The following is a 57,671-nucleotide window of genomic DNA, read 5'->3' on the forward strand; positions in this document are numbered from 1 at the left end:
GTGTTTTCAACAGGATCCTATATTGATTCATTGACCATTGTGGGAACCATAAAAGACGCTTATAATCAAAAACCAGATGATTTTGTTTCAGTTTTGCTTTATGATGCACTAACCTATAAAGATTCAACCGTTTATAAAGAAACGCCTTTATATGTTACCAATACCTTAGACAGCTTAAAAGTTTTCGCTTTAGAAAATTTAAAAGAAGGCAGTTATTATATGATTGCTTTAAAAGATAAAAATGGAAATAATAAATTTGATCCCAAAACAGACAAAATAGGCTTTTTGCGAGAGCCTATTTCAACCCCCTCAGAGATAGCCTACCAACTGGATTTGTTTGCCGAAAAACCTGCTTTTAAGGCCGAAAAACCGATTCAGCAATCGACTAATAAGTTTTTTATGGCTTATACTGGTAGCACAAAAGATTTAAAAGTTACGGCACAATCAGGGTTAAAAAACATCGCTGTTTTTGTCAGTCAATTTCCAGAAAAAGATAAAGATTCGGTTCAATTATTTATTCCTAAAATTGAAAATGACTCTATCGAATTTTTTGTTGAAAACAACACTTATTCTAAATCTTTTGTTTCTAAATACAAGGAATTAAAAGAAACCGATAGCTTAATCATTAGAGCAAAACAAAAAGGATTATTGAATTTTAATGAGCGCTTTACCTTAAAATTGACTACTCCTCTTGATAAGTTAGATATTTCCAAAATGAAATTAATCAATAATGATTCTGTTTCAATTGATTTTACCACGCAATACCATTCATTTGAACAAGAAGTGCTTTTTGATTTTAAAAAAGAAGAAAGCGAAAGATATACTTTAGAGCTTTTGCCCGGTGCTATTATTGATTTTTATGGCACAACAAATGATACGTTAGTACAAAAACTTAACACCAAAGCTTTTGCTGATTATGGAAACTTGAGGGTAAACTTAAAAAATGTAAATCGTTTTCCGGTACTTGTTGAAATATTAAATAGCAAAGGAACCGTATTAGCAAGTAAAACATCTGCAAAAGAAACGGTTTTAAATTTTGATTTAATTGATCCTTTAGTATACACCATTAGGTTGATATATGACGATAACGCTAATGGAGAGTGGGATACTGGGAGTTTTTTAAAGAAAAAACAAGCCGAAGAAATTGTTTATTTTTTTAAAGAAATTGATGTTCGAGCCAATTGGGACGTAGATCAAGAATTTGATTTGAATAAATAAGGTTAGTTTTTTATATCAAAGGCATCTCTATCATTCAAAAAATTTAGCATTTTTCGGGTTTCAAGCATTTTTTCTTTGTCGATATTGATTATGAAAATGCCTAAATCATCTTCTGCATCCAAAATTACATTTCCCAGCTCATCTATTACTTGAGAGTGACCGCTGTATTGGTGATTGTTATTGTCTGTTCCTATTCGATTAACACCAATGGTGTAGCATAAATTTTCGATAGCTCTGGCTTTTAAAAGGACGTCCCAAGCCATAATTCTCACTTTTGGCCAATTGGCAACATAAAGTAACAAATCATAATTTTCATGATTTCGAGAAAAAGCCGGAAAACGCAAATCGTAGCACACTTGAGGGCAAATTTTCCATCCTTTGTAGTTGATAATCGTTTTTGAAATTCCTTTTTCGTATTGGTCTGGCTCACCAGCTAAAGAAAACAAATGTCTTTTGTCATAAAAATCAATGACTCCATTGGGATGTACGAATACAAATCGATTGTGATAGACGTTGTTTTCGGCAATAACCAAACTGCCACAAATAGCACAGTTCTTCATTAAAGCTAGCGATTTCATCCAAGTAATGGTTTCTCCGTTCATAGTTTCAGCAACACGCTTTGGATGCATTGTAAATCCGGAGGAAAACATTTCTGGAAGTACAAATAAATCAAAAGAAACCTCTTCATTCATAAAATGTTCTTCTATAAATGTTCTGTTTGCTTTTGGGTTTTCCCAAACTAAACTGGTCTGAAATAATGCTATTTTCATTTATTCTAATTGTATTAAATAATTCCATTTTTCAGAATCGTGATTATTTACTATTGCTGGAGTTAATATCATAGGAATACTTGTAATAACAAGAACACCCCCAACTAATGCGCCAAATCCTCCGGTTCCTATAACCAGAACTCCTCCTACAAATAAAGCTGAACCATAGGCTATAAAAATAGGATTGGCAATAGTGCTAAAAAGAGATTTTTGTCTAACTTTTTTTATGTCTTTTAATAGAATTAAATTTTCTTTAATCATTAGACTAGTACTATCAATTATGGTAAATCGTCCATAAAAAACTTTACCCTCAACCGTTTGAATTTTGATTCGTTTATGTTCTTTTATATGAATAGTCCGTTCAGTATTTGTTTTATTTAAATTTAAAATTCTTACTTGAGAAAAACAATTCACAGAAAACATCATAGAAAACAAACATAATATAAATACACTTTTCATACTTATAAATTTTTAAAATTCAATCTTAACTAAAGATGTATGTTGTTTTATTTTATAAAAATACAAAAAAAACGCATCCAATAAGGAATGCGTTTTTTTTGTATCGAATATAAATTTTATATTTTAAAAACTAGCTTTTAAATATTCTCTATTCATACGTGCAATGTTTTCTAAAGAAATCCCTTTTGGACATTCAACTTCACATGCGCCCGTATTCGTACAATTTCCAAAACCTTCTTCATCCATTTGACGAACCATATTTTGAACACGTTGTGTTGCTTCAACTTTACCTTGTGGTAATAAAGCAAATTGTGAAACTTTTGCTCCTACAAACAACATTGCTGAGCCATTTTTACAACTGGCTACACAAGCACCACAACCAATACAAGCGGCTGCCATAAATGCTTTGTCTGCATCATCTTTTGGTATTGGAATAGAGTTGGCATCAATAGTGTTTCCAGAAGTGTTTACCGATACAAACCCTCCTGCTTGTTGAATTCTGTCAAAAGCACTTCTGTCTACTACTAAATCTTTTACAACCGGAAATGCTTTACTTCTCCATGGCTCAATAAAAATAGTATCGCCATCGCTGAACTTTCTCATGTGTAATTGACACGTAGTTGTTCCTGTTTCTGGTCCGTGTGCTCTACCATTTATGTAAAGCGAACACATTCCACAAATTCCTTCTCTACAATCGTGATCAAAAGCTACTGGACTTCCTTTTTCGTTTATAATTTGTTCGTTTAATTGGTCTAACATTTCCAAAAACGAACTAGCTGTTGAAACATTATCTAGTTGATATGTTTCTAAATTACCTTTTGCTTTGGAATTTTTTTGACGCCAAATTTTAAGGGTAATATTTATGTTTTTTGTTGCACTCATAATATTTTATTTGTAATTTCTTGCTGCAATTTTTATAAACTCATATTTTAAGTCTTCTTTATGAAGAACGGCTTTTGTTGTGTCTTGACCTTTATACTCCCAAGCACTTACAAAAGAGAAGTTTTTATCATCACGCAGGGTTTCACCTTCTGCATCTTGATATTCTTCTCTAAAGTGACCTCCACAAGATTCGTTTCTTTGTAATGCATCCATAGCCATTAATTGCCCAAGCTCTATTAAATCAGCAACTCGTAAAGCCTTCTCTAATTCAGGATTTAATTCATCTGACGTTCCAGGAACATACACATCTTTGTAAAACTCATCACGAATTTGACCAATTTGTTCAATAGCTTCTTTTAGTCCTTTTTCATTACGAGCCATACCAACCTTATTCCACATTATTAAACCTAAACGTTTATGGAAATGATCCACAGATTTAGATCCGTCATTGTTTAAGAATTTGTTAATGGTTTCTTTAACATTATTTTCGGCAGTGTCAAATTCAGGAGTATCAGTTGCAATTTTTCCTGTTCTTATTTCGTCTGCTAAATAATTGGAAACCGTATACGGTAATACAAAATATCCGTCAGCTAAACCTTGCATTAAAGCAGAGGCTCCTAATCTGTTTGCTCCGTGGTCTGAAAAGTTTGCTTCACCCGCTACAAAACATCCTGGTATGGATGATTGTAAATTATAATCAACCCAAACGCCACCCATTGTATAGTGTACTGCTGGATAAATTTTCATAGGTGTTTCATACGGATTTTCGTCGGTAATTTTTTGATACATTTCAAATAAATTACCGTATTTTTCTTCCAACCATTTTTTTCCTAAAGTGATGATTTCTTCTTCAGATGGGTTGTGATTTCCTTTTGCATAAGCAACTTCTTTACCTTTGCTTTTTACTTCTGATGAAAAATCTAAATAAACGCCCTCATTGGTGTCATTAGCTTCAATACCATGACCTTCATCACAACACTCTTTTGCTGCTCTTGAAGCAACATCACGTGGAACTAAGTTACCAAATGCTGGATATCTTCTTTCTAAATAATAATCTCTATCTTCTTCTACAAGTTCGGTTGGTTTTAATTTTCCCAAACGAATTGCTTCAGCATCTTCTTTCTTTTTTGGTACCCAAATACGTCCTGAATTACGCAATGATTCTGACATCAAGGTTAACTTGGCCTGATTGGTTCCATGAACTGGAATACAAGTAGGGTGAATTTGCACAAAACATGGGTTTGAAAAAGCAGCTCCTTGTTTGTGAATTTTCCAACTTGCAGTTACGTTACTTCCCATGGCGTTTGTAGATAAGAAATAAACATTTCCGTATCCACCAGAAGCAATAACAACAGCGTGTGCTGAATGTCTTTCCAATTCACCTGTAACCAAGTTGCGAGCTATAATTCCACGAGCTTTTCCATCTACTTTTACCAAATCTAGCATTTCATGACGCGAAAACATTTTTACATGTCCCAGTCCTATTTGTCTAGATAATGAAGAATAAGCCCCTAATAATAATTGTTGTCCTGTTTGTCCTGCAGCATAAAATGTACGTTGTACTTGCACACCCCCAAACGAACGGTTGTCTAACATTCCACCATATTCGCGTGCAAAAGGAACTCCTTGAGCCACACATTGGTCGATGATATTTCCTGAAACTTCGGCTAATCTATGAACGTTTGCTTCACGAGAACGATAATCGCCCCCTTTTATAGTATCATAAAATAAACGATAGGTACTATCGCCATCATTTTGATAATTTTTTGCCGCATTAATACCCCCTTGAGCAGCTATAGAGTGTGCTCTACGTGGTGAATCTTGAAAACAAAATGCTTTTACATTATATCCCATTTCTCCTAGAGAGGCCGCTGCCGAAGCTCCTGCCAAACCTGTTCCTACAACAATAATATCTAATTTAGGTCTATTGTTTGGTGCAACTAATTTTAAATGGTTTTTATGATCGGTCCATTTGTCTGATATTGGTCCTTCTGGTATTTTTGAATCTAACTTCATAATATAGTGATGTTGATTTTATTTTGAAAAATGAATATATAGTGGAATAATTGCAAATAAGACAGAAACGATAACCGAAAATGCTTTTCCAAAGAATTTTATACCGGCATTAAATTTTGGATTATTTAAACCTAACGATTGAAATGCACTTGCAAATCCATGCCATAAGTGAAACCCTAATGCAATCATTGCTAAAACATAACCTATAGTAAACCATAAACCATATTTTGAGTCTTTAAAAAAGCCAAAAGTTAATTTGTGTAAATCTTTATAAAGATCGGCTGTTTTTACATCTGCTTGAGAAAAAAACAATTCTGTTCTATTTTTTATAATAAATTGCTTCGGTTCATGATCGTGTTTGTCTGTATGAATGCCAACCTCAACTTGCTCTACAGGATAATACTGTCCTGTTTGTGTTCCAACATAGAAATCTTGTAGAACTCCTGGCTGGGTTTCAATACTTTTAGTCATTATCGGCATATTTTTATCAAAATGCATTTTTGCCCAAAAATTAACCATGTGTGTTGCTATAAAAACCATAATAACAGTTCCTAAAACAGCCATGTTTCTTGATGAAAAACTACTGTTTTTTGCTGGGTTGTTTTTAGCATACGCGATAGGTCTTGCTTTTTTGTTTTGAATGGTTAATAAAATTCCATCAATAGCATGAAAAATTATTGAAATATAGGTAACATACGAAAGTAATTTTACCGCTGGATTGGAAGTCATAAAAAGGGCATATTCATTAAACTGAAGGCTTGTACCAAAAATTAACTGAAGATTACCTGCTAAATGTCCTGCCAAAAACAAGCATAAAAATAAACCTGTAAGAGCCATCCAATATTTTTTTGCTATAGATGACTTTATAAGTGCCGATTTTGCCATAATGTGTTTGATTGTATAGTTTTATTTTAAAAATCATACAAAAATAAGACTAAAAAAAAGGAACTACAACCTTTTCGCACTTATTTAGAATCAATTTAAAATAAGTGTAAAAAATCCATTAAGTTTTAGATCTATATTGAGCATTTATATCGTTTGGTTTGTGTTTAGATTTTATTACAACTAAAATTTACTTAGTTATATACCGCTATTTCGATTCGGAAATTTCAAACGGAGTTGATGCATTTTCAATAGAAATAACATAATTGCCTTCTGGCAGATATACCTTTCCATTTTTAGCTGGTTTAATTTTTAATTTTTTGTCTTTCTTAAGTAGTTTTTCAACTGTTTTTGAATCCACAGACAAATCATATTCTATTTTATTTAATCCCTTTTTGAGTTGGATTTTTTGATCATTTACAACTATACTATTTTTATTTGTACTTATTAATCTGGTCTCTTTTTCTTGATTTGAATACACCCATACATTTATTTTAGGCTCAAAAGCTGGAGACCATTGACTCCATGAGCTACCCCAACGATTTGATTTTTTGAGGGTTTGCAACGGAAAAACATACACGTCTTTTTCCACAATTTTATCGGTTAAAGCTTGTACTTTTTCAAGGTTTACTTTGTAGATAGAACGCCCGTGCGTGCCAACAATTAGATCTTTTGCTTTGGCTTGAATTTTTAAATCGTGTACCGCTACATTTGGCATGTTTGCCGAAAAATCATTCCAATTTATACCTTTATCCATTGAAATAAACAAGCCATTATCTGTGCCAACATACAACATATTTTCTTTTTCAGAGTCTTCAACAATTACGTTAACAGCATTGGTTAAACCTTTTGAAATGTTTGTCCAAGTTGCGCCAAAATCTTCTGAAACATAAACATAGCTGTTAAAGTCGTCGTTTCGGTACCCGTTTAAAGTTGCATAAACTCTTTCTTTTTTGTGTTGAGACGCTACAATTCTGGAAATCCAAAAATCATCTGTTTTGGAAGTGTTTTCTGGAATTTCAATTTTTGTCCAACTTGTTCCACCATCTTTTGAAACGTGCATAAATCCATCATCAGAACCTACATACAATAAGCCAAATTGAAAAGGACTTTCTGCTATGCTTGTAATAGTGCCATAGGCTACATTTCCTTCTTTAGGTCCTTTTGTTAAATCACCCGAAATTTTATCCCAATTGTTCCCTTGATTCATGGAACGATGCAAAAAATTGGATCCAAAATATAGAATGTCTTGATTGTGAGAAGATATTAAAATAGGTGTTTGCCAATTAAAACGAAATGATTTTTCGTCTTTTTCTGACTTTGGGCTAATCGCTTCCGATGTCTTTAAATTTCGATCTATTCTAAAATAATTTCCAAATTGAAAGCCGGTATAAACAACATTTGAATTTCTACTATCAACTTGAATTTGCATCCCATCGCCCCCCATTATTTCTTGAAATGGGTATTTTCCTTTTTGATGCCATGATACATTTTGGCTGTACTCATTAGGCCCGACCCAAACACCATTGTCTTGTAATCCACCATATACATTATATGGCTCTTCGTTATCTACCTGAACCGCGTAAAACTGGCCAACAGCTTCGTTATTGCATTTTATCCAATGAAAACCATTGTCATAAGAAATGTTTACTCCACCATCATTTCCGTTTATGATGTGATTAGGGTTTTTAGGATTAATCCAAGTTACATGATGATCTGCGTGTACGTTTTCTTTGCTTATTGATTCAAACGTTTTTCCTCCATCTTTTGAAAATATTAAAGGAACCCCACCAATATAAAGCCGATTTTCATCACTTTTATCTACACTTATATTGGCAAAATAATAACCATATGAATAAAATAAATCATCTATAAAAGTTTCATGGGTCTTTTGCCAAGATGATCCACCGTCATTAGATTTATATATTTCACAACCTATTACCTCTGTTTCAAAAAGAGCGGCATTTGCATCTTTTGGCTCATTTGATTTTAGATCTGACCTTTTATTTTGATTGTCAACTACTGCATAAATAACATTTTCATTAAAAAGCGCTAAGCCAATGCGACCAATGCCTTCATTATTAGAAAAACCACTTTGATTAACCGACATTAAGCTCCACGTATTACCTGCATCGGTAGTTTTATAAATTCCAGAACCAACACCGTTCCCTTTAAAATTCCAAGCTTTTCTGTCTTTTTGCCAAGCCGCAGCATATTGAATGTTATAATTGTTTGGGCTAACCACTAAATCAATTATTCCGGTTTCGTCATTTATATATAATGTTTTATTCCACGTTTTACCACCATCTATCGTTTTATAAACGCCTCTTTCTTGATTTTTTGAATATAAGTGTCCCAAAACACCAACCGTGATTTCGTTTATATTTATTGGGTTTACACATATTTTACTAATGTGATGACTGTCTGGTAAGCCTATATTTTGCCACGTTTTGCCTTTATTCGTAGATTTTAATATTCCAATGCCTGAATATGAAGAACGAGAGGCATTAACTTCGCCTGTTCCAACCCATATTGTGCCTGATTTCCAATCTACTGTAACCGATCCGCAGTTTAACGTTGGCGCTGAATCCATAACGGGTGTAAAACTTGTGCCGTTATTATGGGTATACCACAAACCACCTGATGCATAAGCTGTATAAAATTCTGTTGGATTATCTGGGTTTACAGCTAAATCAACTACCCTTCCACTCATGATCGTTGGACCTATATTTTGAAATTTTACATCTTCAAATAAATTGGTTTGAGCAAATGTAAAACTTTGAACAAAAAGGAATAAGAATAGGGTTTTCTTCATTTTTTTATAATTTTAATATAAAAGTAGATAATATTCTAAATATAATTGAAACTTTTAATTTCTTTTAGCAAGATTTGCGTTTTATCTTTTTAAATTTGATGCAGTTTAAAACAAAAAGAAATGAAATACCATCAAATAGATCGAGATTTATTCGTCAAAAACCGTAAAAAATTTACTGCTCAAATGAAGCCTAATGGCATTGCTGTTTTTAATTCCAATGACATCTATCCTGTTTCAGCAGATTCAACTTTGCCATTTGCACAACAAAGAGATTTGTTTTATTTAAGCGGTGTGGATCAAGAAGAAAGTATTTTAGTGCTTTTTCCGGGTGCTCCATATGAAAACCATAGAGAAATTTTATTTTTAAAAGAAACCAACGATCATATTGCAGTTTGGGAAGGTGAAAAACTAACTAAAGAAAGAGCTTTTGAAGTTTCAGGAGTTAAAAATGTGATTTGGCTTCAAGATTTTGACAAAACTTTAAAAGAATTGATGACTTATGCCGACACGATGTATATCAACACAAACGAACATTATAGAGCTGTCGTTGAAACAGAAACTCGAGAAGCTCGATTTATAAAAAAATGGAAAGAAAATTACCCCGCCCATAAAGTAGAAAAATCAAACCCTATTTTGCAACGCATTCGTTCTGTTAAAGAAAGTGAAGAATTGGATTTGATTCAACAAGCTTGTAGCATTACTGAAAAAGGTTTTCGTAGAATTTTAAATTTTGTGAAACCTAATGTAATGGAATATGAAATTGAAGCTGAGTTTGCTCACGAATTTTTAAGAAATCGTTCTAAGGGTTTTGCTTATACCCCTATAATTGCATCCGGAAATAATGCTAATGTGTTGCATTATATTGAAAACAACCAACAATGTAAAGCGGGAGATTTGTTGCTTTTAGATGTAGGAGCAGAATATGCCAATTACTCCAGTGATATGACAAGAACAATACCAGTTTCTAGAAAATTTTCTGAAAGACAAGCTGCGGTTTACCAAGCTGTTTTAAATGTAAAAAATGAAGCAACGCAACTCTTAGTTCCAGGAACTTTATGGAAAGAATATCATCTTGAAGTTGGTAAAATGATGACTTCCGAATTATTAGGTTTAGGTTTATTAGACAAAGCTGATGTTCAAAATGAAAACAAAGATTGGCCCGCTTATAAAAAATATTTCATGCACGGAACAAGTCACCACATGGGATTAGATACGCACGATTATGGTTTATTATACGAACCAATGCAGGCAAATATGGTTTTTACTGTTGAACCCGGAATTTACATTCCGAAAGAAGGTTTTGGAATTCGTTTAGAAGATGACGTAGTAATTCAAAAGAGTGGCGAACCTTTTAATTTAATGCGTAATATTCCTATTGAGATTGATGAAATTGAAAATCTGATGAATTCGTAGTTTAGAAGAAAGAAACAAGATAAAAGAAGAAAGACGGTTTGCGAAAGTGAACCGTTTTTTTTGTTAAATTATACGGTTTCTTAGAAATATTTTAATTCTTGCAATAAAAAGGTTGAAACGATGCGTATAAAATTTCTACTTTTGCAGTAAACAATTTTCTACCTTGAAACAAACTCTCTTCAAAAACACTAAAAGTGCTTATTCTGAAACCGGAAAAGGAAGCACCGTAGTTTTATTGCACGGTTTTTTAGAAAACTCAACCATGTGGAATTCGCATGTTGAGGTTTTGGCTAAACGCAATCGAGTGGTTTGTATTGATTTGTTAGGTCATGGTCAAACCGATTGTTTGGGTTATGTACATTCTATGGAAGATCACGCTGGTATGGTTCATCATGTTTTGCACGAATTAAAAATTAGAAAAGCTATTTTAATTGGTCATTCTATGGGGGGTTATGTGGCTTTGGCTTTTGCCGAATTGTATCCAGAAATGATCAAATCATTGATTTTGTTAAATTCAAGTACTAAAGCCGATTCTGAAGAAAGAAAAGCCAATCGGGATAGAGCTATAAAGGCGGTGAAACAAAATTTTACCTCTTTTATCAGTATGTCGATTGCCAATTTGTTTAGTGAAGACAACAGGCTGCGTTTAACTGTTAATATTGAGGCGGTAAAGACTCAGGCCTTAAAAACGCCTTTGCAAGGAGTAGTGGCGGCCTTAGAGGGCATGAAAATAAGAAAAGATAGAGCTGCTATTTTACATGCCGCAAACTATCCCATTTTACTGGTTTTAGGAAAAAAAGATCCTGTTTTAAACTACGAAGAAAATAGCTCTATAATTGAACATACCAAAACTGAACTGGTTACTTTTAATGATGGTCATATGAGTCATATTGAAAATCGGGAGGAATTGACAGAAGTTCTTTTGAAGTTTTTAAAAAAAATTTAAACTAAACACTAATCAAGTTTATTAAAGTTTATAGTTTTTCTTCGAAAGGAATTTCAGGATTTAAAATTTCTAAAATTAAACTTAATAAGGATTGTTTAAAATTAACAATCGTTTCTTGATTTATTTCATGAATTGAATTTTTACCTTTTCCTAATCCAAAAGGCATAAAACCTGCCTTCATGTTTTTAAATGATATAATTCCGGCTTCAACAGGATAGTTTTTGTATTCTGCATTATTTTCAAACATTAAAGCATAACAAAGTAGTTGAATAATTTTTTCATTTTTTATCTCTGATGTTAATTCTACAAAATTATCTACTTTTAAGGTTCTGGCTTCTACTTTTCCTGTTTTATAGTCTATAATTCTTATTTTGTTGTCTCGCAATTCGATTCGGTCTACAGCTCCTGATATTTTTATGTCGAACGGTAGCGATTTGTCAGAAATTGTGCCTTGTAACTTTTTTTCTAAAAGGAGAACTTTAATAACTGCTCCAGCTTCAATATCTTTTTGTTCTTGTTTTAAAAATTGTTCTATCTGTTGTTTGGCTACTTCAAAAGCTAACAAGTTTTTCCCTTTTTTAATTTCCCCTTCCTTAAAAATTAACTTGAATTGTTTTATGGTTTCATATTCAACCAATTTATTCATAGCATCTATATTATTTGCAGACAAAAATTTATCTATATAGGGCTCGTATAAGTACCTTAATGTTTCGTGAATTATAGTTCCTAAAGTGTTAACGGCAATATTTTCTTCAACTTCTTCGGACTCCCTTATACGTAAAATTCTTTGTGTATAAAATTGTATTGGATTTCGAATGTAATTTGTTAATGATGATGGAGAAAATCCATTTTCGGTTGCTATTACTTTTAATCTATCTAAAACAGCTGCTGTTTTGTTGATTTTTATAGGTTCGTATGCCATACTTGGCAAATGTGCATTATATATGGTGTTTTTTGTAATATGCTGTGGAAAATCAATTTCTAATTGGGTTATAAAACGACTTTTTTCTCCAGCATCTATTCCGTCTGAATTGTCTGAATTATAAAGCAAGTAAATGTTTTTTGCACGGTGTAATAAATGATAAAAGTGATAACTATAAATAGCGTCTTTTTCCCTAAATGTAGGGAGTCCTAATTCTTTTTTTATATCATACGGGATAAACGAATTGCTGCTTTTTCCGGATGGAAATTTACCTTCATTAACCGATGTAATTATCACGTTTTCAAAATCCAAAACTCTACTCTCCAAAACACCCATTACTTGCAAGCCTGATAGGGGCTTTCCTTCAAAAGAAACCTCAGCCAAATCAATAACCTGTTTGTAAATGGCAAATAAGCTTGAAAGTGATGTTATGCTTTGATATGTGTCAATAAATGTAGAAATACGATTTAAAACAAGATAAATAGAATGTATAAAAGCTTTAGCTATAATATCTTCTTGATTCTCATGGCTTAAATATTCCTTTATAGAAAGTAGTATTTTTGACAACTGATTGCTTATATCTGAAGCATTGTCATTCCATTTAGAAAAAATAAGTTCAAAAAGAACATTAGAATCATTTGTTTTATATTCTTCATACAACTGAAATAATTTGTCATTTGAAAAAAACGTAAAATTATTTGTTTTTATAACCTCTTCAACTTTTTTTGCATCTATATAGGGTTCAATTAAGGAGTGACTTAATATTTCTAAAACTTCCTTGTAATATAGAGTATATTGTTTTTCGTTACGTTTTTTAGCATTAGTGTGCAGTTTAAATATTTTGGTAATCAATAATTGAGCTGGATTATTTTTGCTGGGATAGCCCATTGTAATATTTAGACTCTCTACAGATTCGGGTAAATTGTATAGTACGGGTAGTAATAAATTTTCGTCGCCTAAAACGACTGCTGTATTTTGTAGGTTTATATTTGTGAGTTGAATTTCTTCGATCAAATTGCCTACTATTTTTGTTTGACCAACGGTTTTAGGTGTCCCAATAATTTGGATGTTTTTTTCTTGCTCAAAATGATTTTCTATCCATTTAAAAGATTGTTTATCAAATTGATTCCATTCCTTTTTATATTTTCTAATGAATAAGCCTGCGTCGTGATGCGAATCTTGTAAAATTGAATAATCAATATCCCAATAAACTAGCGCTTTTTCTTGAAGTAATAAATGTTTAAATATGCGTTCTTCTGCCTGGTTTAATGCGTTGAATCCGGCAAAAATAATTTTATTTTCAGATGAAATTGAATTTGAAAACGTGTCTAAATTTGCTACTGATTCCCTATATAACAAGCCCTGATAGCCTATTCCTTTTTCTAAAAGATGTTTATAAAAAGTGGCGTAATAAAGGGGTAATTTGTCCCAAAAAGCAAGCGTTGTATCTATTAGATTCGTAGTTTGATTCAATTCTAAATCCCATCTTTTTAAGGCTTCTACATCTTTTAAATATGAAAAAACATGATTTGGATCAATAAAGTAACAATCAATTTCATTAAAATCATGAATTAATGTTTTTGCCCATTTTGAAAATTCTTCGAAATCTTGAAGCGCAGTATTTTTTGTTAATAAGGTATATACATGATAAAATTCAAATAAAATCTCCATAGAATCGACACTTCGCAAGCCCGAAACGTCTTTAATAAACTCTTCTATACTTATTATGTTTGGAGAAAATATAGGTCTAGAAAGTTTCGCCTGAATGTTTTCTATTAAGAAAACACGAGCTCTTTTACTGGGAAGAACAATGGTTATATCTGATAAGTTATCAGAATAGAGAAGTAGTAGTTCGTCAGTAAGTTTACTTAAAAATGTTGGATTACTCATACAGGTATAAAAATAAAAAAAACGCTCCGATAATCGGAGCGTTTTCTTAAAATATTTTAGAATTAAATTATTTAACTAATTTAACCTCAACTCTTCTGTTATTTGCTTTACCTGCTCTAGTTTTGTTAGTGTCTTTTGGATTAGACTCTCCGAAACCAGCTGAAGTTAATCTAGTTGCAGAAATCCCGTTTTCAACTAAATAGTCTTTAACCGCTGCAGCTCTATTTTCAGACAAAGTTTGGTTTGAAGCTTCTGAACCGTCACTATCGGTATGACCTTCAATAGAAAAATTTGTGTTTGGATATTCTTTTAAAATTCCAGTAATTGATAATAATACAGAGTGTGTCTTTTGTTGGAAAGAAGATCTTCCTGAATCAAACAAAATAGTTTTTGCATATTCGTTTAATTTTTCCATAGTTTCTTGAGAGACTTCTTCTTCTGGACATCCGTTGTTAGCAACAGTTCCTTTTACTTTAGGACATTTGTCATCTTTGTCTGCTATACCATCGCCATCAGTATCTGTCCAAGGACAGCCATTGTTAGCTTTTGGTCCTGTTACAGTAGGACATTTATCTAAATTATCAGCTACTCCATCTCCGTCAGTATCAGGGCAACCTTTCATCATTTTTGATCCTTTTACTTCAGGACAAGCATCATCTGCATCAGTGATTCCATCACCATCTGCATCAGGACATCCGTTTAATTCTTTTAATCCAGCAATTTCAGGACAAGCATCATCTGCGTCTGTAATTCCATCTGCATCAGTGTCAGGACATCCGTTTAATTCTTTTAATCCGGCAACTTCTGGGCATGAATCATCTTTGTCATAGATACCGTCATTGTCAGTATCTTTACCTCCAAATTTGAAAGTAATACCTACAAAATGTTGAAAATGATCTCCCAAATCTACATTTGGAACTCTACTATCTTCATAGGAGTTTTTAAAAGTTGATTGCAAAGTTAAACCTACGTTTTCAGCAAACCATATGTTTAAACCAGGACCAAAGTTTGTTGTACCGGCAGAAGCGTCTCCCATCCAAGTATATCCACCACCTAAATGTAAATACGGGTCTAAAGTTTTAGACTTAAGCATTTCCATAAAGCTGTACTTAACAATTAAATCAGCACCATAATAACCTAAATCTCCAGGATTAGTAACCATATGTGTGTTTTGAGTACCTTCTACTTTAGTTACAAATTTTGTTATTTTATTAACAGAACCTGTTAAACCAATAGAAAAATTGTTTCCAACATTTTTAGACACAGTTACATACGAAACTGAAGGAAGGATGTTCCAATGGTCTTTTACATTAAATAATTCTGAAGTTCTTTCAGAAAATTCAAGATCAGCAGCTACTTTAGTATCTACAGCATTAGCCCCAAAAGATATTGCCCATGGGTTGTTGTTGTCTTGTGAATAAGCAGTCATGCCTACAAAAATTAAGGCTACAACAAAAAATTTGTTAAGATGTTTCATAAAATTTTATTTATTAATATTATTTTTGATCAAAATATAAAGCACAAATTTAATGCCTTTATTTTTAATTGCAAATTAATTTATACAAATAATACAAAATAGCCGATTAAAGGGCTAATTAAACTATTTTTAGAGCCTTCCCTACTTCAATAAAAGCACTTATTGCTTTATCTATGTGCTCTTTTGTATGTGCTGCTGAAAGCTGAACCCGAATTCTAGCTTTGTCTTTTGGCACAACTGGAAAGAAAAATCCAATTACATAAATCCCTTTTTCTAGTAGCATCTCTGCCATTTCTTGAGCAAGTTTTGCATCATATAACATAACCGGTACAATTGCAGAATCTCCATCAACAATATCAAAACCTGCTTCTTTGATACCTTTTTTGAAATAATTGGTATTCCATTCTAGGGTATCTCTTAATGAGGTGTCTTTTTCTAATAATTCAAATACCTTAATGGATGCACCTACAATAGCGGGGGCTAATGAATTTGAAAATAAATAAGGGCGAGAACGTTGACGTAAAATTTCAATAATTTCTTTTTTTGCTGTCGTATAACCCCCCATTGCTCCACCTAGTGCTTTACCTAGTGTTCCTGTTATAATATCTACTCTTCCCAATACATTTTTAGCTTCTAAGGTGCCTATTCCTTTTGCCCCTATGAATCCGGCGGCATGACATTCGTCAACCATTACTAGGGCGTCATATTTATCTGCTAAATCACATATTTTATCTAATGGTGCAACAAGTCCATCCATTGAAAACACCCCATCTGTAACTATAAGTTTAAATCTTCTGCCTTCTTCTGTAGATTTTATCAATTGATTTTCTAAATCTTGCATATCACTGTTCGCATATCTATAACGAGCTGCTTTACACAATCTAACCCCATCAATAATAGATGCATGATTTAAACTATCTGAAATAATACAATCTTCGGCTTCTAATAAAGGTTCAAAAACACCTCCATTAGCATCAAAAGCTGCTGCATATAAAATGGTGTCTTCTGTTCCGTAAAAAGTGGCTATTTTTTCTTCTAATGTTTTGTGTATATCTTGAGTTCCACAAATAAATCTAACGGATGACATACCAAAACCATGGGAATCTAAGGTGTCTTTAGCCGCTTGAACCACTTCTGGATGTGATGAAAGGCCTAAATAATTATTGGCACAAAAATTTAAAACTGTTTCTCCTGTTGAAATTGTAATTTCGGCTCCTTGTGGTGAAGTTATGATGCGTTCTTTTTTAAACAATCCGTTTTCTTGGATACTTTGTAATTCGTTTTTTAAGTGTTCTTGTATTTTGCCGTACATATTTATTTTTTTACAAATGTATTATTTTTAAAGTTTCGCCTAGGTAAACTAAAGCTTTTTCTTGTACATGAATATTCATTTTTTCTATTATATTTTGATAGTTCTCTATTTGATGCTTATGGCTTTCTTTAGGGCTGCCTGTTTTATAATCTAATAAATAGGCTTTGTTGTCAATTATTGCAATTCTATCTGGAATAAAAGTGCTTTTAGTTTCATCTATTATATGGGTTTCGTTATAAATTTTGGCTTCTTTTGAAAAATATTTTTGCAACTCTACATGATGCACAATGTTGTGTATAACTTTTTCAATTATAGAAATTTGTGCCTTTTTTATTAATCCTTTTTCTAAAGCAATTTTAATAGCCCGTGTTATATCATCGCCTGTTTTTATATAAGAAAGAATTTCGTGAAGCGTATTGCCAAACTCTATAGCATCTGCCTGAACAGTTCCCCACATTAAGGCGTCTTTTTGAGCAATTTTTATGGCGCTTGTTTTTATTTTGTTTTGAACTACTTTAATTTTTTCTAAATTTGAAATAAACGATTCTGTTTCTGAAACTTTTATGGGATTTCCAAAATCATATTCAAATTGTTCTATGTTAAAATTATGGTTTAATTGCAAATATTCTATTAAATAAGAGGACAATGTATTGGGCAATTTACCATCTTTATTTATTTTTATTTCAGATATGATATATAATTGCTCAACTGCCCGTGTAAATGCAACATATAAAATATTGATGTCGTCTAGTATAACTTCTTGAGTTTTTGTTTTATAAATAGAATTTGCTCTTTCATTATAATGGGGCACTTCTTTCGTATTGTTAATTAAAACTTTGTTGAAATTACCAATTGATTCTTCTAACGGAATCCATAGTTTATTTTTTTTTGCTTTTGCATAATCGTCATTAGCAAATGGATAAATCACAACCGGAAATTCAAGTCCTTTTGATTTATGAATCGTCATTATTTTTATAGCATTATTACCCTCTGGCGAAGGAATGCTTTTTTTATATCCTGTTTGCTCCCAATAATAAATAAAATCAGCTATACTTGATTGTGCCTTAATATGTCGTTCCAAAACTAAATCTAAAAAATATTGAACATATGAATTATTGGCTTTTTGTTTGATGAAGGCAGAAACTATAATTTCTACTACTTCATAAAGTGCTTTTTTTCTACAGGCATTAAAATCAATAAGTACGTCAAATTTTTCTAATGTTTTTTTTAATTTTTCTTCGGTATCATGCAAGCTTTGACTAATTATGTCGTGTATTTCTTGTTTATTTTGTAGGTTTTTTTGTAGGTTTTTTCCTACATAATATAAAAGATTAAATTTTGCGTCTGCGTCTTTTTTATTATTGATGTATTTCAATACATTAACAATCAACTTAACTTCGGTAGCGTTTTGAATTAATAACGTTTCGGAAGATAAGATCGGAATTTCATTTTCGGTTAAATAATTGGCCAACAAAACACCGTCTTTTTTATTTCGAGTCAAAAGCACTATGTCTTTATATTGAAATCCGTTTGAAAGTACTTTATTAATAATTACATGGGTTTGCTTTACATATTTTGTATTTTTATCGTCGTCTTCTTCGTCGCTAAACACCTCATCATTTGAAGATGTATCAATAAATGAAATGTGTGCATAACCTCCTTTTTTATTGGTTTTTTTTTGAAAACTATGATTTTGATATAAATCAACATAGTCAGCATTTTCTAATTTGCCCGAAATGTGTTTAAAAAAATTATTGTTAAAGTCAACTACTTGACTGTAACTTCTGTAATTTGTGTCTAAACTTTTAGCGTTTGTTTTTATATTTAAAAAGGGGCTTTCATCTTTGCTTAATGCAATAAATTGTTCTGCCTTACCCCCTCGCCATCTGTAAATAGCCTGTTTAGGATCGCCTACCAATAAAAGAGTGCCTTTTATGCCGTTATCTTCACCAGAAATAGCATTGTCAATTAACGGAATTAAATTTTTCCATTGCAAAACAGATGTGTCTTGAAATTCATCAATAAAAAAATGACGATATCTTTCACCCATTTTCTCATATATAAAAGGTGCTGGTTGGTTTTGAATTTCGTTGTTTATAATTTGATTAAATTCTGATATAGATAAAATATTTTGATCGCCCTGAATTTTTCTAAATTCTTTATTGATAGAGTTTAATAACGATAACGGATAAATGTTCTTGTTAAAAGCTTCAAATAAAAATATTTTTTGATAGTATGTATAAGCTACTTGTAGCTTTAAAACAATTTGGGGTAAACTATGCTCAATTAAATCTTTATCTTTTGCTTTTAAATTAATTTGAACATCTTCAATTTTTAAAAACTTAAACATATCAATTGCTGTAAAGCTACTGGTTTCTATTTTTTCTAAATGATTTGGGAAGCTTTTTCTTGAAAAAGATTCAAATGCAATTCCCTTATTATTAATAATGGACAAACATTCTTTGGCAATGATTGAAGCACTGCTTTTTAGTTTTTCAATTTCAAAAATTAATGCTTTTTTAGTTTCTACAAAATCGGCAATTGTTTTGTTTTCAAAATCTTTTAATTCGTGCTTACTATCTTCATTAGTTAAAAGCGAACTTGCTATTAGTAAATCATTAGTAATGTCCCAGTCTTTATCATCATCGTTTTTGTTTCTTGAAAAATCCAATAACAATTGGGTCAATTCTTGATCTTCACCTGCTTTTGAAATTACGCTTTCAATGGCCTCTTGCATCAACAAATCAGTATCTAAAGAAATGTCAAAATCCAACGGAATATTTAATTCGTGTGAAAATGATCTTATAATCTTTAGGGTAAATTTATCAATAGTCGAAATATCAAAAGCAGTATAATTATGAATAATACTTTTAATAATACCTTTTGATTTTTCTTTGATGGTTCCAATACTTAAACTTGTTTCGTCTGAAATGTCTTGTAATAAATCAAATGCCTTAAGCGAAGTATCTTCTTTGGAGAACTCGAGCAAATAAAAAATGATTCGCGTTTTCATTTCTTCTACCGCTTTATTGGTAAACGTAATGGCTAAAATTTTTCTATAAGCTTCGTTTGAAGATGATTTTAATAAAATTTTTATATATTCTTTGGATAATGTATATGTTTTTCCAGAGCCTGCCGAGGCATTATAAATAGAAAAAGATGCTTGACTCATTATTATATTTTTATTATCAATAGAAGAATAAGATAATTCTATTTTCAATTGAGTAGGTTATTTTGTAATTTTGAATAAAATTAATACTAATCTTTTTAAAAAACTATATTATGGCTTTTGAATTACCAAATTTACCTTATGCATATGATGCATTAGAACCACATATTGATGCTAAAACAATGGAAATACACCATTCTAAACATCATAATGCTTACACTACAAATTTAAACAATGCTGTAGCTGGATCAGATTTAGAAGGAAAATCTATTGAAGAAATTTTAAAAAATTTAGATCTAAGTAATGCTGCAGTTAGAAATAATGGTGGTGGCTTTTTTAATCACAATTTGTTTTGGGAAGTAATGTCGCCAAATGGTGGTGGTTTACCTTCAGGAGATTTAGCAGCTGCAATTGAGGCTGACTTTGGCTCTTTTGAAAATTTTAAAGGCGCTTTTGCAAAAGCAGGCGCTACACAATTTGGTTCAGGTTGGGCTTGGCTTTGTGTAAAAAATGGCAAACTAGAGGTTTGTGGAACGCCTAACCAAGACAATACCTTAATGCCTGGTGTGGGTTGTGGTGGAACGCCAATTTTAGGAATGGATGTTTGGGAACATGCTTACTATTTAAACTATCAAAACAGAAGACCTGATTATATTGAAGCTTTTTTTAGTGTAATTAATTGGGCTGTAGTTTCTACAAAATATGATGCTGCAAAATAAATAGTTTACTTATTAAAAATTAAAAGCAGTAATAAATTAAAACTTTCTTAATTTATTACTGCTTTTTTTACGTTTAAATATAAATTTTAACGAATTAAATTTATGCCTTTTAAAATTTAATATGCTCTTGCATCATTACCTTCATAAAAATTCAAAAAAGCTTTATTTACTACTCTGTTTCCTCCAAAAGTTGGGTAATTACCTGTAAAATACCAATCACCAAGGTTTTTTGGACAAGCTTTATGCAAACTCTCTACATTTTGAAAAATAATTTTTACATCTGCTTTTACATCTGCCGAAGTTAACATTTCAGAAATTTTATCTGAAAGGTCTTCGTCGGTAAAAGGAGCATAAATTTCCTTTACATAATTAACGACTTCTATATCTTTAAAAAGTTCTTGCTTTTTTGATTTCTCATAAACTTCATCAACAATATGATATAAATTTCGATCTTTTAATAAGGCTAAGGCTGCTTGAAAAGCAATTAAACCCTCTAGTTTAGCCATATCAATTCCGTAACAATCTGGATAACGAATTTGTGGCGCCGAAGAAACTACAACTATCTTTTTTGGATTTAATCGATCCATCATTTTTATGATGCTTTTCTTTAAAGTTGTCCCTCTTACTATACTGTCATCAATGATAACCAAATTATCTGTGGGTTTGATAACCCCATAAGTAACATCATAAATATGTGCTACTAATCCATCTCGATTACTATCTTCTGTAATAAATGTTCTTAATTTTGCGTCTTTTATGGCTATTTTTTCGGTTCTAATTTTTACAGATAGTATTTCTTCTAACTTTTCTTTAGTTAATGTTTTTCTATTATCTAAAATATATTGATTTTTTCGTTGGTTTAAAAAATCTTGAGCTGCTTCTACTAATCCATAAAAAGACGTTTCGGCTGTGTTGGGTATAAATGAGAATACTGTGTTATCTGTATCGTTTTCAATAGCTTCTAATACTTTTGGCAAAATTACTCTACCTAACTCTTTTCGTTCTTGATATATTTCTGCATCACTACCTCTAGAAAAATAGATGCGTTCAAACGAACACGATTTCTTTTCAGTTGCTGGAATAATTTCTTGTACAGAAACGGTTCCGTTTTTTTTTACTATAAATGCTTTTCCAGGATCTAATTCTTTTACTTTTTCAAATGGAACATTAAAGACCGTTTGAATAACTGGCCTTTCTGAAGTTACAACAGCAATTTCATCATCGGCATAATAATACGCCGGACGAATTCCTGCAGGGTCTCTAAACACAAAAGCATCACCGTGACCAATTAAACCGGCCATAGCATAACCTCCATCCCAGTTTTTTGAAGCTCGTTCTAATATTTTAGCAACATCTAAATGTTCCGCAATATATTGTGAAGCATCTCTTTTTGAAATACCTTTATCTTTACATTCTTGATAAATAGCCATAACTTCTTTATCTAAAAAATGGCCAATTTTTTCCATTACAGTAACCGTATCTGCCATTTCTTTTGGATGCTGTCCTAACTCTACTAAACTTTCGAACAACTCTTTAACATTAGTCATGTTAAAGTTACCTGCAACTATAAGGTTTCTGTGCATCCAATTGTTTTGACGTAAAAAAGGATGTACACTCTCTATACTGTTTTTGCCAAAAGTACCATACCTAACGTGTCCTAAAAACAATTCTCCTATATATGGTATGTTGTCTTTTTGTTGTTGAGCTGTTGTGTATTCAGGGTGCTCTGTAAGCTCTTCGTTTATTCGGCTGTTTATCTGGCTGAAAATATCTTGAATAGGTTGTGCGTCATTGGAACGGATTCGACTGATGTATCGTTCTCCGGGGCTTACGTCTAACTTAATACTTGCAAAACCAGCACCATCTTGACCACGATTGTGTTGCTTTTCCATTAAAAGATACATTTTTTCTATCCCATAAAAAGCTGTACCATATTTTTCTTTATAAAAATCTAATGGCTTAAGTAATCGAAGTAAAGCAATTCCACATTCGTGTTTAATAGCATCGCTCATAATAGTTGGTGTATGTTGTTGTATTGTTATATAATAAAATGCCTCGAAAATTCGAGGCAAAAATTTATGCTAATTCTATATCAAATTGTGTTAATTCTTTAAATTGGTGCAAACGTGTTTTAACTTCTTCTTTTTCAAGATTTTGCATGCGTTCTGTTCCAAATTTTTCAACACAAAATGACGCTAAATTGGATCCGTAAATGATGGCATTTTTTAAGTTGTCAAAAGAAATGTTTTCGCTTTGGGCAATATATCCTGAAAAGCCTCCTGCAAATGTGTCTCCTGCACCTGTTGGATCAAATACTTCTTCTAAAGGTAATGCCGGAGCAAAGAAAATATTTTTGTCTTCAAAAAGCAAAGCCCCATGCTCTCCTTTTTTTATAACTACATATTTTGGACCCATGGTATGTATTTTTTGTGCCGCTTTTACCAATGAATATTCTCCTGATAATTGACGTGCTTCTTCGTCGTTAATAGTAATTACATCAACCCTTTTAATTACATTCATTAATTCGGGTAAAGCACAATCCATCCAAAAGTTCATGGTGTCTAAAGCAATTAATTTTGGCTTTGCTGTCATTTGATCTAAAACACTTAATTGTACCATAGGGTGTAAATTTCCTAACATTACAACTTCTGCATTTTTAAAATCATTTGGCACAACTGGATTAAAATCGGCCAATACGTTTAGTTGTGTGTCTAACGTGTCTCTTGTATTTAAGTCGTTATGGTATTTTCCACTCCAAAAAAAGGTTTTACCCCCTTTTACTACTTCAATTCCTGATATATCTATGTTTTTATTCTTTAATAAATCTAAATATTCTTGTGGAAAATCTTCTCCAACAACAGAAACAATTGCCGATTTTACATTAAAAAACGAAGCAGAAAGACCTATATAAGTTGCTGCGCCACCAAGGATTTTATCGGTTTTTCCAAAAGGCGTTTCTATAGCATCAAAAGCGACTGTTCCTACAATTAATAATTTGTTCATTATTTAGATTTTGAAATAAGACGCAAAGATAAGTTTTAACTTTCAGAGATGCAAAGTTTAATTAGCTTGAGGGTTAAAATTCAATATATAATAAATTTAAATAATCAATAATTTATTGAGACTTGAATCTTTTTTATATTTTTATATAAGTCAAATTTTTCGAAATTCCAAGACGATTTTTCCAGTTGTCAAAATCATTTTCATTGTTGAAAATATGGCGTTTAAAATTGTCATTTCGGGTGTCTATGATAAAATAGTTTGTAATTGCTCTATTTGGTTTTAAACTATCATAATCCATGAAATGTGCATCTTTGTTTGCACATGGATGTTTCTTTCCAACGATAAAGTCTTTATTGTAACCAACTGCAAAAACATTATGTCCAATAATAATCTTTTCAGTATCAAAAAAATTATTGTCATCTTTAGTGTATGAAATCCAAGTGTTTTCGTCCCATTTTGCTAAATAAAAGTTTTTTACTATTTCTTCGTAAGATTCATTTTGTCCAAAATAACAAGTAGTTAAGCAAAAACAGAATAATAAAATAGTTAACTTCTTCATGCGTGAATTTTTAACAGATTGTGCTACGTTTGCTGGTAACTTATAAACTACAACAACTTTCCGTCTTCATTTTCATAAAACACATCAACAGATAGTTTTTCTTGTTGAGATGCCATTACTGCTAATGCATCACAACGCTCGTTTTGTATATGATTGCTGTGCCCTTTTATCCATTTGAAATCAACTTTGTGTTTACGGTATGCTTTTAAAAAACGAATCCATAAATCAGGGTTTTTTCGGTCTTTAAAGCCTTTTTTTTCCCAACCTATAAGCCATTTTTTTTCGACAGCATCTACGACATATTTTGAGTCTGAGACCACTAAAACAAACATGTTAGGGGTTTTTAGTTTTTCTAAACCTACAATAACAGCTAAAAGCTCCATTCTATTGTTAGTAGAACGTCTAAAACCTTCAAAATATTCTTTTTTGTGAGGCGTACCTACTAACTCCATTACAACGCCATAGCCAGATGGCCCTGGATTTCCTTTTGCCGCTCCATCGGTATATATGTGAACTTGGTGTGAAGTCATTATTTAGTAATTGCTATAGAGTTAATTAATGCCTCAAAAAAAACATTGTTATTTTCTTTATCAATTTCTTCAATAAAATTAATTGAAATGAAATATCCATCTTTTAGTATATAATAACTCTTACTTAATATTTCATGCTTTTTTTCTCCTCTTTTTAATGTAAACAGAACGGAGAATTTAATTACATTAAAATTTAAAATTTTAACGACCTCTAATGAATCCTTTATTTTAAAATTATCTAAAGGTATTTTACCTTGCTGTAAAAATTTATTCACTTCAACAGATAAAGAATCTAATATTTTTGATGTTGTTTTGTAACTTCTTATCTTTATTGTAGGAATTATTCCAACATAAATATTGGGGTCATATTTTAAAAAAGTGACTAGATCAATTCCATTAGCACTTGATTTAATTAAATCATCTAAATTCTCTTTAGAAAAATCAAATTCTTCTAAATTTTTTAACACTTCTTCATTTTCAAAAATTAACCAATTCTCTGGTTTTTCAATTGAAAAATTCATTTTTTCAACTTCAAATTTTTCCTGACTATAAACAGTATTTACAAATACTAAGACAATAAATAATATTTTAATTTTCATTTAATAGTTTTTTTATTACTTCAGAAAAATGGTTATGTTCCAGTTGATGTACTTTTTCAGCTATCTCTTGAGGTGATTTACAATCAGAAATTGACACATTCTTTTGAAAAATAATGGCTCCTTCGTCGTAATTTGGTGTTACATAATGAATTGTTATACCAGTTTGAGCAGCTTTATTTTCAAAAACAGCTTTATGAACGTTCATACCATACATGCCTTTCCCTCCATAATCAGGTAATAATGCAGGATGAATGTTTATTATTTTATTTGGATAAGCATTTATTATCTGTTCGGGAAATTTTAATAAAAAACCCGCAAGAACAATTAAATCGGGTTTCATTTTATTTAATTCTTCCAAAACAAAACCATCATTTAGTTGAATTTTGGTAAACAGCTGTGTTTTAACACCTTGTTTTTTAGCTTTTTGAATAACTTTTGCCTCAGAATTATTTGATAAAACGGCAACCACAGTTTGCAACCTATCTTTTTTAAAAAATCTTATAATTTGCTCGGCATTTGTTCCGTTTCCAGAAGCGAAAAGCACAATTTTTTTCATTGCATATTAATTTCTAGCACAAAAAAAAGCATAAAAAATGGTAAAAAGGGACCTTTGTTAATATTTTTTTTTAAATTCGTTGAACAAATAACCAAATAAAAATGTTGTTTTAAGATAAAGTTTTTTATTTTTGCCAACAAATTAAATTAAAATTTAAAGATTATGTCAGACATTGCATCAAGAGTAAAAGCGATTATCGTAGACAAATTAGGAGTTGACGAAAACGAAGTTGTAACAGAAGCAAGCTTCACAAATGATTTAGGAGCAGACTCATTAGACACTGTTGAGCTAATTATGGAATTCGAAAAAGAATTTGACATTCAAATTCCGGACGACCAAGCAGAAAACATTGCTACTGTAGGTCAAGCAGTTTCTTACATCGAAGAAGCTAAAAAATAATAATAAAAAAGCATCCACAAGGCTTACTTTGTGGATGTTATTATTTTTACTTTTAAAGTTAATTATCAGTTTAAAAAACATTGATTGTATTACAATCATTACAATAAAGCTATGTAATACCCATTGTTTCTTTTAGTAATTATTAAAAGCTCTCTGGGTTTTTTTATATAAACCAAAAAATATTTATATGCAATTAAAGCGTGTAGTAGTAACGGGACTTGGGGCTTTAACTCCAATAGGAAATAACATTCAAGAGTATTGGAATGCTTTAATAAATGGTAAAAGTGGTGCTGCACCAATTACATATTACGCAACCGAGAAACACAAAACCAAATTTGCCTGTGAAATAAAAAACTTTAACATAGAAGATTTTATGGATCGCAAAGAGGCTCGAAGAATGGACAAGTTTGCTCAATATGCTGTTGCAGCGAGTGAAGAAGCTATTAGCGACGCTGGCATTACTTCCGAGAATGTAAACAAACACAGAGTTGGTGTTATATGGGGAGCAGGAATTGGTGGTTTAGAAACTTTTCAAGAGGAAGTGTTAAGTTATGCCTCTGGAGACGGTACCCCTCGTTTTAATCCTTTTTTTATTCCAAAAATGATTGCTGATATTGCTCCTGCACATATTTCTATGCGAAATGGGTTTATGGGACCAAATTATACAACTGTTTCTGCTTGTGCATCTTCTGCAAATGCTATGATAGATGCTTTTAACTATATTCGTTTAGGCATGTGTGATGTTATAATTACGGGTGGTTCTGAAGCAGCAGTAACTATTGCAGGAATGGGTGGGTTTAATTCCATGCAAGCCCTTTCAACAAGAAACGAAAGTCCGGAAACAGCCTCAAGACCTTTTGATGCAACAAGGGATGGCTTTGTTCTTGGAGAAGGAGCTGGAGCTTTAGTTTTAGAAGAATATGAACACGCAAAAGCACGTGGTGCTAAAATATATTGTGAAGTAGGTGGCGGTGGAATGTCTTCTGACGCCTATCATTTAACTGCTCCTCACCCTGAAGGAATTGGTGTTATTGCAGTAATGGAAAATACACTGCGAGACGCTGGCATGAAGCCCGAACAAGTAGATCATATTAATACACATGGCACCTCAACTCCGCTTGGGGATGTTGCCGAATTAAAAGCTATAACTGCTGTTTTTGGTGCACATGCAAAAAAAATTAATATTAATTCTACAAAATCAATGACAGGACACTTGTTAGGTGCTGCAGGTGCAATTGAAGCTATTGCCTCTATTTTAGCAATGAAATATGGAATTGTTCCTCCTACAATTAATCATAAGGTTGTAGACGAGAGAATTGATCCTGAATTAAACTTAACCTTAAACACAGCGCAAAAAAGAGAAATCAATGTTGCTATGAGTAATACGTTTGGTTTTGGCGGTCATAATGCTTGTGTTTTGTTTAAAAAATTAAAAGACTAATTCTATATGAATTTTCTTAAAAAAATAGCATTGAAATCCCGTTCTCTTGAAGACGGGATTTTTTTTGATAAAATTTCTAAATTATTAGGTTTTAAACCCATAAACTTAAGCTTTTATAAAAAAGCATTTACACATCGATCAGCAAATCTTTTAGATGAAAATGGGAACCCTTTTAATTATGAGCGTTTAGAATTTCTTGGTGATGCTGTTTTGGGTAGTGTAATATCTGCTTTTTTATATAAATCTGCCCCAACAGGAGATGAAGGATACTTAACAAAAACACGTTCAAAAATAGTTAGCAGAGAGCACTTAAATGAATTGGGAAGAGATTTTAATTTAATTCAGTTTGTTGAAAGTAAAGTTTCGCCAAATCATTTTGGTGAAAATATACATGGTAATTTGTTTGAAGCTTTTATAGGAGCTATTTATTTAGATAAAGGGTTTAAATTTTGTGAAATTTTTATTGAAAAAAAAATAGTTAAACCTTACGTAGATTTAGATGTTCTAAAAGGCAAAATTACAAGTTATAAAAGTTTATTGATAGAATGGTGCCAAAAAGAAAAAAAAATGTTCCATTTTGATTTTATTGAAGATAATGGTCTTGAAGGGCAAAAATTTTTTAGTGTAAAATTATGTATTGACAATAAAGTAATATCAAGAGCTAGAGCAACATCTAAGAAAAAAGCTGAAGAAAAAGCTTCGCAAAGAGCATATTTTGCATTTCAAGAGAAAATCATGACTAAATAAATGAATTCTTCAATAAACTACATCGTTTTCGTTAAAAAATAACAAATACTTAATTATTTAAATTACTTATTCCTTAACTTAAATGCTATATTTACAGCACAATTTAAGGAAAATGGGAGTATTTAAGCTACAATTAGAAGATTTTAACACCACAAAATTTGAATTAATTGCAATTCATACTACCATAGAAGTTACCAAACTTGCCTTTTTATTAAATAAAAAATTACATTCTCGGTTTCATTATTTTGATGCGATTGAAAAAAAAGAAAAGAAAAGAAAAGGATCTTTTGAACGATATTTTTTTGATGATGAAGAAAACGAAATTTGTTGGAACTTACTGCAAAATAAATCCATAATAAATGGAGGTGGTTTTGACGATGTTTTTTTAAATCAGTTTGGACAAATCATGCATTTGATACCTGAATTTAATAAGGCCGATTATATATTAAAAATTGAAACAGAAGATGGCTTTTTTGACATTAATGAAATCCTTCAAAAAATTTCAAAAATAAAAACAATTACACTTTCCTATAAAATTGACAAAACCAAAATAAAAACGATAAGTAATTTAATTTTTTAACAAATGCCCATAAACAAAAAAACTAAAATAGTTGCTACATTAGGCCCTGCTACAAGCACTAAAGAAGTACTGAAAGACATGATTGAAGCAGGTGTGAATGTATTTAGAATAAATTTTTCTCATGCAGACTACTCTGATGTTATCGAGCGTATAGCAATGATTAGAGAATTAAATAAAGAATATGGATACACAACTTCAATTTTGGGAGATTTACAAGGGCCTAAGCTTAGAGTTGGCGTAATGAATGAAGATGTAGTGGTTTCAAAAGGTGATAAAATTACGTTTACAACTGCCGAAGATATTTTAGGTACTGCCTCTAGAGTATATATGAACTATAAAGAGTTTCCTAAAGATGTAAATCCAGGAGAAAGAATATTATTAGATGATGGAAAACTAATTTTTGAAGTTGTTAAGACAGATAAAAAAACAGAAGTTGAAGCCGTTGTAGTACAAGGTGGTCCCTTAAAATCTAAAAAAGGAGTAAATTTACCTAACACTAAGGTATCATTACCTGCTTTAACAAAAAAAGATATAAAAGACGCTATTTTTGCTATTGAAAACAAGGTAGATTGGATTGCGTTATCTTTTGTAAGAACACCCGAAGATTTAATGTTGTTACAAGATTTAATTGCAAAACATTCCGATCATAAAATTCCAATTATAGCTAAAATTGAAAAACCAGAAGCTGTAGAAAATATAGATAAAATCGTTTCTTATTGCGATGGTTTAATGGTCGCCCGTGGAGATTTAGGCGTCGAAATTCCTGCACACGAAGTTCCTTTAGTACAAAAGAAATTAATTCTTAGAGCAAAATTAGCTCGAATTCCTGTAATTGTGGCAACTCAAATGATGGAAACCATGATCACAAGTTTAACACCAACACGTGCAGAAGTTAATGATGTAGCTAACTCGGTTATGGACGGAGCTGATGCTGTAATGCTTTCAGGAGAAACTTCTGTAGGAAGTTATCCTGTAGAAGTTATTCAAACAATGAGCAGCATTATTAAAGCTGTTGAAAACTCACCCTTAATTCAAGTGCCTTTAAAAGCGCCTCATATAAGAACCAATCGATTTATAACAAAATCTATATGTTATCATGCTGCTTCAATGGCTAGTGATGTTGATGCAAAAGTAATATCAACACTAACAAATAGTGGTTATACGGCATTTCAAATTTCGGCTTGGAGACCAACAGCAGATATTTTAGTGTTTACTTCTAATGAACGTATTTTAACTCAATTAAGCTTGCTATGGGGGGTACAAGCTTACTTTTACGACAAACTATCTAGTACTGATGATACTGTAGAAGATATTAATAAAATTGCCTTTGATAAAGGACATGTAAAAAAAGGGGATATGGCAATCACATTAGCTTCGATGCCAATTGCTAATAAAGGAATGGTAAATACTTTGCGTATTACTGAAATTGAATAATTTTTTTTATATTTGATGTCATAAAACACAATTAATATGGAATTTAAATCTAGTAATCCGTTTTTGAAAACTAAAAAATTTGAAAACACCAGCAGAACTAATGAGCATGTAATAACTGCTGATCACGAAACAATGACCGTTAGCGGAACTATCAACAAAAGTTTTACGATGCTCTTGATGTTATTATCAACAGCCGTACTAAGTTGGTGGTTAATAAATAATGGTTATAATCCAATGGTTTTTACACTTGGCGGTGGAATTATTGGTTTTGTTTTGGTTCTAGTGGCTTCATTTAAGCCAACCACGGCGCCATACACAGCTCCTGCTTACGCTTTGTTTGAAGGCTTGTTTATTGGCGGAATATCGGCTGTTTTTGAGGCTATGTATCCTGGTTTAGTCATTCAGGCAGTAAGTGCAACATTTGTTACTTTTTTGGTGTGTTTTGCTTTGTATAAATACAAAATTGTAAAGGTTACTGAAACATTTAAGTCAGTTGTAGTGGGTGCAACAATGGCAATTTTTGCCTTTTATTTAATTTCTTGGGTAACTTCACTTTTTATAGATTATCAACCCATTCATCACGGTAATTCGTTAATGAGTATTGGAATAAGCGTTTTTGTTATCATCATTGCAGCTCTAAACTTATTTTTAGATTTTGACATGATTGAAAAAGGAGCAAAAAGCGCCGCTCCAAAATTTATGGAATGGTTTGCTGCTATGGGATTAATGATCACCTTAGTTTGGCTGTATGTTGAGTTTTTAAGATTATTGTCAAAAATTTCAAGCAGAGATTAATAAACAAAAACTATTTATATTAAAAACCATTGGTTAATTCTGATGGTTTTTTTTACTTTATACCATTGCGATACCAAATAAAATAACGTCTTTTTTATTCTTTAAAGTTAAACTGCAATTGTACCGAAACACTCTTAGGAATTTCTTTAGTTTTTGGTTTTTCGTTATTTAAATTGTTAACCGAAATACCTAACAATCTTACCGAGTTTTTTAACCGTTCTTGATACAAAAGCTCTTTGGCTACATCAAATAACAAATGCTTATCACTAATGTAATAATGCAACGTTTTGCTACGTGTTTGTATAGAAAAATCGGAATATTTAATTTTTAAGGTGATTGTTTTTCCCGAAACTTTACTTTTTTGCATTCTTTTTTCGAGTTCAATAGCTATTTGCAACAAACGTTCTTCCATATAAATTTCGGAAGATAAATTTTCATTAAACGTGTGTTCTGCGCCAAAAGATTTAACGACCTTGTTGGTTTTTACGGAACTGTTATGAATTCCTCTAGAAATGTTAAAATAATATTGAGCACTATTTTTAAAATGCTTTTCGAGATATTCAAGCGATTTTTGTTTCAAATCAAAACCTGTAAATATTCCTAATTGATAAAATTTTTTGGTAGTTACTTTTCCTATACCATAAAATTTTTTTATATCTAAGAGATCTAAAAAAGGTTCAACCTCCTCTGGGGTTACCGTTTTTTGGCCGTTTGGTTTGTTAAAATCTGAAGCTATTTTTGCTACAAATTTATTTATAGAAATCCCAGCAGAAGCCGTTAAACCAACTTCGTCAAAAATGCGCTGCCTTATTTCTTGTGCGAGCATTGAAGCGCTTGGATTGTTTTTTTTATTTACCGTAACATCTAAATAAGCCTCATCTAGAGACAATGGTTCTACTAAATCGGTATAATCAAAAAATATGCGTCTTATTTTCTTTGAAATCTCCTTATATCTATCAAAACGAGGGCTCACGAATATTAATTCAGGGCAATTTTTTTTGGCTTGAATACCGCTCATAGCACTTCGAACTCCAAATTTTCGTGCTTCATAACTCGCCGCACTTACAACACCTCTTGTGTTACTACCGCCCACGGCTAGAGGCTTCCCTTTTAGTTCAGGAAAATCCATTTGTTCTACAGAAGCATAAAAAGCATCCATGTCTACATGAATTATTTTTCGTTGTGGTAATGACATACTACAAATTTATGTTATTTTTGAAGACAATTAAAATAATCCTTTATCAAACAAAATGAATGTATTAAAAAAATCATGATAGAAATAGAACGTAAATTTTTAGTAAATAGCGATGCCTTTTTAAATCAATCTAAGCGACAGAACGAAATTATTCAGGGCTATTTATCTTCTGTTGCAGAACGAACCGTACGCGTGCGCATAAGGGCAGGTAAAGGCTATATAACTGTTAAAGGGATTGGGAACGAAAGTGGCTTAAGCAGAATGGAATGGGAAAAGGAAATAGATTTGCATGAAGCCAAACAATTGTTGCTACTATGTGAAAAAGGCGTTATAGCTAAAACGCGTTATGAAATAGCATATGGAAATCACGTTTTTGAAGTTGATGTTTTTGAAGGCAATAACAAAGGCCTTACAATTGCTGAAGTTGAATTAGATTCAGAAACCGAATATTTTGAAAAACCCAATTGGCTAGGAGAAGAAGTAACAGGTGATGTTCGCTATTATAATTCGTATTTAAGCAAAACCCCATACATGGAATGGTAAATTTATTTGATTTTGTCTTTTATAATTTCAATATCAATAAATATGAAACTGCCATAACTCTTAGGAGCTATTAGCATAAATGCTTTTTTAGATAAATCTAAATCTCTCCCTTTTACAAATGGCCCTCTGTCTGTAACGGTTACATAAACTATTTTGCCGGTCTCGTGTCCTGTTATTTTTAATTTTGTACCAAATTTCAATGTTTTATGAGCGCAGGTTAAGGCAGAGTTATTAAAAATGGATCCGCTTGCCGTTTTTTTTCCTGTAAGTTTATCACTATAATAAGACGCTTTAGCCTTTTTGTAGTATGGCTCTTCAGTGCTAATTAGAGTTTTATCAATCAAAGAGTCTTGTGCTTTTATAGTGTCTAAAACATTAGTACAAGAAAAATTTATTGCTTTGTATGTACGATTGTTTTGGTGATAGTTCGTTTTTGTATAAACTATCAAGGCTGTAAACAAAAAAAATGTTAAAATATTGGCTCTCATTTTAAAATTATGCCATCCAACTAGACCATGGTAATTTTGATAAAATTAACAACAGTCCTAAGGTATAAAAAAGAGCTATTTTTTTAAATTTACCGTTTTGAGTTTCTTGTTTTTTATGTTTTGACCAACCTACTGTAATTAAGGCTATTGCAACAATATTAATTAATGGATGCTCTAGCATGGTCAATCTTAATTCGGGGCTTTTCATTGCACCTTCAATTGCAAAAGCTTTAAAACCTTTTTCAGAAACAAAGTAAAGAATCAATCCAATCAACAATTGGATGTGGCAAAATATTAAGGCAAAAAGGGATAACCTTAAGTCTTTTGGAGCAAATAACTTTTTGTTTGATAAACCATAAATTGCATTAATCACTGCTAGTAATAAAACTGCTAAGGCTATGTAAGCTAAAGAAGAATGTAATGATTGAAGCGTTTGATACATAATTAATTTATATTTTTGGTTAAAACAAATATAGTAAAAAAAATAAACCCTTTTAACAAAAATGCTAAAAGGGTTTAAGTAGATATTAAAATTTAATGTATTAGAAATTATATTTCATAGAAAAACTCCAAGTTCTTCCTAAACCGAAGAAACCGTTATTGTTCGTATTAATTCCTTTGTATGTTTCAACACCGTTTACAAAAGCGGCATTGTTTGATGTTAATTCAGAAAGATAAACCTCATCAAACACATTGTTTATGTTTAATCTAAAGTCTACAGATTTACTTTTGTTTTGTCCTATTAACATTTTGTAAGATATACCAGCATCTACTAAATCATAATTAGGTAATTTTAAATTATTTTTAGTTGGAGATACGTTAGCATATAGGTCAGAGTAATTTCTCCAGTCAGAATCTAAAGATAAATGTTTGGTAAATTTATATTTAAATCCTAAGCCTAAAGTTGTTTGAGCTGCATCACCAACTTTACCACCATCAACATCTTCTCTGTTTTCAGAAATAATATTTCTGTCTTCATCTCTTACTGTTTTAACAACATCTCCATTATACTCCCAGCTTCCAACAGAAGCAAATCCTTTTATGTCTAATTTTTTAGTAGGACGAGCTACAAAGTCTAGCTCAAGACCTGAATGCACTTGTTCTACTCCTTGATTTGTTGTAAATTGAAGTATTCCAGCTACTTCATTTGAAGTAGTAGTAACACGGTCTTTCCAAGAAGTTCTGTAAGCATTTATACTTCCGCTTATAAAATTAGATTTGAAATTATATCCTAATTCTTGTCCAAGAATTTTTTCATTTTCAGTTAATGGGTTAACATCATTACCAAAATTTAAGTAAATATTATCATGGTATGGTTGACGAGAATAATAACCAGCATTTGCATAAATTGAACTGTTGCCAGAAATTACATAACTATATCCCCATTTAAAATTATAACCAAAATTACTTACTTTTTCAGCATCTTGACTACCTGGTAAATAAGCATAAACGTCATTTCTTTTGTGTGTTTGATTAGAAATAGCCCCTTGTAAAAATGTTGAGAAATCTCCTTTAGAGTACTCAAGTTGAGAGAATAGACCTCCATAGTTAATGTTTTCAGAATAATCATAGCTGTATCTTTCTGAAGCTGAAGCATAATTAGATAATGCTGACCATGGATTTGCGTTATAAGTCGCTGTAATTTGATTATTTGGGAAATTTACATTGTTATTATCTCCAAAATAAGTTGCTCCTAATAAATCTACAATTTGTCTAAAATGTGTTCCTTTATAACTTCTTACATCAATACCTGTGTTAAAAGACCAGTCTTCAGATAAAGCAGTTTTAAAGTTTGAAACTACTCCATACCAAGCGTGATTATTAGCTGATGCACGAATAGCGTATTTAGCCTTACCACCTGTTTGTGTTAAGTTTGTTGCATAAATACCGTCAAAATCAACTAAACCATCTGCAGTTCTTTGTCTTGAACCAACATTTCCAGTTCCTCCCCCTCTTCCCCATGAGGCATAAAGTACAGTTGATAAACTTGACTTATCAGTCAATTGAAAATCCCAGTTTAAGTTAGTTACTGGTTTGTGATAGTAGTTTCTTCTTTCAGTTAAATAACTACCATCTAAAGTACCCCAGTTGTTGTTGTACTTACGTCCTTTATCTAAATAAGTTGCAATTGATTTTGTAAAGTTTTGATCATGATATTGAGGTGCTCCCGTAATCAAAAAGTTAAAACTATGTCTTTCATTAGCTTTGTAACCAAAAGAGATGAAATAATTTTGACCCTCACCTTTAGTTCCGTCATTATAACCGTCTCCTTGCCAGTGTGATAATAATACGCTAGCCCCAAAACCATTTTCCATTATTCCTGTATTGTATGCTGCAGTTGTTTTAAAATAACTGTCATTAGCCATTCCAACAGATGTAAAACCACCTTCTTTTTTATCTGTAGCTTTAGTTACAAAGTTAACCGTTCCTCCTACTGAAGAAATAGCTAATTTAGAAGATCCTAAACCTCTTTGAATTTGTATAACATTGGCGATGTCAGACATACCTGACCAGTTTGACCAATACATTTTTCCGTCTTCCATTCCATTGATTGGCTGACCGTTTAATAAGAACGCTGTGTTGTCTTGTTGAAAACCACGAACCGTGATTCTTGAATCTCCATAACCACCAGATTGTCCAGCAACATATACCGAAGGAGTGTTTACTAACAATTGTGTTACATCTGAAGTTCCTATTTTTGCTTGAATTTCATCTGCTTTGATCGTAGAAACTGCAATTGGTGTTTTTCTTTCAGAAGCTAAATCAATAATTCCTCTTCCTACTAATACAACCTCAGTTAATTGACTTGCGTCTGCGTTTAGTTCAATTGTTCCTAAATCTACTGTTGTAGCGTTAAATGCAATAGATTGTGTTTCAAACCCTAAAAAAGAAACTAATAAAGTTCCTGATTTTTCAGTTGTAGTAATTTCAAATTTTCCATCAAAATTTGTAGTAGAGCCAACTTTAGTTCCCTTAACCAAAACACTTGCGCCTGATAATGGTTGGTTTGAATCTCCATCTGTAACAATTCCTGTAATCTTAGCTTGAGCAAATATCGTTGTTGCTGTTAGCGTTAACAATACTACTAAAAGATTTTTAGTAAATTTTTTCATTTGTATTATTTGTTTAAATGTTTGATGCAAATTTAAAATAAAATACGAGACTAAATGAAGGGATGTGTTAACAAATTATTAACAATTTAAGGATGTATTATTTAAGGTAAGATTCTAATAAAAAAGAAGTAGAGCTGTCGTGATTTGCTATTTGTTTTGATTTAATTTCACTTAATACCGCATTTGCTAATTGTTTCCCTAATTCAACTCCCCACTGATCATAGCTAAAAATATTCCAAACAATTCCTTGAACAAAAATCTTATGTTCATATAAAGCGATTAATGATCCTAAAGACTCAGGCGTTAACTTGTTTATTAACAAAGTATTAGTTGGATTGTTTCCTTTAAAAATTTTAAAAGGGAGTAAAAAGGCAGATTTTTCTTCTGAAAACTTATTAGCATCAAATTCTTCTAAAACTTGTTCGCTAGTTTTTCCCATTAATAAGGCTTCTGTTTGAGCAAAAAAGTTTGACATTAATTTGTCGTGGTGATCTTTATTGCCATAAAGAGATTCTTTATATCCAATAAAATCTGTTGGTATAAGTTTTGTGCCTTGGTGAATCAATTGAAAAAATGCGTGTTGAGAATTTGTTCCGGGTTCTCCCCAAATAATTGTTCCCGTTTGATAATTAACTGGCTTACCATCTCTTCCAACACTCTTTCCATTACTTTCCATGATTCCTTGTTGCAAATATGGAGCAAGTTTTTGAAGATATTGTGTGTACGGAATTAAAGCTTCTGTTTCTGTGCCAAAAAAGTTGTTGTGCCAAATGCTAATTAAAGCTAACACAACAGGAATGTTTTTTTCAAAAGGGGTTTCTTTGAAATGAACATCCATATTTTGTGCTCCTTTTAACAAGTTGTTAAAATTTTCAAATCCTACAGCTAAACTAATAGATAAACCAACTGCAGACCAAAGGGAAAATCGTCCTCCTACCCAGTCCCACATAGGAAAAATGTTCTCGGGATGAATTCCAAAAGCAGTTACTTTTTCAATATTTGTCGAAACAGCAACAAAATGTTTGGCTACATCCTCTTGTTTTGCTGATTTCAAGAACCAGTGTCTAATCGTTTCAGCATTAGATAATGTTTCTTGTGTTGTAAATGTTTTGGAAACGATTACAAACAAAGTGGTTTCGGGGTTTAGCTTTTTAAGTGTTTCCATAACGTGATCTCCATCTACATTTGAAACAAAATGCACGTTTAAGTGATTGCTGTAAAACTGAAGCGCTTCTACAACCATTGCTGGACCTAGATCTGAGCCTCCAATTCCAATATTGACAACATCTGTAAATGCTTTATGGGTAAAGCCTTTTTTATTTCCTGAAACAATTTTATTTGTAAAAGCTTTTATGTTTTCTTTTACAGCATAAATTTCTGGAATAACGTTTACTCCATCCACAAACACTTTATCGTCTTCTTTTGCTCTTAATGCACTATGCAGAACGGCTCTATCTTCTGTTTGATTGATGTTCTCCCCTGAAAAATTAGCTTGAATAGCTTCTTTTAAACCTAATTCTTGGGCTAATTCTAATAATAAATCAATCGTTGTTTGATTGATGTTGTTCTTTGAATAATCTACTAAAAAATCTTCCCAATTTATGGTAAATTTCTCAGCTCTTTTCAAGTCATTTGCAAACATTTCTTTAATAGAATTGTTTTGCATATCATTAAAATGAGTACTAAGTTTTTGCCAAGCATTCGTTTCAGTGGGATTTATATTTTGTAGAGGCATTTTATATTATTATTTAAATTTAATTGCAGTAATGTTGTCTAATTCTTTTTTTAATGGAGCTATAGCGGCCATATATGTAGTTTTTTCTTTTTTATTCATCGGTTCAGATTTAGGCAATACTAATTTCAAGGGGTCTACTTGAACGCCGTTTTTCCAAAAACGATAACATACATGAGGCCCTGTTGCTAAGCCTGTGCTTCCTACCTTGCCAATGACCTGCCCTTGTGATACCCTTTGACCGTTTTTAACTAAAATTTTTGACATGTGTAAATATTGAGTCGAATATGTAGCATTGTGTTTTACTTTTACATAATTACCATTTCCAGCTGTATAACCTTTTCGTTCTACAATACCTGCAGCGGTTGTTTTTATTGGTGTTCCTTGAGCGGCGGCATAGTCGGTGCCGTTATGAGCTTTCCACCGTTGTTGCACGGGGTGAAAACGTCTGCCTGAGAATTTTGAAGAAATTCTAAAATAGTCTAATGGCGCTTTTAAAAACATTGTTTTTAGTCCTTTACCTTCTTCATCATAATAACTTGGCGTTTTTTGATCTTTTGATGTTTTATATGGAAAGGCATAGATTTTTTTTCCTTTATATTCAAAATAAGAACTTTCTATTGCAACTACACCATCATAAATAGAGTCTTGAATGTATCGTTCTTGAATTGTAATTGCAAATTTATCTCCTTTTTTGATTTTAAAAAAGTCAATTGAATATTCAAATATTTTAGCTAATTTAGATGCCACTCCAGCATTAACGCCTTCATTGTCTAATGTTTCAGATAAAGACCCGTTTATTGCTGCTGCAATAGTTCTTCTTTTTATTGTAGAGGGCCTCATTTTTTCTTGAACTACAATTGAGTCTCTTAAATCAACAACCAAATAACTTGTTCTGTCTTTTACATAAACAAAATATTCTAATTTTTGTTTGTTTGTTTTATTTAAAAAAAGGTAATAGGGTTTTCCTGCTTTTATAGATCGAAGATTAAAAGAATCTTTAATTTTATCGGTTACTTGAAAAACGGAATAATTATTTAATTGATAATTTTCTAATATTGTACTGAAATTGTCTCCTGATTTTAGGGTGTCTAATTTTGTAATAAAATCATTAAAAGTAATTCCAAAATCTTTAATTAGAGGTTCTTTTTTCTCTATTAAAATTACTTGCTTATCTTTTTTACATGAAAATAAAGTAATTACTAATAGCAGATATAGTAGGTGTTTCAAAATGTATGTTTTTTATTATTATTCTCCCCAAGTTGCTAATTCATCTTTTGTCCATAATTCTGGGAAAAATATTCTTCGCTGATATTTAGGGTGCATGTATTTTTTCCAATCGCTTCCGCCTGTAGCTTCGCCATTTCCTTTACCGCTGTCAATATATTTTTTGGCGGCATTTAAATGACCCATTACCCAGGTAATGTTTACTGTTTTGTCAAAATGACGCATGGCAGCTATAAGATCAGGATTGACCTGATCTGCTTTGGGTAGTTGCTTAAACTTTTGCCATATATTTATAGTATTGTATTCTTCCATGTGTCGAAGAAATTCGGCTTTATATTTTCGCTCAAACTCTAAAATAAGATATGATTTTTTTCCTGTTTTATGGTCTTTACCTGCTGCTTGCCAATATAAATGTTCAAAAGCATGATCATAAGGTGTTTTTCTATCAATTGTTACTCTAAAACGGTGGTCTATAAGGTTAATTAAATCAGTAGAAGCAAATTCAATCAATCTGTATTGAGCACTTTGAAAACCACTCGCCGGAGTTAATGTGTTTCTAAACTTCATGTATTGTTCAACTTCCATTCCATCGCCCATTATGTCGAAAGAGGTTGTAAGCATATCAAAATAACGTGAAATTCGCATTAATCTTTCGGTGAAAAATTGAGTTTCAAGTTTTTCGCAATGACAAACTTGGTTTATTTCCCAAAGTATCATTTTAAACAACAACTCATTTACTTGATGATACATAATGAATATCATTTCATCGGGTAAAGTTGTTCTTTGTGTTTGAAGATTTAGCAAAGCATCTGTTTGAATGTAATCCCAATAGGTTATTGGTTTTGACCATAGAAGCCCTTCTAGATGTGTTGTTGTTTTTTGATCTATTTCTTTAAACTTCTCGTCTAATTTTTGAATTTGAATTTCAATTTCTGATGAGATTTGCATTTGCTTTATTTTTTGACTTTAAACGTGTGTTTTAGCCCTTTGTATGAATCTAAATCTGCTTTTAATGAACCCACAGCTAAACTTGCCTTTACTCGAATAGGAATTTTATTGTTATCGTCTGATATCCAGACAGTTAAACTTTCTTCTTCTTTAAAAACCCTACCTGCTTGAACAATTGGCCTAAATACCTTACAAGAAACTTTTCCAAATTTAGTATTTAAATTTTCTTTTCCAAGATATTTTAACTTAAAATTTGTGGTCTCATCATCAAAAAACATGTCTATTGCTATAGACTCTCCCTCTTTTAATTTATCTACATTAGGGTGGTTTCTTAAATAGTAGAATGATGAAACTATATCCTGAATATTTTCTGAAACTTTAAATGTTTTTTCGGTGTTTTTTTTGTGATCTTTTACAAAAACTGTATTTTCATCCTGATTAAAAAATCCTTCTTGGTGCTTTGTATACCCGCCTTCATCTATTTTTCTTATAAATTGATACGGCCTAGAGGTTTCTTTGTCAATATAAGTTTGATAATCATCTTCTACTTTAAATAATGCTTTTACGATTCCTGTAGTATAGCCTATGCCAACAACATGATGGACTTTTTTATTGTTTTTTGTTGCTTCTTTTATTTCTAAAGAAGCGTACCCTGCGGTAATTAATCCGTAGTGAATTCTCATTTTAAAATATTCACCCGTAGTAAATGGATCTTCTTTTTGGATAAAAGAATTTGTAAAAATGAATAGTAATGCTCCTAAAATTATTCTTTTCATGTTTATTTTTATTAAGAAAAAGCAATTTCTATACCAAAAATACAAAACAAAAAACGCATTCCAATTAAATAGAATGCGTTTTTAAGATATTAACCAAAAAAATATAAATTATGAAAATTTATATGATTTTAATGGAACCACCCTTTAAAATCATTGGCAAAACTAATTTAGATTTATTGAATAAATAGCTAAAGTTTATACTTTAACATATTTATTTAATTTTTGATTAAAAAAACTATTGATAATTCAATAGAGTTAAAAAAATTTGCTTTTTTATAGCGTTCCTCGCAAAGCTTGTTCACGTTCAATGGATTCAAAAAGAGCTTTAAAGTTTCCTGCGCCAAAACCACGCGCACCCATACGCTGAATGATTTCAAAAAACAAAGTTGGTCTATCTTCTAATGGTTTAGTAAAAATTTGCAACAAATATCCATCTTCATCCGCATCAACCATAATGGAAAGTTTTTGTAATTCTTTAACGTCTTCTTTCATCATGTCTTTATGAACCCCTAGCCTGTTGTGGATGTCGTCATAATAAGCTTGTGGTGGTGGTGGTAAAAATTCAATTCCTCTGGCTTTTAATGCTGAAACTGTTTTAATAATGTCGTCTGTAGCAACGGCTATATGTTGTACTCCTGAATCTTCATAGAAATCTAAATATTCTTCTATTTGAGAACGTTTATTCCCTTTTGCAGGTTCGTTTATAGGAAATTTTACTCGTCCGTTACCATTACTCATCACTTTACTCATTAATGCAGAATACTCTGTGTGTATTTGTTTGTCGTCAAAAGAAAGAAAGTTTTCAAACCCCATAACTTCTTCGTACCATTTTACCCATGTATTCATTTGTCCCCAGCCTACATTACCAACCATATGGTCAATATATTTTAATCCTGTTGGTTCTGGGTTATAGTCTGATTTCCATTCTTTAAAACCAGGCATAAAAGCTCCTTTATAGTTTTTTCGTTCCACAAACATATGTACAGTTTCTCCGTATGTATATATTCCTGAACGAACTACTTCACCAAAAGCATCAGTTTCAACTGTTGGTTCCATATATGATTTGGCACCGCGTTTTGTGGTTTCTTCATAAGCAGAGCGAGCATCTTCTACCCAAAGTGCAATAACTTTTACACCATCTCCATGTTTTACAATATGCTCGTTTATTGAAGATTTGCTTGTTAGTGGTGTGGTTAATACCAATCTGATTTTGTCTTGAACGAGTACGTAACTAACAGAATCTCTAGAGCCTGTTTCTAAACCTTTATAAGCAAGGGATTGAAATCCAAAAGCTGTTTTATAAAAATGTGCTGCTTGCTTGGCGTTACCCACATAAAATTCAACATAATCTGTACCTAAAAGGGGAAGGAAATCTTGAGCTCCTTCAAATATTTTTTCTAAACCGTAGTTTACTGATTTTACTTCTTTTGACATTTTTTTTAATGTTTTAATTGTTATTAATTAAGGTTGAGTCTATATATGTGGTGTCAACCTTTTCTATATATTCATAATTTTGATAAATACTATCACTTGTTATTTGATAGTCTTCAAATATTGTGTCGTTTTTAATTTTATCAAATATTTCTGAAGACGACACTACTCCAAAAAAAACTAGCGCTATTAATACCAGTATAAAAACAATACTATTATAAACTAAAGCAATAATATTAAGTATTTTGCCTATGTAAACATTGCTTCTGCTTTGTTGTGAAAATATATTGGGATTTTGGTCAAATTCTTTTAAACTTTTATTTGCCATTACTATTCCTATAATACTTAGCGATAAAGGAATAATTGCAAAAAACCCATAGCAACAACATCCGCCAAAACCAATAATTAAAGAAAGTATTCCAAGGATTAACGCTGTTGGGTCTGCCGATAATTTACTATAGTGCATATATTTATTTTTTACAACCAAGATTGGTAATAGGTTTCATCTGCAATTTTCATAGCTTCTTGGGTAACTTTCAAGGGTTTAAAAGTGTCTACCATTACGGCTAATTCTTTAGTTTCTGTTTTACCTATACTTCGTTCTACGGCTCCTGGGTGAGGCCCATGAGGTATTCCGGCTGGATGAAGTGAAATATTGCCCGGCTCCACATCATTCCTGCTCATAAAATCGCCATCTACATAATACAACACTTCGTCTGAATCTATATTGCTGTGGTTATAGGGCGCAGGAATAGATAAGGGGTGATAATCGTATAAACGCGGTACAAATGAGCAAATTACAAATGCATCGGTTTCAAAGGTTTGATGCACTGGTGGTGGCTGATGAATACGCCCTGTTATGGGTTCAAAATCATGAATTGAAAATGCATACGGATAGTTGTAGCCGTCATAGCCTATAACATCAAAAGGATGAGAAGCATAAACCATTTCAATAATTTCGTCTCTCTTTTTTACTTTTATTACAAACTCCCCCGATTCGTTATTTGTTTCTAATTCATAAGGACGACGAATGTCTCTTTCGCAATAAGGAGCGTGTTCTAAAAGTTGCCCGAACCAATTTCGATAGCGTTTTGGCGTATAAATAGGGCGATGTGATTCTACAATAAAATGACGGTTATCTTCTGTGTCAAAATCCATTTTATAGATTATACCTCTTGGAATTATTAAATAATCACCGTATTTAAAATCGATATTTCCAAAAATAGTTCTTAATTTTCCGCTCCCTTTATGAATAAAAATCAGTTCATCAGAGTCGGTGTTTTTGTAAAAATAATCGGTAGTTTTATTTATAGGTGCCGAAAGCACAATATGGCAATCTGAATTTGTTAATACAATTTTTCTGCTTTCTAAAAAGTCTTTTTCAGGTTTTACTTGAAACCCTTTTAATTTATACGATTGTATATTGTTCTCTTTAGCAATAACAGGAGCTACGCTGTATTGTTTTTTAATTTCTTTTACTTGTGTAGGTCTTTGCTCGTGATACGAATTTGTTGACATTCCATCAAAACCTACTGTGCCAAATAATTGTTCATAATATAAATCGCCATTTGGTTTGCGGAATTGTGTATGTCGTTTAGGTGGTGTTTTTCCTAAAGAATGATATATAGGCATCTCTTTTTTAGTTTTAAGTTAATTATAAAGTTAAATTGAAATAAACTTTTGATATAATAAAAAAGAATAGAAACTCATTCAGGATTTCTCTTGATGAGGAATTTTAAGTGTGCTAATAAGTTATCCCATGTTTTCATTAATACAAAGGTCGTGAAAATTTATTTAATAATTTAAAACCAGTACCCTATACTAAACCACGTATAATTATTTTTTTCTTCGGGCGACCACGATTGTTTAATTTCTATAGGTCCAATAATTGAGTCGACACTATAGCCTATTGCATATCCTGAATGTTTAGGCGCAGACATCCACTTACTTGATTCAAAAATATTAGTTCCTATATTGGCGTAATTTGCTGTTAAATTTAAATAATTTTTTTTAAAGAGCTCTACTTCTAGGGTTGCAGACACTTTTATATAGCTTTCTCCAGATAAACTTAAAAAATCATATCCAAAGAATGGCTGAAAATTATTAATTTTATTAAATCCATATCCGCCCAAAAAATAATCAAAATAAGGCGTTTCTGTTTTTCCAATAGTCAATCCAACTTCCGATTGGAGTTTTACGGTCAATTTATTATAAAAAGTTTTCACCTTACCTATGTCGGCTTTAACAGTTGAAAAATTTTGGAAGTTGTTATTAAAATCTGATGAATGTAAAAATGATTTAAACTCCCCATTTAAATACCAGCCTGATTTTGGAAAATATTTTTTGTCTAAGGAATCGTATTTTATATTCCCGAAAAACGAAAAATAGGTGCTGTTGTCAAACACAGGGGTTACATTTTGTAATGTAGGTGATTTTATTTTTAATGTTTTTAATTCAACTCCTGTTCCAATTATAAACAACTTACTGTAAATAGTTTGAAAAAAAATTTGGTTTGAAAAATCGGAATAGTCAATATTTATAGTGTTTAAATTAAAATTAGACATTGATAATCCGTTGTTAAAATCGTTTTTTAAGTTTTTATTAAATGCGTTTAATCTTGAATTAAAACCAAAACTCCAATAAAAACCATTGTCTATATAATAATCTAAATTATATCTAAAATTATCGCCAAGAATAACGTCTATTGATGCAAAATCATTTTTTGAAAATAATTTTTTATGTGTTATATTAATCAATAACCCTGTTTTATATAACTCATCAAAATGAGCTGCAAACTTAATAAATGTGTTTTGGTTGTTTTCTTTTATAGTAAATTTTATGTTGTTTTCTTCATCAAAACCATATAAAATAGAACTAAAATTATCCGTTGCATTTAAACTGTTAATTCCTTTTTCAAAATTTGAAAAAGGAATTTTTTGGTTTTGTTTTAAATTTAATTTTCCTAAAACATATGCTCTTGTGTAATTTTTTAATTCATTTAATTCAATATTTTTTATATCCAGAGAATCAATACTGTTAATTTTTAATTTTTCTAAGCTGTCTTTTGATTTTGTAAATTTAAAAGATTCTAAGCTTTTTACTGAAGCTTCTTCTCCTTTTTTAATTATTTGAATGCCTTTATCAAATGATAAAATAGCAAACTCTTTTACATCTGGCCTTATATAAAAATCAGTTAATAGTGTTTTTTCTTTCATATCATCAATTGTATTGAAATTTGAAATTTGCAAAAGCACATTCGTAATACTCTGAAGATCTTTTTGTTTTTTTAAATCGTCTTGAACATCAACACCTATAACTATATCTATTCCTAGTTTTTTTAATTCTTCAATTGGATAGTTGTTTTTTACACCGCCATCAACCAGTAACTTGCCGTCTAACTCAATAGGATTAAAAATTGTGGGTATCGCCCCACTTGCAATAATTGCTTGAGCAAGCACTCCTTTTTTTAAAAACACCTCTTCTCCTGTTTCAATATCTGTAGCCACACATAAAAAAGGAATTGGAAGTTTACTAAAATCTGTAACGGCTCTAACGTGGTGTAAAAGTTTAGAAAAGGTATTGAAGTTATACATCCCTTTTGACAATCCTGTTGGTGACGAAATTTTTAAATTTTTAACCGGTAAGGATAAAAAATAAAGTTCATCATTTCTTTTTTGATTAAATCCTTTGGAGCTTCTAGGCAGATAGTCTTGAATTAATTTATCAACATCCATTTGAGTAAATAAGTATTCTAATTCTTTTCCCGAATATCCAGAGGCATATAACCCTCCAATGATTGCTCCAATACTGGTGCCTGAAATATAATCTATTTTTATGTTTAGAGAATCTATTACTTTTAAAACACCTATATGTGCAAGCCCCTTAGCACCACCACCTGAAAGTACTAATCCTATCTTTGGTCTTTTTGGGTTTTCTTGCGCCCAAATTGAAAAAGGGAAAAGTAACAAGCAGCAAAAAAAAGCAAATAAAAAGACATACACTTGTGTGAAGTGTTTATTCTCTTTTTGTTGTTCCTTTTTTTCTTTGTTTTTAGCAATCAAAATATTAGTTTTCTTTTTCTTTGTAAAATTGGGTAATTTTTTTGGCTTTTGAAAGCCCAACGACATCAGATATTTCTTTTTCGGATGCTATGTGCAATCTTTTAACACTTTTAAATTGTTTTAATAATAGTATCATTGTTTTTTCTCCAATTCCTGGAATGGATTCCAAAGAATTTGTCAAAGCAGATTTACTCCTTTTGTCACGATGATGTGTAATTCCAAAACGGTGTGCTTCATTTCTCAAAAACTGAATGATTTTTAAGGTTTCTGATTTTTTATCCAGATATAAAGGTGCAGAATCTCCTGGATAAAACAATTCTTCTAATCGTTTTGCAATGCCTACAATAGCAATTTTACCTCTTAATCCTAAGGCGTCTATGCTTTTTAATGCCGAAGACAATTGCCCTTTACCTCCGTCTATAATGATAAGTTGAGGCAAGGGTAGTTTTTCGTCTAACAGTCGTTTATATCTTCTGTAAACCACCTCCTCCATTGATGCAAAATCATCAGGTCCCTCAACAGTTTTAATGTTAAAATGGCGATATTCTTTTTTACTAGGCTTACCGTCTTTAAAAACTACACAAGCGGCAACGGGATGCGTTCCTTGTATGTTAGAATTGTCAAAACACTCAATGTGTCTTGGTTCAAATGAAAGGCGTAAATCTTTCTTCATTTGTATCATAATTCTGTTGGTATGTCTTTCTGGATCAACAATTTTTATTTGTTTTAATTGATCCATTCGATAATATTTAGCATTTCGAATCGACAGGTCTAAAATTTGTCTTTTATCGCCTAATTGTGGGACTGTTATTTTTAGATTTTCACCCAAGGATAATGGAAATGGCAAAATAAGTTCTCTTGACTTTAATTTAAAACGTTCTCGAAGCTCTACAACAGCTAATTCAAGTAAATCTTGGTCAGATTCTTCGAGTTTTTTTTTCATTTCCAATGTATAGGAACAAACAATTGCTCCATGTGAAATTTGCAGAAAATTAACGTAAGCCATTGTTTCATCTGAAACTATAGAAAAAACATCAATATCTGATAATTTTGGGTTTAACACCGTTGACTTTGATTGATAATTTTTTAAAGAATCAATTTTTTCTTTTATTTTTTGCGCTGCTTCAAAATGCATATCATTTGCAAGATGTGCCATTTCTTTTTTAAAATCTTTTAAACTGTCTTTAAAATTTCCTTTCAAAATTTGCCGAATCGCTTCTATTTGTTTTTGGTAATTTTCTATAGACTCAAAACCTTCACACGGTCCTTTGCAATTGCCGATATGGTACTCCAAACAAACTTTATATTTATTCGATATTATATTAGATTGCGACAAATCGTAATTACACGTTCGCAAAGGGTATAATTCTTTGATGACTTCTAAAATTGTATTTACAATTTTAAAGTTGGTGTAAGGCCCATAATATTCAGATCCGTCTTTGGTAACTCTTCGCGTTGGAAATATACGCGAAAAAGGCTCGTTTTTAATGCAAATCCAAGGATACGTTTTGTCGTCTTTTAGGAGAATATTATATCGGGGTTGTAGTTTTTTAATCAGATTGTTTTCTAATAATAAAGCATCAGATTCTGTTGCAACCACAATGTGCTTTATGGAGGCTATTTTTTTTACTAAAACACTGGTTTTGTAATTGTCTTGAACTTTATTGAAATAGCTTGAAACTCTTTTTTTAAGATTTTTGGCTTTGCCAACATACAAAATTTTGTCGGCTGCATCATAATATTGATAAACTCCGGGATTGTCGGGAAGTGATTGTATTTGCAGTTCAAGAGAAGGAATGGTCATTAAGATTGTCTATTAACGATTTTTAGTTTCAAAATTTCAATCTAAACAAATTTACATAGATTTTTATAGTTGTGCTATTTTCTATTGTTGAATTTTATACATTTATATTTTATTAGCATTTTATGAAAAACAAAACAGAAATGTTTTTTTTAGGAGAATCTATTTTGCCCGGAGAAAGCAAAACTATTGAAGTGGAAATTGCAAAAATGCATACCATGTCAAAACTTAAAATTCCTGTTATAATTGAGCGTTCAAAAATTAATGGTCCTACAGTTTTGTTTTGTGCTGGTCTGCATGGAGATGAAATAAATGGAACTGAAATTGTGCGCCAACTTATTCGGGGCAAAATCAATAAACCTAAAAAAGGGACTGTTATTTGTATTCCCATAATTAATGTTTTTGGTTTTGTAAATCAAACCCGTGAATTTCCAGACAAACGTGATTTAAATAGAATGTTTCCTGGCAACAAAAGCGGCTCATTGGCCAGTAGGTTTGCCCATTTTTTAGTTACTGAAATTATTCCAAAAATTGATTATGCTGTTGATTTTCATGCGGGTGGTGCTAGTCGATTTAATGCTGCACAAATAAGAATTGTACCTGATGTTGTTGATTTAAAAAATTTGGCTCAAGTATTTAATGCCCCTTTTACTTTATATGCTAAAAATATTCAAGGCTCTTTTAGAAATGCTTGTACTAAATCTGGAGTTAAGATCTTATTGTTTGAAGGTGGAAAATCATTAGATTTAAATGAAAGCATTACACGCGAGGGTGTTGAAGGAGCAAAACGCATTTTAAACCATTTGGAAATGTTAAATCCCAAAAAAGAGGTTTCAAAAGGAAGTGAAAATGCTGTTTTTATAAAAAAGTCTATTTGGGTAAGGGCAAATTATTCAGGTCTGTTTCATGGTTCTATAACTATTGGAAGTTTTGTAAAAAGAGGCGATATTCTCGCTATGATTTCTGACCCTTTTGGAAAAATAGAACACAAGTTAAAAGCACCAAATGATGGTTATGTGATTAATGTAAATGACGCATCTATAGTGTATCAAGGTGATGCCGTTTATCATATTTCAATTCAATTAGAAAATGAATAAAAGAGACTTAAGAACAAAAATGAAAGATGAAAGACAAAAACTTTCATTTGATGAAATTGAAAACAAGAGTTTAGCAATTGCTAATCAATTGTTGAAACTAGACATTTGGGATCATACATATTTTCATCTTTTTTTACCTATTGAAGAACAAAAAGAAGTAAATACCGAATATATTTTGCAAATTTTACAAGGTAAAGACAAAGAAGTTGTGATATCTAAATCTGATTTTGAATCTATTTCTATGACACATTATTTATTAACTGACAATACAAAAATTAAAAAAAACAGCTATAACATTCCTGAACCCGTTAATGGCTTACCCGTTCCAACAAAAATGATTGAGGTGGTTTTTGTGCCTCTTTTGGCCTATGACATCCAGGGCAATCGGGTAGGCTACGGAAAGGGTTTTTACGATGTGTTTCTATCGCAATGCAACGATGACGTTATAAAAATAGGCCTTTCATTCTTTGAACCAGAAGAATTAATTGAAGATGTTTTTGAGGATGATGTAACATTAAATTTTTGTGTAAATCCTACTGAAATTTTAAAATTTTAAATACATTAATCAGAAGAGATGCTTTCGTCAAAAGCTTTTTTATTAAATACAATCAATATTCCAACTCCAACAGAAATAGCAAAATCTGCCACGTTAAAAATTGCATTAAAGAATGTAAAGGGCTTCCCTCCAATAAAAGGAACCCAATCGGGCATTGGGTAATCTTGGATAAAAGGAAAATAGAACATATCCACTACTTTGCCATGAAACCAAGTTTCATATGGCTGGTCAGAAAAAAGGGTTGCTACTTGATGAACGCTATGGTCAAACAAAACACCATAAAAAACAGAATCAATAATATTACCTAATGCTCCTGCAAAAATTAATATTATGGCTGTAATTAAAAAATTAGAACTTTTTTTATTCAGAGAGTCTTTCAGCCACCACGCAATTGCAAAAACTGCAAAAATTCTAAATAAGGTTAGTACTATTTTACCATAATTGCCGGGTATTTCGATACCCCAAGCCATTCCTTCGTTTTCAATAAAATGTATTCTAAACCAATCTAAATTTAGCACGTTAATAGATTCATTAAGAAAAAAATTTGTTTTTATATATACTTTAGAAATTTGATCTATTAAAAGAACGATGAAAATATAGAGATAGGCTTTCTTTAAAGTCATTTTTTAATGTGTTAATGTGCAAAAGTAATGATTTATTGTATAAAAAAAAACGCTCTTTTTAAGGAAGAGCGTTTTTTTAAATTTTATTTAATGCTATTAATTGATAACAATATCATCTAATTGCATTGTAGTGGTTGGACCACTAACCCCATTGCCTAAATATTGGAAGACAAAAAAGCCGTTTCCAGTAATAGATGAAGGGATATTATAAGATCCACTGCTCGTAAAAGAAGATCCATAACCATTTGTGTTTCCGGATGAAATAGTAAAGTTTGATGTAATATCTACTAAAGTTGCTGTTGTAATTTGTTCACCAGGGGTGTAGTTTGTAGTATAAAACACTTTAAAACAGGTGCCATTATTGTATCCGTCATTTGTTTTAAATGAAAGCGTATTAGCTGCTGTCATGTCTACTGGAACAATAAATAACGATTGGTTTGTTTCTGTATTTCCGCCTCCATAAGAAGTAACTTGTACATATGTATTTCCTCCAAAAGTTTTTCTTTGCCAATATCTACTGCCTTGAGCAGCATCATTAACATATTTTGGAAAATTTTGTTGATTTGTAGTTGTGTAAGATGTAAACGGTTCGTTTAAGGTTGAATTATAAACAATACTAGTGCCAACTATTGGAGGATAAAAATCCAAATCTAAACGGTCATTAATTAAATTAACATCATTAATCGTTCTAACCATAAACTGGTAGTCGCTATTATATTTTGTTAAAACACCTCTTATTTTTCCACTTCCACTTGGAATTGCGTTTGAAGCAAAGTTTGCAAACTCACTAATTCTTACGATTATTGTTTGACCAAATTCGTCTGTTATTAAATGGTTTGTAGCTCCTCCAAAGCTATTTACAGAAGGGTCGTAAAATGTTTTTCCTAAAGAAGCGTCAGTAAATTGAACGTTATTAAACTCAATCAACATATTTAAATATTGATTGTTTTTGGCATTTGAAACGGTTAAAGCTTTCAAAATGTCATTTTCATTTACATCAGTACATGAGCGTTTTATAATGTCTTTATATTCTACTCCGCTTATTCTTCCAACATTGCCATCGTATAAGTTTCCTATAATTGTAGAGCTTTGATAAGTAGAAACATAACGATCTTTCATGTTTATGTATACTAACCTTCCTGGTTCATATTGATTAAATAAATTATAATTGTCAACTGGAACACTAAATCCTTTTGACCCATCAACAGACTGAAAAGAAATAGATTTATAAAAATTTCCTCCTTCATCGCTTGATGTTACATAGGCTTCAATAAAATCGGTCTCTGGATAAATGGTTGCGATTGATGTAGCAATCGAAGTAATTTCAGAAACTTGTTTTGTTGCTGTTAAGTTAATGCATTCCAAACTTAAATCTGGGGCATTATAATCATCACTATTTACACAACTTGTAAAAGCGGCAACAAGAGTGATTGCTGTTAAAATTTTAAATTTTTTCATAGCTTAATTTTCGTAAATTTTTATTTCGTCCAATTGAAACGTTGTGGTTGGATTAGATGTTTTACTTCCTTGATATCTAAAAGCAATTCTTACATTAGTGCTGTTATAACTACTAATGTCCATTGGTTCACTTGGTATTGTTAAATCATTTTGAGAACTATTATTTGGCAATATTGGGTTTAATTCGGTCCAACTTGCAGTTGCAATCCCTGGAATTGTTCCGTCATAATTTTCAGAGATATAAACGGTTAAAACATTTCCGTTAAAGAAACGGTTAACCGAATTAAAAGACAATACTTCGTTATTTGAAGAAGATAAATCTATGGCACTTGAAATTAACCATGCATCATCACTTGATCCAGAAGCAGAATAATAAGAAGAAAATTCAGCAAATTTATTTCCGCCAAATGTTTTTCCAGACCACACTCTAGTCCCTGAGGTATTTGTATTGATCCATCCATCAAGGTTAATGGCAATTTCATTTGCCCCACTACCTGGCGTTATATCTTCAAAATTTTCTGAAAACACAACTGGTTTTAGGGTTGGAATATCAAAATCGTCCTCATTTACACAACTTGTAAAAAGGGTCAAAATAAGTGTCATTAAGACTATTGTTTTTATACATATATTTTTCATAGTTCTTTTTTTAGAAATTAAAGTACACGTTTACAAAGTAAGTTCTTCCGTATCCGTAGAAGTATTTTGGTCCAAAAGTACGTGATCCTGTTGATGGATCATTTGTAATACTTACTAAATCATTTTGTAAATCTGGGAACGTAGCTTTTCGTGATTGCTCAAATCCGCCTGTTTTGTATGTAATGTCAAACACATTATTAATTACTGCAAAAACTCCAAAGGTGTTTCTGTTTTTGCTGCTAATTCTCCAAGACTTACCCCCTATAATATTAATTAAAGTTGTGGGATCAAATTTTTCTTGTTTCAAAAGGTTTCTTACTGATGTTTCATTTGCTCCATCAAAAGATATTCCTGTTGATCCGTCTATTGTAAAATTATCTGTTCTTAATACATTAGATACATCTATATAGCTGTCTGCTAAATAATTTATGTTAGCACTTATCCACCAAAACTTTGGGTCTCTGTATTCTAAGCCAAAAGAATAAGCTTGCTGTGGCATTCCTGCCTGCTTATAATTTTTTAAAAATGACTGTCCAAAAGAAGTTACTGGATTAGGATTTGTTGCGCTTGCTTGTGCATCATCGTTAATGTATAAATTTGGATTATTTTCATAAATATATTGTCCGTATGATGCTGCCCCTGTTGTTTTTATTGTAGACGTAATTTGATACTCTAAACCTATTTCTAAACCAATATTACGTTTATTAATACCTGTTACAATCTCACTTATAAAAGCATCTTCATCACCTACCACATCAGATATATTTTCAGCATAATAGAAAGATATTTCTCTGGTGTTTTTTATTTTTGTCATAAAACCCGTAACTCTTGCTTTTAATTTTGGAGACCTAATGATATAACTAGCGTCCATGCTTGAAATGTTTTCGCTTTGTAAATCTGGTGTAAGGTTATTGTTTAGTCTGCTGTTAGAAAATGTGTTTCTTAAATTTGGAGCTTTTGTTAAATACCCTGCATTAAAGCTTAGTAAATGGCGGCCCGTTAATTTATAAGTCAAACCTCCTTTAAAACCAAAATTTTCAAAATTTATTTTTTCACTATCCCCATAAGAGTTGGTTGCATAAATGCCGTTTTTATAAAGTCCTTCTCTTTGATATTGAGTTCTTACAAAAGATTGAGCTAAATAAAAATCTACCTTATTATAGGTAAACTTAAATTGTGTAAAAGCATCTGCAACTACAGCGTTTAAATTATAGTTATATCCATATTCATCACCTACTTCTATTTGTCTGTTTGGATTATTCACGTCTGATTGAGAAGCGTCTCCAGCATAAAAAGAATCAACGTCTAAGTAGTAACTTCCGCCCATTAAATCTGTTAAACTTTGAAAGTTATGCGATTTTAATTTTTTGAATGAAACCCCTGCGTTTAAACTAATATGATCTGATAAACTTGAGTTTAAAATAGAGTTCGCACTAAATTGATCATCATCCGTTCTATCTTCATATAAGGCATAAATACTTCTGCCTTGAAAAGAACTGTTTTGATTTGCTACGTACATTGCATTCCAATTGACCTGACTGTTATTTAAAAAGAAGGTTTTTGCATTTGCTGCTCCATCTAAATTAGGAGCCCAATCACCATTGTTGTCAAAGCTGTTTAAAAAATAACTAGGTAAATTTCTGTAATACGATGGGTCTGGGTTGTTTCCGTTTGTAAAATCAATTCTAGAATTAGCTATAGAACCTGTTTGATATGAAACGTTTGTATTTAATCTATTATTTTCATTAATTTTCCAATAATGTGATAAGATCAACATGGGCTCTTGAATGTCTTTATCTCTAGAGTTTCTTTTTTTACCGTCTTGGTAGCCCCAATATGAATTATATTTAACGCCCATTAAATCGGTTACTTCTTGAGAGTTAGGAGAGCTTTTTCCTCTACTATTTTGAGCAATTATTGAAGTTAAGTTGATGCTATGATTCTCATTAATTTTTTTTTCTACACTCGCAAAAAATGAGTTGGCACTGTAATCTGTTCCTTCAAAATATCCTTCTTGAGCCCATCTTCTCGATGCAGATAAAGTATAAGCCCATCCATCTTTGTTAAATCCTGAAGCATAGGTTGCCATAGCTCTCGAACTGTAGTTTGTGTTTGTACTTGAATACGTAATTCTTGAACCTGGTCGATAAAAAGAAGCTCTTGTATTTATTTCTTGTGTTCCTAGAATGTTTCCAAAAGTATAGTCTGATGGAGCAGTACCCATAGAAAATTCTTGGTTTCTTGTAGCGTCATTTAATCCACCCCAATTGCCCCATTGTGGTCTACCGTCATATAATTTATTCATTGATAAACCATTGATCATTGTAACACCATATTCATTATCTAAACCTCTTAATCTAAATCTAGCTTGACCCCAATTAAAAGCGGCCGCTTGCTGAAAAATATCTCTACTGGCCTGCAGTAATCCAGATGTGCTTTCTGATCCACTATTGTCGTCGCCTAAGTCATTTTCTGTAAGGGTTACCAAACTTAGTTGCTTTTCTGAAGTAATATCTTCTTCCAGAAAAAGCGTTCCAATGTCTAATAATTCACCTGGTGTAAGTTCTAATTGAAAAACCTGAGAAACATATCCTGAATACGTTACTATTAATGAGTTACTCCCTGTTGGCGCTTGTTCAAATATAAAAACGCCGTTTGGTTTTGTCACTTTTGCTTGATTTGTACTTTCAATAGTCAATACAACGTTTTGAAGTGGTTTTAAAGTTTTTGAATCTATAACTTTTCCTGTTAAACTAGACTCTTGACTGAAAGTCACTAGTGTTTGTACTACTAATAAAATACTTAATATTAGTTTTTTCATAAAAAATTAAATTAATTTCGAATATTAATGTTGAGTTAAGGGTTTTGCTAAAAAGCATGTAAATGTACAATATTTAATAATATTATATACCTTTGAATCCAATTGTGAAAATATTTCACAAAAAAATAACATAAAGAAAATGACTATAAAACATTCATTAGTAATTTTATTTCTTTTATCTCTTATAAATCAAGGGTTTTCACAAGAAAAAAAATATGAAGTTCACACCATTGCATTCTATAATTTAGAAAATTTATTTGACACCATAAATGATCCTAGTATAAATGATGAAGAATATTTACCTATAAAAGGATGGACAAGTAAAAATTATAAAAAAAAATTAACTAATTTAAGCGTCGTTTTATCTCAAATTGGCACTAATGACCAACAAAAAAGCAGCCCAACCATTATTGGTGTTTGTGAAATTGAAAACAGAAGAGTTTTAGAAGACCTTGTTAAACAACCTCTTTTGTTAGATAAAAACTATAAAATTGTTCATTTTGATTCTCCCGACTTTAGAGGTATTGATACCGGTTTTTTATATGATCCTAAGCATTTTAATCCCATTAGTTTTGCAAATATTCCTTTGTATATTTATAAAGGAGAAAATAAAAAAACCAAAAAAGAAAAAGAAGAGTTTACTGATGATGGAGAGTCTATAGACTCCAAATCAAAAAGAGTTTATACAAGAGATCAATTATTGGTAACGGGTCTTTTAGACGGCGAGGAAATAAGCTTTATAGTAAATCACTGGCCATCTCGCTCAGGTGGTGAAAAAAGAAGCAGTCCGTATAGAGAAGCTGCTGGGGCCTTAAACAGAAAAATAATAGATTCTTTATTTAAAATAAATCCTAACGCAAAAATTATTACAATGGGTGATTTAAATGATGGCCCTTATAACAAAAGTGTTAAAAAAGAATTAGGAGCAGTTGCGCATAAAGAAGATTTACAAAAATTTGGCACATACAACCCTATGGAAGAAATGTCTAATAACGGAATAGGATCTTTAGCATATAGAGATTCTTGGGATTTGTTTGATCAAATAATATTAACTGAACCGTTTATTAAAAAGGATTATTCATCTTGGGTCTATTGGAAAGCTGGCGTATATAACAAAGATTTTTTAATTCAAAAAGAAGGACAATATAAAGGCTACCCCTTAAGAAATTCTAATGGTGTTGCCGGTTTTAGTGATCACTTCCCTGTATATGTTTATTTGATTAGAGAGCAAGGGAGAAATAAAAACATAATATCAAAAACTATTTCAAAAAATAATAAAATAAAATTTTCCAAAACCAATGAAGGCCAAATTGAAATCCCTTGTTTTGTTAACAACACTTCTTTAAGCTTTGTTTATGATGCTGATTTAGAAGGCGTACTGATATCAGGAAAAGAGGCTTTGTTTTTATTAAAAACCAATAAAATTAAGCCTATAAATTACTCAGGCGAGCAACCATACTCTCTTTCAGAAGGAAGAATATCTCAAGGATCAACATTATTAATAGATACAATAACGTTTGATGGGTTTGTGTTAAAAAATGTTACTGCGGTTGTTTCAAACAGTATCAATTCGGCACTACAAATTGGAGAAAAAACATTAAAGCAATTAGGTGAAATAGAAGTAAATTATAA

At 31.5% G+C, this 57,671-nt stretch carries 46 protein-coding genes and 1 pseudogene; 14 read left to right on the forward strand and 33 right to left on the reverse strand.

Annotated features, from left to right (window positions below; translation table 11 throughout):
- A partial coding sequence (locus tag AABM47_RS00040) for a hypothetical protein (RefSeq protein ID WP_338408873.1) occupies positions 1–1,218 on the forward strand: 1,218 nt, incomplete at its 5' end.
- A 2-nt stretch (positions 1,219–1,220) separates the two neighbouring features.
- Here AABM47_RS00040 and AABM47_RS00045 read toward each other — a convergent pair.
- From AABM47_RS00045 to AABM47_RS00070, 6 genes are all read right to left on the reverse strand, one after another.
- Complete coding sequence (locus AABM47_RS00045) at positions 1,221–1,988, reverse strand: nitrilase family protein (protein WP_338408874.1); 768 nt, start codon at positions 1,986–1,988, stop codon at positions 1,221–1,223.
- A complete protein-coding gene (locus AABM47_RS00050) occupies positions 1,989–2,447 on the reverse strand; it encodes a hypothetical protein (RefSeq protein ID WP_338408875.1) in 459 nt (152 codons plus the stop codon).
- A 123-nt stretch (positions 2,448–2,570) separates the two neighbouring features.
- The gene (locus tag AABM47_RS00055; protein ID WP_338408876.1) at positions 2,571–3,329 is read right to left on the reverse strand and encodes a succinate dehydrogenase/fumarate reductase iron-sulfur subunit; all 759 of its coding nucleotides are present in this window, start codon (positions 3,327–3,329) and stop codon (positions 2,571–2,573) included.
- A 6-nt stretch (positions 3,330–3,335) separates the two neighbouring features.
- Positions 3,336–5,345, reverse strand: a complete 2,010-nt coding sequence (locus AABM47_RS00060) for a fumarate reductase/succinate dehydrogenase flavoprotein subunit (RefSeq protein ID WP_338408877.1) — start codon at positions 5,343–5,345, stop codon at positions 3,336–3,338.
- Between the two features lie 18 nt (positions 5,346–5,363).
- Positions 5,364–6,230, reverse strand: coding sequence for a succinate dehydrogenase cytochrome b subunit (locus AABM47_RS00065; RefSeq protein WP_338408878.1), 867 nt, complete (start codon positions 6,228–6,230; stop codon positions 5,364–5,366).
- Positions 6,231–6,435: 205 nt separating this feature from the next.
- Positions 6,436–9,042, reverse strand: coding sequence for a glycosyl hydrolase (locus tag AABM47_RS00070; RefSeq protein WP_338408879.1), 2,607 nt, complete (start codon positions 9,040–9,042; stop codon positions 6,436–6,438).
- Between the two features lie 120 nt (positions 9,043–9,162).
- Between AABM47_RS00070 and AABM47_RS00075 the strand changes: the two genes are divergently transcribed.
- Positions 9,163–10,455 (forward strand): aminopeptidase P family protein, encoded by a 1,293-nt coding sequence (locus tag AABM47_RS00075; RefSeq protein ID WP_338408880.1) that lies wholly within the window; start codon positions 9,163–9,165, stop codon positions 10,453–10,455.
- Between the two features lie 163 nt (positions 10,456–10,618).
- Positions 10,619–11,401 (forward strand): alpha/beta hydrolase, encoded by a 783-nt coding sequence (locus AABM47_RS00080; RefSeq protein ID WP_338408881.1) that lies wholly within the window; start codon positions 10,619–10,621, stop codon positions 11,399–11,401.
- A 28-nt stretch (positions 11,402–11,429) separates the two neighbouring features.
- On the opposite strand, the gene AABM47_RS00085 is transcribed toward AABM47_RS00080, so the two are convergent.
- From AABM47_RS00085 to AABM47_RS00100, 4 genes are all read right to left on the reverse strand, one after another.
- Positions 11,430–14,213 carry a PD-(D/E)XK nuclease family protein gene (locus AABM47_RS00085; protein ID WP_338408882.1) on the reverse strand — a complete coding sequence of 928 codons (2,784 nt, stop codon included), beginning with the start codon at positions 14,211–14,213 and terminating at the stop codon, positions 11,430–11,432.
- A gap of 67 nt (positions 14,214–14,280) precedes the next feature.
- Positions 14,281–15,690: an OmpA family protein gene (locus tag AABM47_RS00090; protein WP_338408883.1), complete on the reverse strand. Its 1,410-nt coding sequence runs from the start codon at positions 15,688–15,690 to the stop codon at positions 14,281–14,283.
- A 118-nt stretch (positions 15,691–15,808) separates the two neighbouring features.
- Positions 15,809–17,002 (reverse strand): glycine C-acetyltransferase, encoded by a 1,194-nt coding sequence (gene kbl / locus AABM47_RS00095; protein ID WP_338408884.1) that lies wholly within the window; start codon positions 17,000–17,002, stop codon positions 15,809–15,811.
- Positions 17,003–17,012: 10 nt separating this feature from the next.
- The gene (locus AABM47_RS00100) at positions 17,013–20,222 is read right to left on the reverse strand and encodes a UvrD-helicase domain-containing protein (protein ID WP_338408885.1); all 3,210 of its coding nucleotides are present in this window, start codon (positions 20,220–20,222) and stop codon (positions 17,013–17,015) included.
- A 62-nt stretch (positions 20,223–20,284) separates the two neighbouring features.
- Between AABM47_RS00100 and AABM47_RS00105 the strand changes: the two genes are divergently transcribed.
- Positions 20,285–20,890 (forward strand): superoxide dismutase, encoded by a 606-nt coding sequence (locus AABM47_RS00105; RefSeq protein ID WP_338408886.1) that lies wholly within the window; start codon positions 20,285–20,287, stop codon positions 20,888–20,890.
- Positions 20,891–21,006: 116 nt separating this feature from the next.
- On the opposite strand, the gene AABM47_RS00110 is transcribed toward AABM47_RS00105, so the two are convergent.
- From AABM47_RS00110 to AABM47_RS00135, 6 genes are all read right to left on the reverse strand, one after another.
- A complete protein-coding gene (locus AABM47_RS00110; RefSeq protein ID WP_338408887.1) occupies positions 21,007–22,902 on the reverse strand; it encodes an amidophosphoribosyltransferase in 1,896 nt (631 codons plus the stop codon).
- A 64-nt stretch (positions 22,903–22,966) separates the two neighbouring features.
- Complete coding sequence (locus tag AABM47_RS00115) at positions 22,967–23,893, reverse strand: PfkB family carbohydrate kinase (protein WP_338408888.1); 927 nt, start codon at positions 23,891–23,893, stop codon at positions 22,967–22,969.
- 133 nt (positions 23,894–24,026) lie between these two features.
- On the reverse strand, positions 24,027–24,452 hold the full coding sequence (locus tag AABM47_RS00120) for a hypothetical protein (protein ID WP_338408889.1): 426 nt from the start codon (positions 24,450–24,452) through the stop codon (positions 24,027–24,029).
- Between the two features lie 47 nt (positions 24,453–24,499).
- Positions 24,500–24,982 (reverse strand): ribonuclease HI, encoded by a 483-nt coding sequence (rnhA, locus tag AABM47_RS00125; protein ID WP_338408890.1) that lies wholly within the window; start codon positions 24,980–24,982, stop codon positions 24,500–24,502.
- The gene (locus AABM47_RS00130) at positions 24,982–25,581 is read right to left on the reverse strand and encodes a hypothetical protein (RefSeq protein ID WP_338408891.1); all 600 of its coding nucleotides are present in this window, start codon (positions 25,579–25,581) and stop codon (positions 24,982–24,984) included. The genes rnhA and AABM47_RS00130 overlap by 1 nt, the downstream gene beginning before the upstream one ends.
- A complete protein-coding gene (locus AABM47_RS00135) occupies positions 25,571–26,137 on the reverse strand; it encodes a phosphoribosylglycinamide formyltransferase (RefSeq protein ID WP_338408892.1) in 567 nt (188 codons plus the stop codon). Before AABM47_RS00135 ends, AABM47_RS00130 begins: the two co-directional genes overlap by 11 nt.
- 162 nt (positions 26,138–26,299) lie before the next feature.
- Between AABM47_RS00135 and AABM47_RS00140 the strand changes: the two genes are divergently transcribed.
- The 6 genes from AABM47_RS00140 to AABM47_RS00165 all read left to right on the forward strand — a co-directional run bounded on the left by AABM47_RS00140 (position 26,300) and on the right by AABM47_RS00165 (position 31,533).
- A complete protein-coding gene (locus AABM47_RS00140; protein ID WP_026716658.1) occupies positions 26,300–26,536 on the forward strand; it encodes an acyl carrier protein in 237 nt (78 codons plus the stop codon).
- A 187-nt stretch (positions 26,537–26,723) separates the two neighbouring features.
- Positions 26,724–27,977, forward strand: a complete 1,254-nt coding sequence (gene fabF, locus AABM47_RS00145) for a beta-ketoacyl-ACP synthase II (RefSeq protein ID WP_338408893.1) — start codon at positions 26,724–26,726, stop codon at positions 27,975–27,977.
- Between the two features lie 6 nt (positions 27,978–27,983).
- Positions 27,984–28,724, forward strand: a complete 741-nt coding sequence (rnc, locus tag AABM47_RS00150; protein ID WP_338408894.1) for a ribonuclease III — start codon at positions 27,984–27,986, stop codon at positions 28,722–28,724.
- Between the two features lie 112 nt (positions 28,725–28,836).
- On the forward strand, positions 28,837–29,304 hold the full coding sequence (locus AABM47_RS00155; protein WP_338408895.1) for an IPExxxVDY family protein: 468 nt from the start codon (positions 28,837–28,839) through the stop codon (positions 29,302–29,304).
- Between the two features lie 3 nt (positions 29,305–29,307).
- On the forward strand, positions 29,308–30,738 hold the full coding sequence (gene pyk, locus AABM47_RS00160; protein WP_338408896.1) for a pyruvate kinase: 1,431 nt from the start codon (positions 29,308–29,310) through the stop codon (positions 30,736–30,738).
- Positions 30,739–30,774: 36 nt separating this feature from the next.
- Complete coding sequence (locus AABM47_RS00165) at positions 30,775–31,533, forward strand: Bax inhibitor-1/YccA family protein (protein WP_338408897.1); 759 nt, start codon at positions 30,775–30,777, stop codon at positions 31,531–31,533.
- Between the two features lie 94 nt (positions 31,534–31,627).
- On the opposite strand, the gene dinB is transcribed toward AABM47_RS00165, so the two are convergent.
- Complete coding sequence (gene dinB / locus AABM47_RS00170; protein WP_338408898.1) at positions 31,628–32,728, reverse strand: DNA polymerase IV; 1,101 nt, start codon at positions 32,726–32,728, stop codon at positions 31,628–31,630.
- 75 nt (positions 32,729–32,803) lie between these two features.
- On the opposite strand from dinB, the gene AABM47_RS00175 reads away from it, so the two are divergent.
- On the forward strand, positions 32,804–33,271 hold the full coding sequence (locus AABM47_RS00175; RefSeq protein ID WP_338408899.1) for a CYTH domain-containing protein: 468 nt from the start codon (positions 32,804–32,806) through the stop codon (positions 33,269–33,271).
- Positions 33,272–33,273: 2 nt separating this feature from the next.
- Here the strand turns inward: AABM47_RS00175 and AABM47_RS00180 are convergent, their stop codons facing one another.
- From AABM47_RS00180 to uvrC, 12 genes are all read right to left on the reverse strand, one after another.
- Complete coding sequence (locus tag AABM47_RS00180) at positions 33,274–33,759, reverse strand: septal ring lytic transglycosylase RlpA family protein (protein WP_338408900.1); 486 nt, start codon at positions 33,757–33,759, stop codon at positions 33,274–33,276.
- 7 nt (positions 33,760–33,766) lie between these two features.
- On the reverse strand, positions 33,767–34,201 hold the full coding sequence (locus AABM47_RS00185; protein ID WP_338408901.1) for a hypothetical protein: 435 nt from the start codon (positions 34,199–34,201) through the stop codon (positions 33,767–33,769).
- Between the two features lie 100 nt (positions 34,202–34,301).
- Positions 34,302–36,872: a carboxypeptidase-like regulatory domain-containing protein gene (locus AABM47_RS00190; protein ID WP_338408902.1), complete on the reverse strand. Its 2,571-nt coding sequence runs from the start codon at positions 36,870–36,872 to the stop codon at positions 34,302–34,304.
- Positions 36,873–36,969: 97 nt separating this feature from the next.
- Entirely contained in the window at positions 36,970–38,607 is a 1,638-nt protein-coding gene (pgi, locus tag AABM47_RS00195; protein ID WP_338408903.1) for a glucose-6-phosphate isomerase, read from the reverse strand.
- 9 nt (positions 38,608–38,616) lie between these two features.
- The gene (locus AABM47_RS00200) at positions 38,617–39,834 is read right to left on the reverse strand and encodes a peptidoglycan DD-metalloendopeptidase family protein (RefSeq protein WP_338408904.1); all 1,218 of its coding nucleotides are present in this window, start codon (positions 39,832–39,834) and stop codon (positions 38,617–38,619) included.
- Positions 39,835–39,852: 18 nt separating this feature from the next.
- Positions 39,853–40,779, reverse strand: a complete 927-nt coding sequence (locus AABM47_RS00205; RefSeq protein WP_338408905.1) for a tryptophan 2,3-dioxygenase family protein — start codon at positions 40,777–40,779, stop codon at positions 39,853–39,855.
- 5 nt (positions 40,780–40,784) lie between these two features.
- Complete coding sequence (locus tag AABM47_RS00210) at positions 40,785–41,555, reverse strand: DUF3108 domain-containing protein (protein ID WP_338408906.1); 771 nt, start codon at positions 41,553–41,555, stop codon at positions 40,785–40,787.
- Between the two features lie 273 nt (positions 41,556–41,828).
- On the reverse strand, positions 41,829–42,989 hold the full coding sequence (hppD, locus tag AABM47_RS00215) for a 4-hydroxyphenylpyruvate dioxygenase (protein WP_338408907.1): 1,161 nt from the start codon (positions 42,987–42,989) through the stop codon (positions 41,829–41,831).
- Between the two features lie 13 nt (positions 42,990–43,002).
- The gene (locus tag AABM47_RS00220) at positions 43,003–43,452 is read right to left on the reverse strand and encodes a CCC motif membrane protein (protein WP_338408908.1); all 450 of its coding nucleotides are present in this window, start codon (positions 43,450–43,452) and stop codon (positions 43,003–43,005) included.
- 11 nt (positions 43,453–43,463) lie between these two features.
- Positions 43,464–44,618 carry a homogentisate 1,2-dioxygenase gene (locus tag AABM47_RS00225; protein ID WP_338408909.1) on the reverse strand — a complete coding sequence of 385 codons (1,155 nt, stop codon included), beginning with the start codon at positions 44,616–44,618 and terminating at the stop codon, positions 43,464–43,466.
- A gap of 170 nt (positions 44,619–44,788) precedes the next feature.
- Complete coding sequence (locus AABM47_RS00230) at positions 44,789–47,047, reverse strand: patatin-like phospholipase family protein (protein ID WP_338408910.1); 2,259 nt, start codon at positions 47,045–47,047, stop codon at positions 44,789–44,791.
- A gap of 4 nt (positions 47,048–47,051) precedes the next feature.
- Positions 47,052–48,851 carry an excinuclease ABC subunit UvrC gene (gene uvrC, locus AABM47_RS00235; RefSeq protein WP_338408911.1) on the reverse strand — a complete coding sequence of 600 codons (1,800 nt, stop codon included), beginning with the start codon at positions 48,849–48,851 and terminating at the stop codon, positions 47,052–47,054.
- A 140-nt stretch (positions 48,852–48,991) separates the two neighbouring features.
- On the opposite strand from uvrC, the gene AABM47_RS00240 reads away from it, so the two are divergent.
- The gene (locus tag AABM47_RS00240; protein ID WP_338408950.1) at positions 48,992–49,945 is read left to right on the forward strand and encodes a succinylglutamate desuccinylase/aspartoacylase family protein; all 954 of its coding nucleotides are present in this window, start codon (positions 48,992–48,994) and stop codon (positions 49,943–49,945) included.
- Positions 49,938–50,501, forward strand: coding sequence for a 5-formyltetrahydrofolate cyclo-ligase (locus tag AABM47_RS00245; RefSeq protein WP_338408912.1), 564 nt, complete (start codon positions 49,938–49,940; stop codon positions 50,499–50,501). Before AABM47_RS00240 ends, AABM47_RS00245 begins: the two co-directional genes overlap by 8 nt.
- Positions 50,502–50,506: 5 nt before the next feature.
- Here the strand turns inward: AABM47_RS00245 and AABM47_RS00250 are convergent, their stop codons facing one another.
- The 4 genes from AABM47_RS00250 to AABM47_RS00265 form a co-directional block, all read right to left on the reverse strand.
- Entirely contained in the window at positions 50,507–51,124 is a 618-nt protein-coding gene (locus AABM47_RS00250) for a lipoprotein signal peptidase (RefSeq protein ID WP_338408913.1), read from the reverse strand.
- 96 nt (positions 51,125–51,220) lie between these two features.
- Entirely contained in the window at positions 51,221–52,582 is a 1,362-nt protein-coding gene (locus tag AABM47_RS00255) for a DUF5689 domain-containing protein (RefSeq protein WP_338408914.1), read from the reverse strand.
- Positions 52,583–52,585: 3 nt separating this feature from the next.
- Positions 52,586–53,218, reverse strand: coding sequence for a choice-of-anchor J domain-containing protein (locus tag AABM47_RS00260; RefSeq protein WP_338408915.1), 633 nt, complete (start codon positions 53,216–53,218; stop codon positions 52,586–52,588).
- 10 nt (positions 53,219–53,228) lie between these two features.
- Positions 53,229–56,039, reverse strand: a complete 2,811-nt coding sequence (locus AABM47_RS00265; protein ID WP_338408916.1) for a carboxypeptidase-like regulatory domain-containing protein — start codon at positions 56,037–56,039, stop codon at positions 53,229–53,231.
- Between the two features lie 139 nt (positions 56,040–56,178).
- On the opposite strand from AABM47_RS00265, the pseudogene AABM47_RS00270 reads away from it, so the two are divergent.
- Positions 56,179–57,267: pseudogene (locus AABM47_RS00270) on the forward strand (endonuclease/exonuclease/phosphatase family protein); the annotation flags it as partial.
- Positions 57,268–57,671: the final 404 nt, after the last annotated feature.

This window comes from uncultured Flavobacterium sp., from assembly GCF_963925415.1.
Lineage (GTDB): Bacteria > Bacteroidota > Bacteroidia > Flavobacteriales > Flavobacteriaceae > Flavobacterium.

Coding starts and splice junctions, on each gene's coding strand:
- AABM47_RS00045 (WP_338408874.1), bottom strand. CDS start 1,988: ATGAAAATAGCATTATTTCAGACCAGTTTAGTTTGGGAAAACCCAAAA.
- AABM47_RS00050 (WP_338408875.1), bottom strand. CDS start 2,447: ATGAAAAGTGTATTTATATTATGTTTGTTTTCTATGATGTTTTCTGTG.
- AABM47_RS00055 (WP_338408876.1), bottom strand. CDS start 3,329: ATGAGTGCAACAAAAAACATAAATATTACCCTTAAAATTTGGCGTCAA.
- AABM47_RS00060 (WP_338408877.1), bottom strand. CDS start 5,345: ATGAAGTTAGATTCAAAAATACCAGAAGGACCAATATCAGACAAATGG.
- AABM47_RS00065 (WP_338408878.1), bottom strand. CDS start 6,230: ATGGCAAAATCGGCACTTATAAAGTCATCTATAGCAAAAAAATATTGG.
- AABM47_RS00070 (WP_338408879.1), bottom strand. CDS start 9,042: ATGAAGAAAACCCTATTCTTATTCCTTTTTGTTCAAAGTTTTACATTT.
- AABM47_RS00075 (WP_338408880.1), top strand. CDS start 9,163: ATGAAATACCATCAAATAGATCGAGATTTATTCGTCAAAAACCGTAAA.
- AABM47_RS00085 (WP_338408882.1), bottom strand. CDS start 14,213: ATGAGTAATCCAACATTTTTAAGTAAACTTACTGACGAACTACTACTT.
- AABM47_RS00090 (WP_338408883.1), bottom strand. CDS start 15,690: ATGAAACATCTTAACAAATTTTTTGTTGTAGCCTTAATTTTTGTAGGC.
- kbl (WP_338408884.1), bottom strand. CDS start 17,002: ATGTACGGCAAAATACAAGAACACTTAAAAAACGAATTACAAAGTATC.
- AABM47_RS00105 (WP_338408886.1), top strand. CDS start 20,285: ATGGCTTTTGAATTACCAAATTTACCTTATGCATATGATGCATTAGAA.
- AABM47_RS00110 (WP_338408887.1), bottom strand. CDS start 22,902: ATGAGCGATGCTATTAAACACGAATGTGGAATTGCTTTACTTCGATTA.
- AABM47_RS00115 (WP_338408888.1), bottom strand. CDS start 23,893: ATGAACAAATTATTAATTGTAGGAACAGTCGCTTTTGATGCTATAGAA.
- AABM47_RS00120 (WP_338408889.1), bottom strand. CDS start 24,452: ATGAAGAAGTTAACTATTTTATTATTCTGTTTTTGCTTAACTACTTGT.
- rnhA (WP_338408890.1), bottom strand. CDS start 24,982: ATGACTTCACACCAAGTTCACATATATACCGATGGAGCGGCAAAAGGA.
- AABM47_RS00130 (WP_338408891.1), bottom strand. CDS start 25,581: ATGAAAATTAAAATATTATTTATTGTCTTAGTATTTGTAAATACTGTT.
- AABM47_RS00135 (WP_338408892.1), bottom strand. CDS start 26,137: ATGAAAAAAATTGTGCTTTTCGCTTCTGGAAACGGAACAAATGCCGAG.
- AABM47_RS00140 (WP_026716658.1), top strand. CDS start 26,300: ATGTCAGACATTGCATCAAGAGTAAAAGCGATTATCGTAGACAAATTA.
- fabF (WP_338408893.1), top strand. CDS start 26,724: ATGCAATTAAAGCGTGTAGTAGTAACGGGACTTGGGGCTTTAACTCCA.
- rnc (WP_338408894.1), top strand. CDS start 27,984: ATGAATTTTCTTAAAAAAATAGCATTGAAATCCCGTTCTCTTGAAGAC.
- AABM47_RS00155 (WP_338408895.1), top strand. CDS start 28,837: ATGGGAGTATTTAAGCTACAATTAGAAGATTTTAACACCACAAAATTT.
- pyk (WP_338408896.1), top strand. CDS start 29,308: ATGCCCATAAACAAAAAAACTAAAATAGTTGCTACATTAGGCCCTGCT.
- AABM47_RS00165 (WP_338408897.1), top strand. CDS start 30,775: ATGGAATTTAAATCTAGTAATCCGTTTTTGAAAACTAAAAAATTTGAA.
- dinB (WP_338408898.1), bottom strand. CDS start 32,728: ATGTCATTACCACAACGAAAAATAATTCATGTAGACATGGATGCTTTT.
- AABM47_RS00175 (WP_338408899.1), top strand. CDS start 32,804: ATGATAGAAATAGAACGTAAATTTTTAGTAAATAGCGATGCCTTTTTA.
- AABM47_RS00180 (WP_338408900.1), bottom strand. CDS start 33,759: ATGAGAGCCAATATTTTAACATTTTTTTTGTTTACAGCCTTGATAGTT.
- AABM47_RS00185 (WP_338408901.1), bottom strand. CDS start 34,201: ATGTATCAAACGCTTCAATCATTACATTCTTCTTTAGCTTACATAGCC.
- AABM47_RS00190 (WP_338408902.1), bottom strand. CDS start 36,872: ATGAAAAAATTTACTAAAAATCTTTTAGTAGTATTGTTAACGCTAACA.
- pgi (WP_338408903.1), bottom strand. CDS start 38,607: ATGCCTCTACAAAATATAAATCCCACTGAAACGAATGCTTGGCAAAAA.
- AABM47_RS00205 (WP_338408905.1), bottom strand. CDS start 40,779: ATGCAAATCTCATCAGAAATTGAAATTCAAATTCAAAAATTAGACGAG.
- AABM47_RS00210 (WP_338408906.1), bottom strand. CDS start 41,555: ATGAAAAGAATAATTTTAGGAGCATTACTATTCATTTTTACAAATTCT.
- hppD (WP_338408907.1), bottom strand. CDS start 42,989: ATGTCAAAAGAAGTAAAATCAGTAAACTACGGTTTAGAAAAAATATTT.
- AABM47_RS00220 (WP_338408908.1), bottom strand. CDS start 43,452: ATGCACTATAGTAAATTATCGGCAGACCCAACAGCGTTAATCCTTGGA.
- AABM47_RS00225 (WP_338408909.1), bottom strand. CDS start 44,618: ATGCCTATATATCATTCTTTAGGAAAAACACCACCTAAACGACATACA.
- uvrC (WP_338408911.1), bottom strand. CDS start 48,851: ATGACCATTCCTTCTCTTGAACTGCAAATACAATCACTTCCCGACAAT.
- AABM47_RS00240 (WP_338408950.1), top strand. CDS start 48,992: ATGTTTTTTTTAGGAGAATCTATTTTGCCCGGAGAAAGCAAAACTATT.
- AABM47_RS00245 (WP_338408912.1), top strand. CDS start 49,938: ATGAATAAAAGAGACTTAAGAACAAAAATGAAAGATGAAAGACAAAAA.
- AABM47_RS00250 (WP_338408913.1), bottom strand. CDS start 51,124: ATGACTTTAAAGAAAGCCTATCTCTATATTTTCATCGTTCTTTTAATA.
- AABM47_RS00255 (WP_338408914.1), bottom strand. CDS start 52,582: ATGAAAAAATTTAAAATTTTAACAGCAATCACTCTTGTTGCCGCTTTT.
- AABM47_RS00260 (WP_338408915.1), bottom strand. CDS start 53,218: ATGAAAAATATATGTATAAAAACAATAGTCTTAATGACACTTATTTTG.
- AABM47_RS00265 (WP_338408916.1), bottom strand. CDS start 56,039: ATGAAAAAACTAATATTAAGTATTTTATTAGTAGTACAAACACTAGTG.